This is a genomic window from Micromonospora sp. NPDC005220, from assembly GCF_040607895.1.
Lineage (GTDB): Bacteria > Actinomycetota > Actinomycetes > Mycobacteriales > Micromonosporaceae > Micromonospora.
The window spans coordinates 1-51,462 of sequence record NZ_JBEXHP010000038.1; the positions used below are offsets into that span (position 1 = coordinate 1).

The following is a 51,462-nucleotide window of genomic DNA, read 5'->3' on the forward strand; positions in this document are numbered from 1 at the left end:
GCCGGTGATTCACCGGCACCCCGCTCGGCGTCCACCCCCTGAGGACGGGGGTCAGGGGGTTGCGGTGATGGTTTCGTCGCCGGCCAGGCGGCCCGTTTCGCGGGAGCGGCTCAGGGTCCCGGCGTCGAGCAGGGTGGTGAGGGCGCGGTTGGCGTCGCCGGCACGGTAGACGGTCGCGGTGAGGGCGTGGCGGCGCAGCTCGGTGACCTGTCGTGGCCCACCTCGGCGCAGCTCGGCCAGCAGCTCGTGGGCCAGCGGTTCGAGGTCGGGTTCGCTTACCACGTCGACAGTCGTGCCGGTCGGGTCGAGCGGGTCGCGGAAGCTCACGTCGAGGTCCGCGCCGACCGCCCAGAGCGCGTCACGGACCGCCTCCAGGCTCCGGTCGGAGCGGCTGCCGAACGCGATCACTCCGGTGGCCCCGCCGCCGGGCAGCACCGGTGCCACCTCGGCGACCAGGGGGAAGCCGGCGGAGACGAGCGCGTCTCGGGCGCTGTCGGCGGTGTGCAGCAGCAGCTCTCCGGTCCGGCCGTTGGCCGCGGCGGCAAGCAGCTTCGGTGTCACCGCGCCGGGCAGGTCCACGAAGGTGAACAGCGGCGCGCCGGCCGCCCCGGCGGCCTTCACCGCGACCGGCAGCCGGTACGGATCGCCGGGCAGCAGGTGGACGGTGACCTCGGCGGGCAGCTCCGCCTCGATCGGGCCGAGTCGGGCCGGTAGGTCGGCGGCCGCGGCCAGCACCAGCACCGTCAGCTGCCGACCGCGCACCTGGTCGCCGTGTGCGGCGACCAGGCGCAGCGCCGCCTCCACACTGTCCGCGTCGGCGCCCGCGAGGGCGACGGTGGCCCGCCGGGAGCGGTGCAGGGCCGCGGGCAGCCAGGTCGTCAACTGGCGGACCAGCAGCTTGCGGAGGAAATCAGTGGTCCGGTCGGTCGGCATCGGTCCGTTCTACCGTACGGGCGGTCAGGCCGGGACGGAGATCCCCACCCCGCCGCGGGTCTGCCCGCCGTAGCGCCGCCGCTCGGCGTCGAGGTCGAGCCGACCGATCTGCTTGCGGGCGGCCAGCGCGGCGTCGTCGAGCAGGTCGGCCGGGATCAGCCAGACCACCTCGAACTCCAGACCGTCCGGGTCCCTGCCGTAGAGGCTCTTGGTCGTGCCGTGGTCGGAGGTGCCAACCAGTGCGCCGGCCGCGACCAGCCGCTCGGCGGTGGCGGCAAGCTCGTCGAGCGTGTCCACCTCCCAGGCGAGGTGGTAGAGGCCGACGGTGGACCGGCCGGCGGTGGACCGGCCGGCGCCCGCGCCGATCTCGAAGAGGCCGAGGTCGTGGTCGTTGGTGGAGTCGGGGGCCTGGAGGAAGGTGGCGCCCCGGAAGCCGTCCGGGGTCATCGCCACCGGGCGGAAGCCCAGCACGTCGCGGTAGAACGCGACGCTGCGGGCGAGGTCACTGACGTAGAGGACCGCGTGGTTGAGCCGATGAATACCCATGACCCGAGGCTAGCGTGGTTTAGTTGAACATTCAACCATCGGGGGTATGATGGCGGTCATGACCCGCTGGCTGGACCCCGACGAGCAACGCACCTGGCGCGCGTACCTGGCCGCTTCCCGGGTGCTGATGGACACTCTCGACCGCGAGCTGCAGCGCGACGCGGGCATGCCGCACGCGTACTACGAGATCCTGGTCCAGCTCTCCGAGGCTCCCGGTCGCCAACTGCGGATGAGCCAGCTGGCCCAGGCGGCCGGGTCGTCCCGCAGCCGGCTCTCGCACGCGGTGGCTCGACTGGAGGCCGCCGGCTGGGTGCGCCGCGAGGACTGCCCCACCGACCGGCGCGGGCAGATCGCGCTGCTCACCGACGAGGGTTTCGCCACCCTCGCGGCCGCCGCACCCGGCCACGTCGAGGGGGTACGCCGACACCTGTTCGACGCGTTGAGCCCCGCCCAGGTCGATCAGCTGCGCCGAATCAGCGAGACCCTGGCCGAGCACCTGACCGGATCCTGACCAATCGACACCGGCGCGGGTCTTGTACTTACCGTCGTCGGATGAGCACGATGGGGCGTGTCTTCCGGTTTCGGTGAACTGACTGATCAGGCGCACCACCTCGTGTCCTCCGGCGATCTTGCCGGCGCACAGCAGCTGCTGTCCGACGCGCTCACCGACGCCGACCCCCGCCCGGCCAACGCCACCCCCGAGCTGGCCGAGGCGGCCAGCCTCCAGGCGCGGGTGCTGATCGCCCTCGGTGAGCCGCACTCGGCCCGAGGATGGGCCGCCTTCGCGTACGCGGCCACCACCCGCCTGCACGGTCGCGCCGACCCACGTACGGTGGCCGCCGCGGCGACGCTGGCCGCTGTGCTGCACCGGGTCGGCAGCCACTCCCGGGCCGCACGGCTCTACCAGGAAGTCATCATCGAGCTGACCGCGCAGGACGGCCCGGAGTCGCTGCGGGTGCTCGCCGCGCACGCCGACCTGGCCACCGTCGAGTACGCGCGCGGCCAGTGCACAGTGGCCCGCGACCGCCTCCAGGACGCCTGGGAGCTGCACCGCGAGGTGTACGGCGACGGGCACCCCAGCGGCATCAAGATGCTGGCGCGGCTCGGGGCGATGCAGCGCGACTGCGGGCAGTTCGCCGAGGCACACGACAACCTGGCGCTCGCCCGCGAGCTGTGCCGGCAGCACCTGCCCGCCGACGACCCGCTGGCCACCCAGGTGGCGGCACTGGCCCGGGCGGCGGCGAATCCCGACCACGCCTGCGCCGACAACCCACCCACGGCCCGGGACACGCCGGTCGTGCCGGCCGCCCGCGTCCCACCGCGCGGCGACGGGCCGGCCGAATCCGGCTACCACCCGCCGGCAGCCGCGGTCCACCAGGCCGGGGCGGTTCCGAACCCCCGGTTGCCCTCCGACGAAGCGGCCGGGTCGACGGGCGGCAGATGGCCGACCGAACCGGTGGACGAACCCTCGCCCCACCCCACCGACCCTCCGGTGCCCCCGTCGGTGGTCGGGCTGGTCGGCGGCACGGAAGAGCAGCCCGGGGTGTACCGGCTGCACCGACCCACCGACCCGTACCCGCCGGCCGATCCGTACGCGCCGGTCGAGCCGTACACGCCGTCGCGGCTGCTGCCGGTGCCCGTGCACCGCGCGCCGCCGGAGCAGCGCAACCGGCTGGTGCCGGTGCTGGTGGCCGGCGTGGTCGTGGTGCTCCTCGGCGCGGCAGCGGTGATCGCCGGGGTGGCCCGGGTCGACGGCGACGACGAGCCGACCCCGCGGCCGGCCAGCTCCTCCCCCACCGCTGGCGCGCCGGCCAGCTGCGCGCCCGCCCCCGGTGGCTCGGCACCCACGTCCGCTGCCGCCGCGGCGCCGCCCGGCACCCCACCCACCGCGGTGACCCTGCGCGACACCCGGGACAGCATCGCGCTGAACTGGACCTACCCGGCCGGCGGCGAGGGGCCGGTGGTCATCGCGGGCGGTCGCACCGGCCAAGCCCACAACATCTTCGCGACGCTGCCCGCCGGCACCACCAGCTTCGTGATCTACGCGCTCAACCGCACGAACGACTTCTGCTTCACCGTCGCCGTCGCCTGGTCCACCGACACCGTGGCCCGTTCCAAGCAGGTCTGCACCCGCCGCCGCTGACCCGCCAGCCACGCCCACCGCCCCGCCCCGCCGACCTCACTCAGCGTGGGCTCACCCCGCTGCCCAACCCGCCGTGACAGTCCTTGACGCGCCGTCACCCGCGACGCACCCCACCACACGTCAGACCCAGCCTTTGCTCTGCTTACCTATATGCGCCACTCGGCTGAGCAGCTGAAACGCTGCGGCCGCCGCTCGGAGCCGCGCCGCTGAACATCACGTCACGTAGCTGTCGCGCCCGCGGGTGCAGAGCAAAGGGTCATTGGGGGGCGGGTGGGGGTAGGGCGGCGTCACGGACCGTCAACCCTTGGCGGTCCGTTTCGGCCGCAAACGCCGGCAGCAGCAGGCACACCCGTAGCCCTTGATGCTCCGGCGCGTCCGTCAGGGCGATGCTGCCGCCCGCGCGTCGGACCAACTCCCGGACGATGGCCAGCCCCAGGCCGGCGCCCCCGTCGTCGCGGGCCCGGCCGCCATCCAGCCGGGTGAACCGATCGAAGACCCGCTCCCGGTCCGCCACCGGGATCCCCGGGCCGTCGTCGGTCACCGTCACCAGGTGGTACGCCCCGACGCCGGGCTCGACCGTCGCCCCCGCCGGCGTCGTGACCGTCGTCGTCGGCTCGGCTGCCAGCACGACACTGCCGTGTGCGTGCCGTACCGCGTTGTCCACCAGGTTGGTCAGCACCCGACGCAGCTCCTCGACGGTGCCGATCGTCCAGAGCGGGCCCGCCGGCAGCGTCACCCGCACCGGCGGCGACGGGTAGCGGGCGGCGACCTCGGTCAGCAACGCGCCCAGCTCCACCGGGCCGGTCCCCCGGGCCGGCGGGGTCTCGTCCAGACGGGCCAGCAGCAGGAGATCGTCGACCAGGCGGCTCAACCGGTCGGTGTCGGCGAGCAGATTGGCGGTCACCGCCGTCCAGTCGGTTCGGTCGGCCAGGCGCTGGGCCACCTCCAGCTCCGTCCGGATGTTTGTCAACGGGCTGCGCAGCTCGTGTGCGGCGTCGGAGACGAAGGCCCGCTGCCGGACGCGGGCCGACTCCAGCCGGTCCAGCATGCCGTTGAGGGTGACCGCCAGGCGGTGGATCTCGTCGGCCGACGCCGGCACCGGCAGTCGGCCGCCGCCGGCCCTCCCGGTGATCTCCTCGGCGCCTCGACGTAACGCCTCGACCGGCCGCAGGGTCGCGCCCACCACCCGCCACGCCACCCCGGCCAGCACCGCCACCAGCAGCGGGAACGCCACCAGCAGGATGGTCCGGACCACATGGGTGCTGTGCCGCACATCGGCCATCGACCGGGCGACCAGCACGGTGAGCGGGTCGGCCGCGGTGCCGGCGGGTACGGCGACCACGCGGACCGGGCCGGCCAGCCCCACCCGCTCGGCCGGCACCTCCAACCGCTGCCGGCCGTCGTGATCCAGTCGCTCGGGGCGGACCATCGTCACCAGACGGTCGGCGTCGATCGAGGCCGCCCTGACCCGCCCCTGCCCGTCGATGACCTGCACCCGGACCTGCCCACCGGCCACCGGCAGCGGGTCGGGCAGCGCGTCCTCGGCGGCCAGCAGGGCGACGGCGTCGGCGGTGCGGAACGCCTCGGTGTCCACCGTGCGCTGAAGCACGAAGCCGAGCGCGCCGAGCAGCACCACCCCACCCAGGGCCAGCCCGATGGTGAGGCCGAACACACCGAGCGCCATGAGTCGCCCGCGCAGCCCGAGGACCGGCATCCGGGTGGGCCTGGCCCGACGGGTGGGCCTGGCCCGACGGGTGGGTCTGGCCCGACGGGTGGGTGCCGGGCCGGCGGTGGTCACGTCGCCAACCGGTATCCGGCGCCTCGGACCGTCTCCAGCCGGTCCCGGCCGAGCTTGCGGCGCAGGTAGCCGACGTACACCTCGACGGCGTTCGGCGCGGTCTCCAGGCTCGCGTCCCAGACGTGGTCCAACAACTCGGTCTTGGAGATCACCTGGCCCGGCCGGCGCATCAGGTAGTCCAGCAGCGCGAACTCTCGCGCGGTCAGCGTCACCTCGGCGTCCGCCCGGGTCACCCGTCGGCGGGCCGGGTCCAGCCGCAGGTCATCAACCGCGAGCACGGTGGGGCGCTCCGGCGCGCCCCGACGCAGCAACGCCCGCAGCCGGGCCAGCAGCACCACGTACGAGAAGGGTTTGGTCAGGTAGTCGTCGGCGCCGCAGTCGAGGCCGTCGGCCTGGTCGTACTCGCCGTCCTTGGCGGAGAGCATCAGCACCGGCAACCAGTGCTGCTCCGCGCGCAGCCGCCGGACCAGCTCGTACCCGGAGAGGCCGGGCAGCATCACGTCGAGGATCATGGCGTCGTACCCGCCGTGTCGAGCCGCGTCCAGGCCGGCCGGGCCGGTCCCCGCAACGTCCACCGCGAACCCCTCCGCCTGGAGGCCGCGTTGCAGGGCAGCCGCCAACCGGGCCTCGTCCTCCACCACCAGCACCCGCACAGTCCAAGGGTGCCACCCGGGTCAATCGGCGCGGTTCGGTGTCCTCAGCGCGTTCACAGCACCGAGGGGGCAGGATGGCCGCAGGAGGTGCCACCATGTCCGTCCTGAGAAGCCGTCCCGTCCTGCGCTGGCTGGTCCCGGCCACCGCGGCCGTCGCCGTCATCGGCGGCGGCGCGGCGATCGGCACGTTCGCCGCCGAGGCCGAGCCGAGCCTGCCACCCCGTACCGCCGCTCAGCTCCTCGTCGACCTGCAGACGTCCCGGCTGGAGGGGTTGTCCGGGACCGTCGTGCAGCGCGCCGACCTCGGCCTGCCACCACTGGTCGGGCTGCTCCCCGGCAACGATCTGACCACCATGCTGACCGGCACGCACACCCTGCGGGTCTGGTACTCCGGGCCGGATCAGCAGCGGGTCGCGCTGCTGGACACCCTCGGCGAGCAGGACGTGATCCGCAACGGCCGGGACCTGTGGACCTGGCAGAGCCGCGGCAACACCGCCACCCACCGCACGCTGGGCGACGACGCCGGGGCCCGGAAGCCCGCCCCGGAACCGGCAGCGAGCCTGCCGGCCACCCCGCAGCAGGCCGCCGACCTGGCGTTGGGCGCGATCGACCCGAGCACCGAGGTCAGCGTCGGCCGTTCGGCCACCGTCGCCGGCCGGGACTCGTACGAGTTGGTGCTCCAGCCGCGCGACCGCGACTCTCTGGTGCACCAGCTGCGGATCGCCATCGACGCCAAGCAGCACGTGCCGCTGCGCTTCGAGGTGCTCGCGAAGGGCAGTGATCAGCCGGCGTTCGAGGTGGCGTTCACCGAGGTCGACTACCGCCGGCCGGACGCCGACCAGTTCACTTTCAACCCGCCGCCCGGCGTGACGGTCACCGAGGAGAAGGCCGAGCGGCCGACCGGCAAGCCGGGCCGGCCCGGCCACACCGAGCCGGGGGCCGACCCGCAGGTCCGCGCGGTGGGCGACGGCTGGACCACGGTGCTGGTCGCCCGCCTGGACGGGGCTGTCGGCGGCAAGCCCGCCGCGAAGCCGGCCGGCGCCGCACCGGACATGGACCTGTCGAAGCTGCTCGGCGGGCTACCCGCCGTCAGCGGCGACTGGGGCAGCGGGCGGCTCTTCAGCGCGAAGCTGTTCAGTGTGCTGCTCACCGACGACGGCCGGGTGCTGGCCGGAGCGGTGACGCCGGAGCGGCTCTACCAGGCCGCGCGCGGCTGATCTCCACGGTGTTCGCGCCGGGTCGACCTGACGGTCGGCCCGGCGCTTCGCTGCGCGCGAGGCCCGGGTCAGGAGACACCGAGGGCGCTGAGGTACGCGTCGGCGAGGACCGCGTGGCCGGGCAGGTGCGGGTGCACCCGGTCGTCGGCCCAGCGGGTCGCCGGACTAACCGCCAGCACCCGGTCGAACGCCGCCTGGTTCGGCACGTGCACCGCGTCGAACTCGGTGGCCAGCCCGGCCACGACGGCCGCGTACCGGTCGGTGTCGGCGCGTTGCGGGTCGGCGCGGTCGGCCTCGATGAGGAACGGGTCGCCGAGGATCAGTCGGCAGCCGGTGGCGGCGACCGCCCGACGCAGCAGGTCGCGCAGGGTGCGCTCGTACTCGTCGATGCCGACGGCCTCATCCGGCCGGTCACCGTAGCGCCGCCAGATGTCGTTGATGCCGATCAGCACCGCCAGCCAGTCGGGGCGTTCGGCGATGGCGTCGTCATCCCAGCGGGCGGCGAGGTCCCGCACCGTGTCGCCGCCCACACCCCGGTTGACCCAGGTCAGCTCCAGCTCCGGGTGCCGTGCGTCGACCAGGGCGCGCACCAGGCTCACATATCCGCTGCCGTACGGCGCGGCGACGTCGCGTCGACCACAATCGGTGATGCTGTCGCCGATGAAGACCACCCGTTGACCGGTCCGCAGGATCATCCGCCGCCACCTCGCGATCACCGGCGCGCCGGATGGCCGGCTTGGTAAGAGCCGGCGGAACGCGCTATCTTCAACAGTTCCAAGGGCACAAAAAAGAACGGCTGAAAGCCGTTCCTGCAAAGGATTCTAATCTTTAGGGAGACGGCTTGTCAAGGCACTCCGGCGGTTCCGGCGAATTGCCGCTCGACGACGAGATCGGTCGCGAGCAGGAGTACGTCTCGATGCTCTACAACCGGCTGGACGAGCTGCGTGAGCAGGCCGCCCACCGGCTCACCGCCGAACTTCACAACACCGGCGGCACCCTCCAGGACCGCTCACAGCGTGACAGCTCGGTAGCGATGTACGCCGATCAGGTCGAACAGTTCTCCGCCGTGGAGAACGGGCTCTGCTTCGGCCGTCTCGACGGCGACGACGACTCCCGCCGCTACATCGGCCGGATCGGCATCTTCGACACCACCGGCGACTACGACCCGCTGCTGATGGACTGGCGGGCCCCCGCCGCCCGCCCCTTCTACCTCGCCACCGCCGCCAACCCGCAGGGCGTACGCCGTCGCCGGCACCTGCGTACCCGGCAGCGCAAGGTGACCGGGCTCAACGACGAGGTGCTCGACATCGACACCGCCTCCCCCGGTGCCCACGAGGAGCTGACCGGTGAGGCGTCACTGCTCGCCGCGTTGAACGCGGGCCGTACCGGCCGGATGCGCGACATCGTCGAGACGATCCAGGCCGAACAGGACGAGGTCATCCGCGCGGAACTCCCGGGCGTGATGGTGGTCCAGGGCGGCCCCGGCACCGGCAAGACCGCTGTCGCGCTGCACCGGGCGGCGTACCTGCTCTACACGCACCGCCGGGAACTCTCCAGCCGTGGCGTGCTGCTGGTCGGCCCGAACGCGACCTTCCTGCGCTACATCTCCCAGGTGCTGCCGACGCTGGCCGAGACCGGTGTGCTGCTGCGTACCCAGGGTGATCTCTTTCCCGGGGTGAGCGCCCAACGGGGCGAGCCGGCCGAAACCGCGGCGCTCAAGGGCCGGGCGGTGCTGGCCGAGGTGTTGGCGCTGGCCGTACGGGACCGGCAGTGGGTGCCGGACGAGCCGCTGGAGATCGAGGTCGAGCGGGAGACGCTGACCCTCGACCCGGAGATCGTGCGCGCCGCCCGGGACCGGGTTCGCCGCGCCGACCGACCGCACAACCTGGCCCGTGCTCTGTTCGACGTGGAGATCGTGCACGCGCTCGCCGAGCAGGTGGCCGAGCGGATCGGCGCCGACCCGCTCGGCGGGGACAACCTCCTCGACGAGGCGGACCGGGCCGAGATCCGACGGGAGTTGCGCGAGGAGCCGGAGATCCAGGCCGCCCTCGACCAGTTGTGGCCGGTGCTCACCCCGCAGCGACTGCTCGCCGACCTGTACGCCGACCCGGACCGGATCGCCGCCGCCGCGCCGATGCTCAGCGAGGACGAGCGGGCGCTGCTGCGACGCGAACGCGGTGGCTGGACGCCGGCGGACGTCCCGCTGCTCGACGAGGCCGCCGAACTGCTCGGTGAGGACGAACGTGCCGCCGCCGCCCGGCGGGACCGCATCCGAATGATGGAACGGGAGTACGCCGAGGGTGTGCTGGAGATCGCCCGGGGTTCCCGCTCGATCGACGTCGAGGACGAGGCCGAGGGCGGTGAGATCCTCGGCGTGACCGACCTGATCGACGCGGATCGGCTGCTGGAGCGGCAGGAGGAGGCCGACCGGTTGACCACCGCGCAGCGGGCCGCCGCCGACCGCACCTGGGCGTTCGGCCATGTGATCATCGACGAAGCTCAAGAACTCAGCCCGATGGCGTGGCGACTGCTGATGCGTCGTTGTCCGAGCCGGTCGATGACGATCGTCGGGGATGTGGCCCAGACCGGCGCGCTCAGCGGTACGCGGTCCTGGGCGGACGCCCTCGCCCCGTACGTCGAGCAGCGCTGGCGGCTCACCGAGCTGACGGTCAGCTACCGCACCCCCGCCGAGATCATGGCGGTCGCCGCCGACGTACTGGCCGAGATCGACCCGGCGCTGCGGCCGCCGCGCTCGGTGCGGGAGAGCGGCGTACCCCCGTGGGACCGGACGGTGCCCGACGGGCGGTTGGCGGCGGAGCTGGTCGCCGAGGCCAGCCGGGAGGCGGCCGGGCTGACCGAGGGCCGGCTCGGGGTGCTCGTGCCGGCCGGCCGGGTGGGCGAGTTGGGCGCGGCGGTCACCGCCGCTCTGCCGGAGGCCGCCGTCGGCGAGCACCCGGAACTGGAGAGCCGGGTGGTGGTGCTGACCGTCGCGCAGGCCAAGGGGTTGGAGTTCGACTCGGTGCTGGTCGTCGACCCGGACCGGATGGTGGCCGAGTCGCCGCGCGGACGCAGCGACCTGTACGTGGCCCTGACCCGCGCCACCCAACGCCTGGGCATCCTGCGCACCCAGGCCTGACTCACGGCCTGACCCACTCGTCGATCATGAGGTTGACGTGGACTGTGATCTCCAACAGCCACGTCAACCTCATGATCACGCTGCCAAGGGGGGCGGCGGGCGGGTCAGTCGGTCCTTGATCTGTCTCTGGTGGACTTGGCTGGGCCGGTCGCGGACGTGGACTGGTCGCTGGTGCTGCCGCCCCTCGGGGTGCTCAGACCGCCGGTGGTGGCATCGCCGGTCGTGGTCGGGGCCACAGTGCCCGGGTGCCGCTCCGGCTGCCGGGCCACCCGGCGTACGCTCGCCGGTCCGGCGTTGCCGCCGGTGGTGGTCACCGCGCCCTGCCCGCCGACGGGACCACCGTCGTGCAGCACCCGCGGGTCGATCCGTTCGTTCGCCGGGTCGAGCGGGTCCTCGCGCTGGATCTGGCTCTCCACGTCGGTGCGGGGCAGCGTCACCTCGTCGAGGGCGCCCTTGCCGTACACGCCGCCGGCGATCCGATCCTCGGCCTCGCGGGCGGCGTCCTGCCGCATGTCGTCCTCACGCACGTCCATCACCTCGCAGAAGCTGTGGAATTGACTGCGTGCCCGGCCACCGGCCGACCAAACCCGGCGTGACCGGGAGGTCGTCCACGGCGGTTCACCGTCACGCCGCCCGCTGGCCGCCTGCCCGCAGCCCGAGATGTCCATGCTGTCCGACGACCGGTGGGAGATGCCCGCCGGCAGGAGGGGATGACAGCGTGCGCACAGTACGCCGTACCGCCGTCGCGGCCCTGGTGGCCGCGACGGTGACGACCGGGCTCGCGGTGCCCGCCCAGGCGAAGCCGCGGCCGGACCGGACATTCGACGTGCAGGCCCACCGGGGCGGCCTCGGGCTGCGGGTGGAGAACACCCTCGCCTCCTTCGGCAACGCCCTCCAGCTCGGGGTGACCACTCTGGAACTGGACGTGCAGATCACCGAGGACGGCCAGGCCGTCGTCACCCACGACCGGAAGGTCACCGGCACCAAGTGCGTCGACACCACCCCGGTGACGCCCGGTGACCCGGAGTTCCCGTACGTCGGTAAGTACATCAACACGCTCAGCCTGGCCCAGGTGCGCACGCTCGACTGCGGCTCGAAGACGCTGGCGGACAAGCCCGGCCAGCTCGCCGTCCCGGGTGCCCGGATGCCGCTGCTGCGTGAGGTTTTCGCGCTGGTCAACCGCTACCGGGCGAAGGACGTGAAGCTCAACGTCGAGACCAAGGTCGAGGCGGGCGCGCCGACCGAGACCGCGCCCCGCGAGCAGTTCGTCCGGGTCACCGCGGCCGAGATCCGCGCCGCCGGGCTGCTCAAGCCCCGGTGCCCGGATCCCCACCCTGGACGAGGTATTCGCCCTGGTGAAGGCGAGTGGCCGCACCGACATCGGCATGAACATCGAGACGAAGATCAGCCCGGTGGTGAACGACACCGAGCCGTACCGCAGCTTCACCCGCAAGCTCGTCGACGCGATCCAGCGGGCCGGCTTCACCAGCCGGGCCACCATCCAGTCGTTCGACTGGCGCACCATCACGTACGCCCGGCAGCTCGACCGGCGGATCGGCACTGTCGGTCTGGTCTGGCAGTACGGTCCGACCGAGTGCGCGTCCCTCGCGGATGAGTGCTCGCTGGAGGCGGTGTACGGCAACCCGTCGGTGAAGAGCCCGTGGACCGGCGGACTGGACTGGTGGAAGTACCAGGACCTGGGCAAGCTGACCCGGGCCGCGGGCGCTGGCACGGTGTCCGCCAACTGGCAGGTACACGACCCGAAGCAGGGCACTGTCGCCTCGACCGACTGGTACCTGCGGGAGAACCCGGCATACTTCCACGGACCGGACGTCCGGACCCTGCAGACGCGGGACAGCCTGAAGGTGATCCCGTACACCGCCGATGACGCGGCGGTGATGCAGCGGGTCATCGACCTTGGCGTCGACGGCATCATCACCGACGACCCGGGCCTTCTGGTGAGCGTGGCGATCCGCAACGGCCTGCGCTGACCCGCTCGACCATCCGATCGCCGGCCGGATTTTTCCGGCCGGCGATCGGTGTTACCTGCTCCGGGGCCTCGGGTAGTCGGTGGGTGTCCCCGCCACGAAAGCGAACCGTGCCGTGGCCGAAACGCGGTAGCGGGGCGAGGGAATGCAGGTACGACTCATCGCATCCTGAGGAGGACCAGATGAGCACGCAGGCTGCTTCCACCCGGCCGATGAACCGGCCCATGAACGACCCGCAGAACCCCGCCATGATGCGGGACATGCAAACCCAGCAGATGCCGTCCATGCGGGACGGCCATCGAGAACCGATGCCGTCGCCGGGTACGGAGACCAAGCAGGCGTTCCTGACGACGGAATTCTGGGTCTACGCCGCGGCGGTCGCGCTCTTGGTGATCTCCGCTTTCTGGAAGGGCACCACCGCCAACGGCCTGAACATCAACGACCCGAACCGGGCGTGGCTGTTCCTGACCATCCTGACTGGTGGTTACCTGGTCAGCCGTGGTCTGTCGAAGGCCGGCACCGCGCGCCGGTCCGGCAGTGAGCGCAGCATGCACTGACGCGTCACGAGTACACAATGGCCTCCGGGATTACTCCCGGAGGCCACTGGCGTCGTGTGTGGACCGGCTACTCGTCGCCACCGAAGTCGCCGAAGTCCCCCTCGAACGCATCCTCGATCATCTCGCCGGCGATCATCCCGCCGGCGACACCGAGCGCCGCCCCGGCCACCATGCCACCCATGCCCATGCCGCCCCGGCCGTGACCGTGGCCATGGGTCGGGCCGTACTGCGAACGCAGGCTGCCGTAGCGGGACGTGGTCGCGCGGAGCCAACCATCGACGACCTGCGCCCAGTCCACCCGGTCAGCGTCGGTGTGCGCCACCTGGTAGCGGCCGAACGCGTCGTGCCCGGCGCTGAGGAACCCGCCACGCTTGTCGCACTCCAGGATGACCTCGACACCGCGCTGGTTGGTCACGAAGGTCACCTCGACCTCGTTGATCGTGCTCGCGTACTGCGGTGCGGCGAAGAACTCGATCTCCTGGTAGAACGGCAGCGTCTGCTGCACGCCCCGGATGTGACCACGCTCCAGGTCGGCGTGCTTGAACCGGAAGCCGAGCCGCTGGAACGCCTCCAGGATCCGCTCGTGCACCGGCAGCGGGTGCACCGCCACCTGGTCCAGGTCGCTCTTGTCCACCGCGCGGGCGATCGCCAACTCGGTACGCAGGCCCATCGTCATGCCGTGCAGACGCTGGCCGTACACGTCGGTGATCGGGGTCTCCCACGGCACCGGCAGCTGGAACGGGATCGAGAGCTGCTGCTTCGGGGCGAGGACGAGCGACCCGCTGACCGCCATCCGGTGAAACTCCATCATGCCCGCGTACTCGGTGTCGTGTCCTTCGACCTCGACCCGGGTGACCAGGCCGATCACCACCTGCTCGATGGCCGCCTCAGCGTCGCCACCGACGAGGTTGACCTGCCCGTCAAGGGTCAGGCCGGGCCGGGTGTTGGGGTTGGTCAGCACGGTGTCCACGCTGGGACCGCCCACACCGAACGCGCTCAACATCTTCTTGAAGACCATCGAAACTCCCGTGCGACAGCCGACCGATCCAGGATGGAGTCGGACGTTCACTCACCGCGCACCCTATCCAGCACCCCTGTGAGGTGGCTGTGAAGCGCCCGCGCCGACGCCGCTCGCCTCAGCGCTGACTCGGCGCCGCTCGATGCCCGCCGCCCGTTCAGCGTCAGCGGCGGGGCGGATGTTCGTCGACGAGCCTTTGGAGCTGATGTCGCAAACGAATCAAGCGTTCGGCCTTCCGCTGCACAGCCCACCAGCCTGGCGACTGGTCAGAGCGTCGACGGTGACGCGGACCGCCGAACGCAGCCCGGACCGAACTTCCGCACTGCCGCACTGCCGCACTGCCGCACTGCCGCACGCCGAGTGTGGCACCAGCGGAGGTGATCGACTCGGGTTCACGGAAGTCGGGGTGTCCTGGTCGCGGTGACACCCCGACTTCCTGCAACCCGAGTGGATCACGCATCAGGGCGCGAAATCGCCGTCCTTCACCCCGTTGACGAAGGCCATCCAGCCGCCAGCGGGGTAGACGAGGGTCGCTGCCGCGCGATCCTTGCTGTCGCGCACCGCCACTCGACCGGAACCGTCCAAGGCCGGCCCCGCCTCGACACAGCTACCGCCGTTGCTGTCACTTCTGCTGCTGATGTGCCAAGCAACGTCAAACATGCTCTCGCTCATGACAAATCCTCCGCGATGCTCGTGATCAACTTCGTTGACTCGCTCTCGCTGAGCGCAGATTCCAGCAGACGACCATAGGCGCGAACGAAGCGCTCAGCCTTGGGCGACTCCAGGTAGAGCCGCCCTCCCAAGGACTCCACGTAGGCAACCGCAGGATACGGCTCTGGCAGACGGAATATCCAGAACGTACCGTCGAGCCCTTGGTGCAGGGCCATGCCGAACGGCATGACTCTGATTGCCACGTTGCCCAGTCGCTGCGCCTGCGAGAGGTGCTGTAGCTGTCGGCGCCACACCTCCGGCCCGCCGACCATCCTCCGCAGCGCAGCTTCGTCGATCACCGTAGAAATCATGAGTGGGCGGCGTCGCGTCAGTACCTCTTGGCGGGTCATCCGAAGCGCGACCCAGCGATTGATCGTCGCTTCGGTAACCCCCGGTTCTGCCGCATTGCGAATCACGGCCTCGGCGTATTCACGGGTCTGAAGCAGCCCCGGCACCAGGGTGAGGTGAAAGCAGCAGACCTGCTCCGCGCGACCTTCCAGCCAGGGATATTCGATGAAGGACGCGTCCACGACGTCGCCGTAGTCTTCGTCCCACCGGTCGGTGCGCCAGACCTCCTCGGCAAGCGCCAGCAGGCGAGCCCGCTCGGCCGCGTGGTGAAATCCGTAGAGATCCAGCAGCGCGATCACATCACCCTTGCGGATCGGCCAGTCCGCGCGTTCGTACCGACCAAGCGCGGACATGTCGCGTTGCAGATGCTCGGCGACCAACTTCAGGGTCATCCCCCGTTCCTCCCGCAGGGTCCGCAATTGCTGACCCAGCCATTGCGCACGCAGGGTCCGGATGAACGGCTTGTACGGCATGGTCCACCTCTCAATTCGTTGGCGACGCCCGCGTAGGAACCATTGCTCCAGTTCCGAGCGACTGGAAACGTGGCCTGCGGGTGAGGGTGATCGCCGGCCCCCGGGAACTCCCGGTGCAAACACGGCAACCGCGGCTGTGCCAACAGCCGAGAAGGTGACGAGAGACGGCCTCGCGAGTGGCAGGCGCATACCGGCTCTCGTCGGGTCTCAACTAGAGCGTCGGGATGTGCGAATCCCGGCTCCGAACCGACGTGACGAATAACTACCACGGCAAAGGGCGCCTTCGCGACCCTGACCCGCCCATCTGTCGACGACACGCGAGGTGATGAATGACCCGAGGCACTCTCTACGACGGCACGCTCCACGGCGGCGCTCGGTTGGCCCGGCTGCACCCGAGCCAGGTCCGCGACCGGCAGTTCACCGTCGTCGGTTTCGGCCGACGAGGCCTGGATCCCAGGGAGGTACGGCGGTTCCTGCACCGCGTCGCGCTCGACCTGGCGACGCTGCACCACGATGTGGCTCGGCTCAGCGAGGAGAACGCTCGCGTCAAGCGCGCCCTGCGCGATTGGCAGAGCGCCTGGTCCGAGCGGCGTCAGCCGTGAGCCCGGGATGGGAGCACCAGTACAGCGGGCTTTTCACGCCGTTGCCGCGCTTCGCCGTCGAGGCGTGCACGGAGATGCCTCGCTATGTGATCCACCTGCCGGTGGCGATCACCGACTTGGCCGAGGCACTGGACCTGGCGCGGACACTCGCCCTTTCCCTGGCCTCCACGCCGCAGGTCGACCTCGGCGGCACCACCGTGTCGGCCGAGGACGCGCAGCACGTACGACATTGGGTTTTCTGCGACCGGGTCATGCCCGATCGCCGGCGATGCGCGCGGGAGGCCGACCATGCCGGCGCCTGCCTGCCTGCCGGATAGACTGATCTACGATCTGGGCGATGACGACGGGAAGACGGGCACGTCCGGCCGTGCTGGCTGCGGCGGCAGGGCTGGTGCTGGTGCTGGTGCTGGCGGGATGCAACACGGCTGCCGTGGACGAGACGCGTGGATGCCAGGAGCAACGACAGGCCGACGAGGCGAAGGTACGGGTCAGCCGCTGGGAGTCGCCGGAGGACCTTCCGCATGTCGGTGAGTATTCGGAGATTCACTGGCAGGCGCGCGCGTTGGGCAATCCGTGCTCACGGGCGCCGGGCCCGACAGACTGGGAGTACCAGGGCGTCATCGTCCTGCGTCCGGAGGACGCGCACAGGTTGGCCGAGCAGTTCGCGTTCGTTCCGTTCGCATCCATCGACCCGGCTGAGCTGCTCCACTCGCACACGCCGACGGACGTGCGGCCGGACCTCGTGCCGTTCCTTCCGGCCAAGCCTCGCTGGCTGCACAGTCAGACCTACAACGAGACACTGCCGTCGGCAGTTTGGCGGGTGGTGTTCCTGGACCTGGAGCATCAAACGCTCCTGTTCATGCTGAACGACCACTAGCGCCGGTAGAGGGGAGCGCGACAAGGCCGGTGCTCGGCCGCTGTCAGGCGGACGTGGCGCTCGACTCGGCCGGCGCGCTCGGCGCCGACCTCGGCGCCCTGACCGTCGCGGTGATCAAGCAGGCGAGCGCGGCCAGCAGCGCCACGAGGCCGGCGGGGACCAGACCCCAGGGCAGGGCACGCGGCGACAACGTCCATGCCTGCCGGGTGTCGGCGAGTACGCGTGGCTGTCGAGCCGAGGCCGGGACGGCCACCTCCCACTCGTACGCACTGTTGGGCTCGTCGTCGATGACCTTCCAGGACTCCTGGACGTCCACGCCGTGGATCGGCCCCTGCCGCCCGCGTCCGCCGCGGGTCCAGTTGCCGACGCAGCGGCTGTGCATGGCCTCCAGCCGATCGTGGGTCACATAGCAGTGATCGACTGTCGCCCGGGTCTGGTCGGCGGGCCACGAGCCGGCCACCCAACTCAGCATCCCGACGAGGGCCAGGCCCACGACGACGATCGCCGCCCACCGCACCTTGACCGCGTGCATGCCGTGCTCCTCTCACTCGAGACGCATGGTCCACGCCACTAATCGGGTTCCACGATCACCAGTTCGCCGACCTGCTCGCCGATCGTGGTGCGCGCCTCGGTCGGCAGCCCACGGTCGGTGATCAGCACGTCGGCGGCTTCCAGTGGGGCGATGGTGGCGATGCCGATCGTCTCCCACTTGGTGTGGTCGGCGAGCACCACGAGTCGACGGGCCGCGCCGATGAGGCACCTGTTGACTCCGGCCTCCAGCAGGTTGGGCGTGGTGAAACCGGTCCGTGGGCTGAGGCCGTGCACACCGAGGAACAGCAGGTCGACGTTGAGCGCGCTGATCGCCGCCTCGGCCACCGGCCCGGTCAACGCGTCCGACGGGGTGCGGATGCCACCGGTCAACACGACGGTCTGGTCGGCGCGCGGGTTCTGGTAGAGCGCGTCGGCCACCGGGATCGAGTTGGTCACCACGGTCAGCCCGCGTACGTCGGAGAGGAGCGTGGCCAGCGCGGCGGTGGTGGTGCCGGCGGAGAGCGCGATGGCCATCCCCGGCTCCACCATCCGCGCCGCCCGCTCGGCGATGGCCCGCTTCTCCGCCTGCTGGCGGATCGACTTCGCCGCGAAACCGGGCTCCTCGGCGGAGCCCGGCCCGGCGAGGGTCGCCCCACCGTGCACCTTGTCGACCAGGCCGCGCTCGGCCAACACCTCCAGGTCACGCCGGATCGTCATGTCGGACACGCCGAACCGGCTGACCAGGTGGCTCACCCGCACCCCGCCACGTTGACGGATCAGATCGAGGATGGCGGTCTGCCGCTGCTGGGCGAGCAACTCAGGGACCCTCCTTCACAGTGGAGGCATCGGCCCGGTCCTCCCGGACGACGGCCACCTCACCGGCCGACACCGTCAGCTCACCGGCACATGGTGCGCCGGTCAGCAGGTCGACGCCGTGCGCCGGCAGGCGTACCTCGGTGTCGGTGTGATTGATCGCGAACAGCCAGGTCCGGTCGCCGTCGCGGCGGCGGACCACCTCCACCCCGGACGGCGCCGGCGCCGCCGGGCGGACGCCGGCCTCGGCGAGCAGCCGGGCGACGAGCCGATCGGTGGCCGGCTCGTCCAGCCGGGTGCCGACGTACCAGGCGGCGCCGTCGCCCACCCGGTGCCGGGTCAGCGCCGGCACGCCCGGCAAGGGCCCATCGGTGTACGACGCGAGCACCTCGGCGCCGTCCGGGTGCAGCCACTCGGTCCACACATCGGCGGTGCTGCCGTCGTCCAGTCCGACCCGCTCACCCTCGCGCAGTGGGAAAAACTCCTCGGTCCGGACGCCGAGCAGGTCCCGGAACGCGCCCGGGTAGCCGCCCAGCCGAATGTGGTCGTTGGCGTCGACGATGCCGCTGAAGTAGGTGACCGCCGCCGTGCCGCCGGCCTCGACGTACCGGTGCAGCGCGTCGACGTCGGCGTCCCGGACCAGGTAGAGGGTCGGCACCAGGACCAGCCGGTAGCCGCTGAGGTCGGCCGACGGGTGAACGATGTCGGCGGTCACGCCGGCCCGCCAGAGCGAGCCGTACAGGGCGTTCAGCCGATCGGCGTAGGTGACGTCGACGCTCGGGTGGGAATCCAACTCGACGCCCCACCACGCCTCCCAGTCGAACAGGATCGCCACGTCGGCGTCCACCCGACTACCGCGTACCTCGGCGAGGGCCTTGAGGTCCGCGCCGAGCTGGCAGACCTCGCGGAACACAGTGGTGTCCGGCCCGGCGTGCGGTACCAGCGCGGAGTGGAACTTCTCCGCGCCGGCCCGGGAGGCACGCCACTGGAAGAAGAGCACCCCGTCGGCGCCGCGGGCGACGTGCGCGAGGCTGTTGCGGCGCAGCTGCCCGGGCAGCTTGGCCACGTTGCGCGGCTGCCAGTTGACCGCGCTGGTGGAGTGCTCCATCAGCAACCACGGGTCGCCGCCGGCGACGCCCCGGGTGTGATCGGCGGCGAGCGCCAGGCCGAGGTGCGCCTGCGGGTCGGCCGCAGTCAGGTAGTGGTCGTTGGAGACCAGGTCGACGTCGGACACCCAGGAGTGGTAGTCCATGTGCTTGACGCCCAGGCCGATCATGAAGTTGGTGGTGATCGGCTGCCGGACCAGCGTCCGCAGCACCTCGCGCTCGGCGCGCAGTTGGGCGCGCTGCTCGTCGGAGGAGAACCGCAGAAAGTCCAACTGCTGCGTGGGGTTGGCGAAGGTCGGCGCGGTACGCGGTGGGTTGATCTCGGCCCAGTCGCCGTAGCGCTGGCTCCAGAACGCGGTGCCCCAGGCGTCGTTGAGCCGGTCCAGGTCGCCGTAGCGCTCGCGCAGCCAAACGCGGAACGCCTCGGCGCTGACGTCGCAGTAGCAGTGCACGTTGTGGCAGCCCAGCTCATTGGAGACATGCCACATGACCACGGCGGGGTGCTCGGCGTACCGGCCGGCGACCGCGCGCACCAGCTCCAGCGACCGTTCGCGGAACACCGGTGAGCTGGGGCAGTACGCCTGCCGTCCGCCCGGCCAGAGAATCGCGCCGTCGGCCCGGCGGGGCAGCGTCTCCGGGTACGCGCGGGCCAGCCACGGCGGCGGACTCGCGGTGGCGGTGGCCAGGTCGACCTGGATGCCGCCGTCGTGCAGCAGGTCCAGCACCCGGTCCAGCCAGCCGAACTCGAACCGCCCCGGGGTGGGCTCCAGCAGCGCCCAGGAGAAGATGCCGACGGAGACCAGGTTGACCCCGGCCTGCCGCATCAGGTCGACGTCCTGCGACCAGGTTTCCTCGGGCCACTGCTCGGGGTTGTAGTCGCCGCCGAAATAGATGCTGTCACCCTGCCATCGCCGCATGACAGCTGAGGGTGCACCCGCTGGCCCACGGAAGTCAACAGGTTCCAACATCGAGCTTCTTTTCCTATGTTTACCAGGTAACGGCCGTATCACGACTGGGTTATCAGAGGCGAACAGCCCCCTTGACAGCGCTCGACTGAAGGGTAGCTTGAGGCCCCAATGGCCGTTCGTGTTCGCCAATGTGGATTCTCGGTGGATCTCAATGTGTGATCACGACGCCGGACCGGCCTTCACCACCCTGACGGCCCTTGGGCGTAGCACCTCTTCATCCGCAGGAGGCACAGATGTCCCGTCCCCAATCCCAAGCCGAGTACCTGGCTCGGCTCGTACCGCCCTCAGTCGCCGGCATCAATCGGCGATCGGTGCTGGCCGGCGCGGCCGGCACGGGCGCGCTGCTCGGCACCGGCCTGCTCGCCGGCTGCGGCGACGACTCCGGCTCCGGGGGGTCCAGCAAGGACGTGTCGCTCGGCTCGAACCAGTCCGACCCGAAGCCGAAGGACGTCCTCGTCAAGGTCACCGACGGCTTCAAGACCGCGTCCGGGGTGCAGGTCGCGGTGAATACGGTCGACCACAACACGTTCCAGGAAAACATCAACAACTACCTACAGGGCAAGCCGGACGACGTGTTCACCTGGTTCGCCGGCTACCGGATGCGCTTCTTCGCGCAGAAGGGGCCTGGCCAGCGACATCAGCGACGTGTGGGGCAAACTCTCCGGCTACTCCGACGCCTTCAAGAAGGCATCCACCGGCGACGACGGCAAACAGTACTTCGTACCGGCGACGTACTACCCGTGGGCGGTCTTCTACCGCAAGTCGGTGTGGCAGCAACGCGGCTACCAGGTCCCCACCACGCTGGACCAGTTCACCGCGCTCGGCGCGCAGATGAAGAAGGACGGCCTGACCCCGATCGCCTTCGCCGACAAGGACGGTTGGCCGGCGATGGGCACCTTCGACATCCTCAACCTGCGCATCAACGGCTATCAGTTCCACGTCGACCTGATGGCCGGCAAGGAAGCCTGGACCTCCGACAAGGTCAAGAAGGTCTTCGACACCTGGGTCGGCCTGCTCCCCCTGCACCAGCCGGACAGCCTCGGCCGCACCTGGCAGGAGGCCGCGCAGTCGTTGCAGCAGAAGAAGAGCGGCATGTACCTGCTCGGCCTCTTCGTCGGTCAGCAGTTCAGCAACGACGAGCAGGACGACCTCGACTTCTTCACCTTTCCCGAGATCGACCCGGCCATCGGCGCCAAGGCGCTGGACGCCCCGATCGACGGCTACATGATGGCCCGCAAGCCCAAGAACGAGGACAACGCGCGCAAGCTGCTGGAGTACTTCGGCGGCAAGGCCGCGGCGGACATCAACCTCAAGAACGACCCGGCCGTCCTCGTCGCCAACAGTGGCGCGGACGTCGGCGGCTACACCGCGCTGCAGAAGAAGGCCGCCGAACTGGTTGGGTCGGCCACCGAGATCGCCCAGTTCCTCGACCGGGACACCCGGCCGGACTTCGCCTCCACGGTGATCATCCCGGCGCTCCAGCAGTTCATCAAGGACCCCAAGGACATCGGCGGGCTCACCTCGTCCATCGAAAACCAGAAAAAGTCGATCTTCACTGACTGACGGCGGAAGGGGGAGGACATCGTGTCCGACCTGCCCCTGATCCAAGCGGATCGCGCCGTGCCGCCGCCGGCCTCGACCACCTCCACGGGTGGTCGTCGCCGGCGGCTACGGCTCCTGTCCCGCACCGACCGCGTGGTCATCACGCTGATGGTGCTCGTCCCGCTGCTGCTCGTCACCGGGTTCGTCTGGTTGCCGGCGGCGGCCACCGTGCTGCTCTCCGGCACCAACTGGGACGGCATCGGCCCACTCAACGAGATCGAGTTCGTCGGCGCGCGCAACTACAGCGACGTGGTGACCATCTACCCGCCGTTCGTGCCGGCGATCCAGCACAACCTGCTCTGGTTGGCCTCGCTCTTCGTGGTCGCCACCCCGTTCGGCATGTTCCTGGCCGTGCTGTTGGACAAGGAGCTGCGCGGCAGCCGCTTCTACCAGACCGCGCTCTACCTGCCGGTGGTGCTCTCGCTGGCACTAATCGGCTTCGTCTGGCAGCTGCTCTACTCCCGGGACCAGGGCCTGATCAACGCAGTCTTCGGCAGCAACGTCGACTGGTACGGCGACTCGAACGTCAACATCTGGGCGGTCATGGTCGCCTCCGGGTGGCGGCACGTCGGGTACATCATGCTGCTCTACCTGGCCGGCCTGAAGGGCGTCGATCCATCGCTGCGCGAGGCCGCGGCGGTCGACGGCGCCTCGGAGAGCCGGACGTTCTTCCGGGTCGTCTTCCCGGTGCTGCGGCCGATCAACATCATCGTGCTGGTGGTGACCGTGATCGAGTCGCTGCGCGCGTTCGACCTGGTCTGGGTGGTCAACAAGGGCCGCAACGGGCTGGAGCTGATCTCCGCGCTGGTCACCCAGAACGTGGTGGGTGAGGCGAGCCGGATCGGTTTCGGCTCGGCACTGGCAACGATCATGCTGGTCGTCTCGCTGGTCTTCATCACCATCTACCTGGCGACCGTGATGAGGGAGAACCGGGAATGAGCGTGGACACTCCGGTTCGTCGGCGCAGGCTGACCCCGTTGCGGATGCTGCTGCACGGCTTCCTCATCGTCGTATCGCTGGCCTGGCTCTTCCCGATCGCCTGGGCGGTGCTGACCTCGCTGCGCTCGTACGACTACACCGCCGCGAACGGCTACGTCTCCTTCGGCGGCTGGACCTTCGACAACTACGTCACCGCCTGGCGGACCGCGGAGTTCGGCCAGCACTTCCTCAACTCGGTGTACATCACCGTGCCGGCGGTGCTGCTCACCCTCTTCCTCGCCTCCTGCGTGGCGTTCGTCATCGCCCGGTTCAGTTGGAAGCTCAACCTCGTCCTGCTGGGGGTCTTCACCGCCGCCAACCTGCTGCCCCAGCAGGCGCTGCTCATCCCGCTGTTCCGGCTGTTCACCGAGGTGCCGCTGCCGGAGTTCATGAGCGACTCGGAGCTGCTCTACGACAGCTACTGGGGCCTGATCCTGATCAACGTGGCCTTCCAGTGTGGCTTCTGCGTCTTCGTGCTCAGCAACTACATGAAGGCGCTGCCCCGTGACCTGTACGAGGCGGCGATGGTCGACGGGGCGAGCATCTGGCGGCAGTACTGGCAGGTCACCATGCCGCTGTGCCGGCCAGCCCTGGCCGCGCTGGCGACGCTGGAGGTGACCTGGATCTACAACGAGTTCTTCTGGGCCACCGTCCTCATGCGTACCGGCGACAAGTTCCCGGTGACCAGCTCGCTCAACAACCTGCGCGGTGAGTTCTTCACCGACAACAACCTGGTCTCGGCGGGCAGCGTGCTCGTCGCGATCCCCACCCTGGTGATCTTCTTTATGCTCCAGCGGCACTTCGTTCGGGGCCTGACCTTGGGAGCCTCCAAAGGATGACGATCCTGCACCTGCGCCGCGCGCGGACCAGCCTGGTGCTCGACGCGCGCGGCCCGGGGCTGCCCCGGGTCGTGCACTGGGGCGGCGACGTCGGCGACCTCGACGACGACGGCCTGCGCCAGCTCACCGACGCGACCGTACCGCCGGTGGTGCCGAGCAGCTTCGACGAGCCGACCGTGCTGTCCCTGCTGCCGGAGGCGAGCGCCGGCTGGAGCGGCCGACCGGGGCTGGCCGGGCACCGCGACGGACGCGACTGGTCCACCGCATTCCGCCTCGACGGGTTGGACGTGCACGACACCGGGCCGGACACGGTGCTGCTGACCGTGCGCGCGTCGGACCCAGCCGCCGGGCTGACCCTGACCATCGAGATCACCCTCGACCCGTACGGCCTGCTGACCGTTCGGCACCGGCTGCGCAACGACGGCGACAGCGCGTACGAGCTGCGGGAGCTGACGCCGGTGCTGCCGGTGCCGGCGGTCGCCACCGAGCTGCTCGACCTGACCGGCCGGTGGTGTCGGGAGCGGTCCCCGCAGCGGCACCCGTGGCAGCACGGCGCCTGGGTCCGCGAGGGCCGACACGGCCGTACCGGGCATGACGCCACCCTGCTGCTGGTGGCCGGGACCGCCGGCTTCGGCTTCGGCCACGGCGAGGTCTGGGCGGTGCACACCGCGTGGAGCGGCGACCACGTCACGTTCGCCGAGCGTCGGCCCACCGGCGAGTCGACACTCGGTGGCGGCGAACTGCTGGCCCCCGGGGAGATCCGGCTCGGCCCCGGCGAGTCGTACGAGACTCCTCTGCTCTACGCGGTCTGGTCCGACGCCGGGTTGGACGGGCTCAGCGACGTGCTGCACACCCATCTGCGGGCCCGCCCCGAGCATCCGCGCTCCCCCCGTCCGGTGACCCTCAACGTCTGGGAGGCGGTCTACTTCGACCACGACCTGGACCGCCTGCGGGCGCTCGCCGACCGGGCCGCGCAGCTCGGTGTGGAGCGGTTCGTGCTCGACGACGGCTGGTTCCGCGGCCGGCGCGACGACACCGCCGGCCTGGGCGACTGGTACGTCGACGAGGGCGTCTGGCCGGACGGCCTGCAACCGCTCATCGACCACGTCACCGGCCAGGGCCTCCAGTTCGGCCTGTGGGTCGAGCCGGAGATGGTCAACCCCGACTCGGACCTGTTCCGCGCCCACCCCGACTGGCTGCTCGCCGTGCCGGGACGGCTGCCGCCGGCCTGGCGTCACCAGCAGGTGCTCGACCTGGGCCGCCCCGAGGCGTACGACCATGTGCTGGAACGCCTCGACACGCTGCTCACCGACCACCCCGGCATCCGGTACCTGAAGTGGGACCAGAACCGGGACCTCACCGAGGCCGGGCATCACGGCCGTCCCGGGGTGCACGGGCAGACCCTGGCGGTCTACCGGCTGTTCGACGAGTTGCGCGGTCGGCACCCCGGCGTGGAGATCGAGAGCTGCTCGTCCGGCGGGGCCCGGGTGGACCTGGCCATCCTGGCACGTACCGACCGGGTCTGGGCCAGCGACTGCAACGACGCCCTGGAGCGGCTCAGCATCCAGCGCTGGACGGGGCTGCTGCTGCCGCCGGAGCTGATCGGCACCCACGTCGGCCCGGAACGCTCGCACACCACCCACCGCGTACACGACCTGGGTTTCCGGGCGGCGACCGCGCTCTTCGGCCACCACGGCATCGAGTGGGACATCGCGTCGATCAGCGCGGCCGAGCAGACGGAGCTGGCCGCCTGGGTGGCGCTGCACAAGCGGCTGCGCCCGCTGCTGCACGCTGGCCGGGTGGTCCGGGTCGATCACCCGGACCCGGCCGTCTGGGCACACGGCGTGGTCGCCCACGACAACACCCGAGCGGTGTACGCGGTGGCCCGGCTGACCACCTCGGTGACGCAGGTTCCCAACGCGGTGCGGCTGCCCGGCCTCGATCCGGGCCGGCGGTACCGGGTGCGACAGGTGTCGGGCGTACCGGCCCCGGCGACCATCGACCTGTCCGCGCCCACCTGGCTGGCTGGTGGTCTCACCCTCAGTGGGGCGGCGCTGGCCCGGGTGGGCGTGCAACTGCCCGCCCTGCACCCGGAGCAGAGCCTGGTGCTGGAGGTCGACTCGGTCGGCTAGAAATTTCTTTGCTCGGGGTGTCGAGAACGGCGGCGCCTGCTTCTACCTCAGGGTGAGAGCACCGACGAGGGTGCGCAGGTGTGAGGAGCGGACCATGAAGTACATGCTGCTGATGCAGTTCAGCGCCGCCGGGACGGACTTCCCGAGCATCGACACCTGGACCCAGGACGAGGTGCGGGCGCACATCGCGTTCATGGGCGAGGTCAACGACAAGCTCACCGCCGCCGGCGAGTGGGTCGACGGTCAGGGCCTCGGCGGCCCACAGCAGGCTCGGATCGTCCGCGCCGGTGAGGGCGGGACGCCGGTGGTCACCGAGGGGCCGTTCGCCGAGACGAAGGAGTTCCTGGCCGGCTTCTGGATCGTCGACTGCGAAAGCCCGCAGCGGGCGGTGGAGCTGGCCGCGTACATCTCCACCGCGCCCGGCCCCGGCGGCCGGCCGCTGAACATGCCGATCGAGGTGCACCCGATGATGTCCGCCCCACCGCAGGAGTTGTGAGGGCTGAACACCGATCCCCGCACCGAGGACCTGCTGCGCGAGCTGGCGCCGCAGGTCCTCGGCGTGCTCACCCGCCGTTTCGGTGACTTCGCCACCGCCGAGGACGCGGTGCAGGAGGCGCTGCTGGCCGCCGCCACCCAGTGGCCGGCCGACGGGCTGCCGGCGAACCCGCGCGGCTGGCTGATCCAGGTCGGTTACCGCCGGATGATCGAGCAGGTCCGCGGTGAGCAGGCCCGACGCCGCCGGGAGGACCTGGTCGCCCGCCGGGATCCGGACGACCGGCAGTACGCGCCGGCCCCGGACGAGGAGTTGACCGCCGAGCGGGACGACACGCTGGTTCTGCTCTTCCTCTGCTGCCACCCGGCGCTCGCCCCGACGTCGGCGGTGGCGCTGACCCTGCGCGCTGTGGGTGGGTTGAGCACCGCCGAGATCGCCCGCGCGTTCCTGGTGCCCGAGGCGACGATGGCGCAGCGGATCAGCCGGGCCAAGCAGCGCATCCGGGCGTCCGGGCTGCCGTTCCGGATGCCCGAGCCGGCGGAACGGGCGGACCGGTTGGTCGCCGTCCGGCAGGTGCTCTACCTGGTCTTCACCGAGGGGCACACCAGCACCACCGGCCCGGACCTGCGCCGGATCGACCTCGCGGCGGAGGCGATCCGGCTGACCCGCGCGCTGCACACGCTGCTGCCCGACGACAGCGAATCGGCCGGGCTGCTGGCGTTGATGCTGCTCACCGAGGCACGCGGGCCGGCGCGGACCGGGCCTTCCGGCGAGCTGATCTCCCTGGCCGATCAGGACCGCAGCCGCTGGGACGCGGCGGCGATCGCCGAGGGCATCGCCCTGGTCACCCGGGCGCTGCCGCAGGGGCCGGTCGGCCCGTACCAGGTGCAGGCCGCCATCGCCGCCGTGCACGACGAGGCGCCGAGCACCGAGCAGACCGACTGGCCGCAGGTCCTGGCGCTCTACCAGGTGCTGGAACGGATGGCCGGCAGCCCCGTGGTGGCCCTCAACCGGGCCGTGGCGACGGCCATGGTGCACGGACCGGCCGCCGGCCTGGCCGCCCTCGACGCGCTGACCCACGACCCGCAGCTGGCCGGACACCACCGGCTGGCCGCCGCCCGCGCCCACCTGCACGAGATGGCCGGTGACCAGGCCCAGGCGATCGCCGACTACCGGACCGCCGCCGCCCGCACGAGCAGCCGCCCCGAACAGCTCTACCTGACCATGCGGGCAGCCCGACTGGCCGCCGAATCCGTTGATCTCCCGTGACGACAGGGATCAACTGGGGCGACGGCGCAGCCCTGCGGCGGACGACGCAGCCCTGGGGCGGACGACGCAGCCCTGGGGCGGACGACGCAGACCTGCGGCGGTGGGCGGGCGGGTGTGCCGGGCTGCCTTTGGAGCTGATGCCGTAAACGATTCATGCGCCGGGACGAGTGCCGGGCGCACGGCCAACCCGCTGACGAAGTCTGATTCGTCGCCGCATCCGATTCGTTTGTGACATCAGCTCCAAAGGGGTTCTGTGACAGCTGTGGGGCCGCACGGACGTCACGCTGACGGGTCGGACGGACGTCGGCTTCGCCGGCACTAGCCTGGGCATCGTCGGGTTCATCGACCACGAAGGACCGAGGGAACGCATGGCGTACGTGCTGCTGGGGATCGCCATTCTCGCCGAGGTGCTGGCGACCAGCCTGATCAAGAGCACCGCCGGGTTCAGTCGCCTCTGGCCGACGGTGGCGTGCCTCGGCGGCTACGCGTTGGCCTTCCTCCTGCTCGCCCAGGCCGTCAAGGACATCCCGGTGGGCGTGGCGTACGCCCTCTGGTCGGGTCTGGGCACCGCGGCCATCGTGGCGATCGGGGCGGTGTTCCTGGGTGAGTCGGTGGGGTTCGCCAAGCTCACCGGCATCGCGCTGATCATCGCCGGGGTGGTCGTCGTGAACCTGGCCGGGGAGCACTGACCAGGGGTTCCGGTGGCCGGGTCCGACGCGGACCCGGCCACCGGTCCGACGGTCAGCTCGCCGTGCAGCTCAGCACCGGCAGGCTGTTGGTGCCGGTCCAACTGCCGAGGAAGCCGAAGCTGGCGCTGGCCCCGGCGGCCAGTCGCCCGTTGTAGTCGACGTTGCGTGCGGTCACCGTGGTTCCGCTGCTGGTGAGGGCCACGTTCCAGGACTGGGTGACGCGCTGGCCGTTGGCGAAGGTCCACCCGGCGGTCCAGCCGGTGATCGCCCTCGCGCCGGCGGTCACCCGCACGTCAGCCTGGAAGCCGCCCTGCCACTGGTTCGTCACCGTGTACGTCGCCGTGCAACCACCCGCGGGCGGCGGCGTCGTGGGCGGAGGCGTGGTCGGAGGTGGGGTGGTCGGCGGGGGCATGGTCGGCGGGGGCGTGGTCGGCGGCGGGGTGCCGCCGAACACGCTGGCCTCGCGGGCGGTCTGCCGGATCCCGTTGACGCCGTTGAAGAGGCGCTGACCCCATTCGGTCAGGCTCGCCGGGTTGAAGTTGGTGGCCAGGTCGAGATATTCGACTCCGCCGCCGTTGCCGCTCCACGACCAGCCCAGCCATCCGATCCCGTTGGCCTGGCTGTACGCGAGGATGGTGTCCTCGTCCGGGTTCCCGTCGGAGTGGTTGAAGCCGAACTCGCCGACCACGATCGGCAGCCCGGCGGTGCGGAACCGGCCCAGGTAGTCGCTGATCTCCGCGGCGGTGTCGAACACGCCGTACATGTGGACCGAGAAGACCGTGTTGCGCGCCGGGTCGGCGGCGAAGACCGACGCGGCGTTGTCGCGCATGGTGAATGACCAGTCCTGCCCCCAGTTCGGCGCATCCACCATGATCGTGTGGGTCAAGCCGCCGGCCCGCAGGCGCTTGATCGCATTGGCGTTGTCGGTGGCCCACGACGCGTAGTTCTGGTTGCCGTACGGCTCGTTGCCGATGTTGACGATGACGTACCTCTCCTGGCCGGAGAGGACGTCGGCGAGGCTGAGCCAGTAGTCGACGGCGCGGGCGAGCGTGATCGCGCCGCTCTGCTCGCCGTACCCGGTGGTGTCGTGCACCTCCAGCACGCAGATCAGCCGGTTGGCCTTGCAGAGCGAGATGACGTTGGCGACGTCGGCGTTGGTGTTGCGGGTCCACCGGTCGCCGCTGGAGAGCACCACCCGCACGGTGTTCGCGCCGAGCGCCTTGACGTTGGCGAACGAGCTGGTCTGCTGCGGGTACCAGGTGTGCGCATGGTTGACCCCGCGCATGATGAATTCGGCGCCGTTCGCGTCGTACAACTTGCCGCCAGCGACGGAGAAACCGGCCGCGGCGTGCGCTGGCTGGCCGAACGCCAGCACGGTGACGAGCAACGCGAGCACTGTCGCGCCGGCGGCGGAGAGTCGAGTCTTCATGGCCTTCCTCAGGGAGGACCCCCGGTGCCCGACAGGGGTGGGACGTGACAGGGGAAGGCGGCTGCAGCCCGGCAGCCGCGCCCGGCTCCCGGCGCAGGCATCAGCGTAGGCCGATGGAATGGCCTTCGCAACCGGTTCAGTTGGTGGGCCCGAGACCCGGACAGCCGCAACGGCCCACGCGGACGCAGGCCGTCGCGGGGCGGTCATCCCCACCACAGGATGTGCGCCACACCCGGCTCTTAACCGGTTAAGAGCGACGGTAGGCAGGTGACTGCGATCCGTCAAGCACCGAGGCGGTCGAACCGGACGGAAGGGTTGGCCGTCGCGCACCGGGGTATTCCCGGAACGATCCGTCAGTGAGAGGGGATACCAGGATGGTCAGCGTCGGCTACACCCTGATGAGCGAGCAGGCCGGGCCCAAGCAGCTGGTGGACCATGCGGTACGGGCCGAGGCGGCTGGTTTCGACCAACTGGTGATGTCCGACCACTACTACCCCTGGCTGGACTCGCAGGGCCACTCACCGTACGCCTGGTCGGTGCTCGGCGCGGTCGCCCACGCCACCTCCCGCGCGCAGCTGATGTCCTTCGTGACCTGCCCGATCCGCCGCTACCACCCGGCCGTGGTCGCGCAGAAGGCCAGCACGATCGGGGCGCTCTCGGACGGCCGCTTCACCCTCGGTCTGGGCGCCGGGGAGAACCTGAACGAGCACGTGGTCGGCGGGTGGCCGCACGTCCAGCAGCGGCACGAGATGTTCGAGGAGGCGTTGCAGATCATCCGGCCGCTGCTCAACGGGGAGACGCTGACCTTCTCCGGCAACCACTTCGACGTGCCCGACGCCTACGTCTGGGACCGCCCGGAACGGCCGGTGCCGATGGCCGTCGCCGCGTCCGGTCGACAGTCCGCGACGCTGGCCGCCGAGTACGGCAACGGCCTCATCTCCACCGAACCCGACCGGCACATCATCGAGATGTACGACGACGCCGGCGGCGCCGGCCAGCCCCGGTACGGCCAGGTGGCCATCTGCTACGGCCCCGACGAGGCGGAGTGCCGCAAGATCGTGCACGACCAGTTCCGCTGGTTCGGGATGGGTTGGAAGGTCAACGCCGACCTGCCCGGCCCGGAGTCGTTCGCCGCCGCCACCCAGTTCGTCCGCGAGGAGGACGTCGCCCAGGGCATCCCCTGCGGTCCGGAGGTGGACGTGCACGTCGAGGCGTTCCGCAAGTTCGTCGACGCCGGCTTCACCCACGTGGCGATCATTCAGGTCGGTGGGGAGACCCAGCCGATGTTCCTGGACTGGGCGCAGGAGCAACTGCTGCCCCGACTGCGCCAACTGTGAACGGGAAGAGGTAGCCCTCATGCGCTTCGGCAACACGGAGATCCGCCCGCTCGGCGGTGGCCTCGGCTGCCTCCTGATGATCCTCTTCTCGATCGTGGCCTCGGTGCTGCTGACCGTCCTGCTCAACCTGGTGCTCTGAGGTCCGGCGGCCTCAGCCGGCGGACAACTTCAGGGTGGCGAGCAGCGGATAGTGGTCGGAGGCCGTCGCCGCCGCGCCGTCACGGATCACCCGGCAGTCGCGGACCCGTCGCGCCAGCGCGGGGCTGGCGAGCAGATAGTCCAGCCGCATCCCGGCGAACTCGGCCCCGCCGAGTCGGGTGGGCACGGTGAGGCCGGCGGCCTCCGGTGCGCCGACGTTGGCCGACGGCCAGAGGTCGACGAGGCCGGCGGCGAGCAGCCGGGCGATCGCCCGGGTGTCCACGGCGTCGCCGGAGCGACGCAGGTGCCGCCGCCGGTAGAGGGTGGGCATGCCGGCCAGGCGAGCGGTGTGGTCGACGGTCGGGTCCAGCGAGTTGAGGTCGCCGGTGACCAGCGTCAGCGGCGCCTGGTTGCGGCGCATCGCGGCAACCAACCAGTCGACCTCCATCCGCCGACGGCCCCCGGAGTACGGGTAGAGGTGGGTGCCCAGCACGGTGAACGGGCCATCGGACGTGGCCACCACGACGCGGGCGGCGGCGTGGTGGAACGGGCGGCGCACCGACCCCGCGTCGATCATCCGGTACGGCGGCCGGACCAGCACCGCCACCGGCTGCCCGAAGCAGGACCGGGCCAGGTGGGGCGTCATCCCCACCCGGCCCGCCACCGTCGCCATCAGCCCGTCCCGGTCGAAGCCGCGCAGCTCCTGAAGGGCCAGCACGTCCGGTGCCTGCTCGTTGACGACCTGGACGATCTGATCCAGCCGATCGGAGCCGCCGCGGTCCCGGCCGCCGGTGCGAACGTTCCAGGTCATCACCCGCAGCACGACGGCCGCGCCTAGTCGGCTCGGCCGGCCCGCGCCAGCTCGTCGTCGAGAGTGTGCACGTGCTCCGACTCGATGGCCGGTTGGTTGCCTTCCTTCAGGTCCTCGTTCGGGCGGATCACCAGGTAAAGCAGCCCGATCCAGAGCGCGGAGAGCAGGATCGCGCCCATGAAGTCGGTCGGGTGGTGCATCCCCCGGTACATCCGGGAGGTGGCCACCCCGACCGGCATGAGCACGGCGAGCGCCACGAAGATCCAACGCCACCACCGGTCGGTACGCGGGAACACGATGAGGGTGATCGCCAGCCAGACGCAGATGGTGGCCGCGATGTGCCCGGACGGGAACGACGAGGTGGGCATCTGCCCGTCCAGGTTCTCCACCGGCGGACGCGGCCGGTCGACCGCGCGGGCCGACGCGAGGAAGAGGGTCAGCTCACCTACCATCGCCAGCGCCACGAAGAGCACCGGACGCCAGCGCCGCCACACCGCCAGCACCAGCGGGCAGAACACCAGCGAGATCAGCAGGATGGCATGGGTGTCACCGAACTTGCTCCACCACCAGCTGACCTCGGTCAGCACCTCGGTGTGCCGCTCGGCGAACCAGCGCGGCACCTGGGTGTCGAGGGTGTCGAAGAAGGTGCCCTTGGCGTGGTAGCTGACGTACGTGCCGAAGCCGTACAGCGCCCCGAACACGATCACCCAGCCGACCAGCAGCTCGGCCACCGCCGAACGGGGGTGGGCCAACACGTGTTCCTCGGCCGGGGCGGGCGCGATGTCGTGCCCCGCCTCCGGCTCCAGGCCCTCGGTCAGCGGCGGCACCGGCCTCCCCCGCTCCCGGCGCCACAGCCGGAAGGCGTACGCGGTGACGCCCAGCCAGGCGGCCCCGAGCAGCCAGGCGCCCAGCACGTCGGAGACGAAGTGCACGCCCAGCGCGATCCGGGTCAGCCCGACCAGTGCCACCAGCACACCGACGCCGACGATGGCCGGCTTGCGCCAGCGGGGCGCCATCGCCGGCAGGAACACCAGCAGCAGCGCCCCGTACGCGACGAACGAGCCGAGCGCGTGCCCGCTCGGGAAGCTGTTGCCGGGCGCGCTGGCGATCGGCACGTCCACCACCGGGCGGAGCCGGCCGACCAGCGTCTTCAGTGACGGGTCGAGGATCAGGCCACCGACCCCGGTGATGATCAGGTAGACGGCGAGTCGGGGTTGCCGCCGGATCAGCAGCCCGACCACGGCGATGGTGACCAGCCAGATGAGGATCGGCCGGCCGCCCAGGCCGGTCACCGCCTGGAGCACGGTGACCAGCGCGTGGTGCGGGGCGACGAGCCCGTTGAACCACTCGGCGACCGCGTGGTCGGCATCCTGGAGGGGGCTCCACCGCACCCGGACAAGCAACAACAGCAGCCCGAAGGCCACCCCGGCACCGGTGACGGCCACCAGCCCGGCAATGCTCCGTTCGGCAAAATGACCGACCGGACGGCGCGCCACCTCTTTGACCGCGGTCACCCCGCACCTCCCTTTCCTGTCTGGCGAGGCGCTTTACCCGATCCGCGTCCGTCGTACACGCCGGTGCCGTCAGAGCGCCGACATGTCCCCGGTGTCGTACAGCTCGGCGCGGTCCGGGTCGGGCTCCCACAGGTCGGGTTGGGCGGGTTCCTGCACGCCGATGCGCAAAGCCTCCAGTTGGGCGGCGAAGGCCAGCCCACCGAAGAGCGCCATCCCGGTCAGGTTGGCCCAGAGCAGCAGCGCCATCATGCCGGTCAGGGCACCGTAGGTCTGCCCGAAACCGTCACTGAACCGCACGTACGCGGCGAGCAGCAGGCTGGCCAGCCACCACAGCGCCGTGGCGATGCCGGCGCCGAACAACAGCCAGGACACGCCGGGCTGGTTGCGGCGCGGCGCGTGTCGGAACAGCACGGCGACGGCGACGACGGTCAGCCCGAGGCTCAGCGGGAAGCGGATCACGTCCCAGATGCCGTTGGCTAACGCGCCCCACTCGTAGTGTTCGCGGACCGAGTCGCCCATCGCGCCGCCGCCGACCAGGATCAGGAAGCCGGCGAGCGCGGGCAGGCCCGCGGTGACGGCCAGCACGGCGGCGCGCAGGTACTTCCGCAGCGCCGGGCGGTCCCGCTCGACGCCGTAGATGCGGTTGGCGCCCCGCTCGATCTGGGCCATCGTGGTGGTGAGCGCGAACAGGCCGGTGAGCAGACCGAGGGTGAGCGCCAACTCTCCCGCGTCCTCGACGCGTTCGCCCTCGCCGAGCAGCTCGGCGACCATCTGCGCGCTCTGCCCGGGGGTGAGCGCCAGCACGGTGTCGGCGACCACCTGGCCGCCCTCCTCGACGCCCAGCTTGCTGATCAGGCCGGTGAGGGCGATCAGGAACGGCACCACGGCGAGGCAGAGTTGCAACGCGAAGGCTCGGGAGTGGCTGAACCCGTCGCCGTAGCGGAACCGGATGAACGCGTCCCGCAGCAGGTGCCAACCGCCCTGCCCACGCAGGGTGTGCCAGGCGTCGTCGGCGGACAGCTCCTCGTCGGCCATCAGCCGGGTCTCCGGCACGATCCGGGTACTACTCACGGCGTGCTTCCTCGATCAGCTGCTCGCCCCGCTCCCCGGCGCCTTGCGCGTCAACGGCCAGGTCCGGGGCGTCCTCGGGCTGGGGGACGCAGAGCCAGAGCGCCTGGGGCCGGATCTCCGCCCGCAGTTGCCGACCCGGGGAGATCAGGTCGCCGTCCAACTCCCGAGGTTGCGCCCGGTTGCTGGTGACCACCACCCGCCGGCCCCGGAACACCTCCAGCTGCGGCACCTGGCCGCTGCGGCGGATCACCGCCCAGCCGAGCGCGAGCCAGTGTCGCAGGTTGCGCGGGGTGAGCACGGCGACGTCGAGCCAGCCGTCGTCCGGCTCGGCCTCGGTCAGCAGGGTCACGCCGCCCTGCAACCGGCCCACGTTGGCGATCAACACCGAACGGGCCCGGCGGCGCACCGGCGGCCGGTCGTCGATGCGGATCTGCACCCGCATCGGCCGGTCCCGTAGGTGGCGGGCGGCGCCCATCACGTACGCCGGCCAGCCGATGCGGGCCTTGGTCGTCTCGCTGGTGGCTTCGAGCATCTGGGCGTCGAAGCCCATGCCGGCCATCACGGTGAAGTACTGATCCTCGACGGCGCCGACGTCGAGCAGTCGCCGGCCGCGTTCCACGGCGACCTGGAGCCCGGCGGCCAGGTCGGTGGAGAGCCCCAGGTTGGCGGCGAGCAGGTTGCCGGTGCCCTGCGGCAGCACGGCGAGGGCCACGTCGGTGCCGACCAGCCCGCTCACGCAGGCCATCACGGTGCCGTCGCCGCCGCAGGCGAAGACCAGGTCGACGCCATCCTTGACGGCCTGTTCGGTCTGACCGCGCCCCGGGTCTTCGACTGTCGTCTCGTACCACTGCGGCGCGGGCCAACCGGCCGCGGCCAGGGCGTCGTCGACGGTGCGACGCAGCTCGTCGAGATCGTCGACCTTGACCGGGTTGACCACCACGGCGGAGCGCAACCCGCCGTCGCCGCCCGAGGGCCGCCTGTCCTGTCCAGCATCCACGGCGCCAGTGTGCAGCACCCGGACGGCTTCAGCGACCCGGCGGGCGGCCCGCGTCGGAAGTGCCACAGACAGGTTTCAGGACGGTCGCACCCGTCAGGCCGCCGCCCGCAGCGCGAGCTCCACCCGTCGGCGCAGATCGTCGAGGTCGACCCCGGACTCGGTGAGCACCAACGCCCCCAGCCCCTGGCCTTCCCGGAGCACCCCGAGCAGGATGTGCTCGGTGCCGATGTGGCGGTGGTGCAGGCGCAGCGCCTCCCGCAGCGACAACTCCAGCGCCTTCTTCGAGCGGGGCGAGAACGGGCCGCCGAGGTACCGCCGCCGCCGGCGACCCCAGCGGCTGCGCGGTGCCGGCACGGCCTCGCGCAGCGCGTCCGGGCCGAAGGACTCCTCGATGCGGGCCACGATCGCGGCCAGGTCGATGCCGATCTCCCGCAGGGCCGCGGCGTCCGCGTCGCCGAGGCCGGCGCCGCCGCTGGCGGTGTGCCGGTGGATGCGTTCGCGAAGGTCGTCGGCGCGTACGCCGGCGTCGGCGAGCACCCGGCTGGCCAGGCCGGCGTCGTCGGCGAGCAGGGCGAGCAGCAGGTGCTCGGTGCCGACCGGGCGTTGACCCTCGGCCCGAGCCTCCTCCAGCGCCCGGCGCACCACGTCGCGCGCCCGGTCGGTGAACCGTTCGAACATCACGCCTCCCAGGATGAGTTGACCGCCGGTCGCCCGGCGTGCTTCTTGTGCACCGCCTGCCGGCTGACTTCGAGCGTGTCGGCGATCTCCTGCCAGGACCAGCCCTGTCGTCGGGCGTTGTCCACCTGGACCACCTCTAGCCGCTCGAGCAGCCGGCGGAGCGCGCGGACGGCGCGCAGCCCGACCCGGGGGTCGGTGCTGCCGGCTGCCGCCGCGAGTTCTGTCGCCTGACTCATGCCGTCAACATACGTTGACAGCGCAACTCGTGTCAACCCTGGTTGACATGATCGGCCGGGCGATAACGCAACGACGCCGCGCCACCGTACTCATCCGACTACCCTCGGTCAGGGACAGCTTGGTCGTGCCGGGCGCGACGCCCGGGAGGTGATATCGGATGGCCGCACCCGCCGACGCAGCGGTGCTGGTCGGCCTCGGGTCGGAACTCGACCTTCCGGTCGTCGAACAGGCCGCGCAGGAGGCCGCCGGACACGGCCGGCCACTGCACCTGCTGCACACCTTCGACTGGCGTGCGGCCTTCGCGGCGGACACCGTCGCCGCGCCCCGCGACCAGGCCGAGAAACTGATCACCCGCGCCGCCCACCTCGCCCACCAGACCGAACCGGGGCTGACCGTACGCGGCGAGATCGCCGAGAGCGCCCTGCTGCCCACCCTCATCCGTCGCTCGGAGGCCGCCTTCCTGCTGGCCGTCGGCGACAGCGGGATGGTGGGCAGCGGCCAGTGCATACCGGCCGAGACGACAGCAGTGCAGTTGGCCGCCCGGGCCGGCTGCCCCCTGTTGGTGGTTCGGCGCGAGCCGCCGCCGCAGGGCCCGGTGCTGGTGGGCGTGGACGGCTCGCCCAGCTCACACATTGCCCTGCAGTGGGCCGTGCAGTGCGCGGCCCGCCGGGCCGCCCGACTGCTGGCGCTGCGGGTGGCGAAGTACGACGAGAACACCGACGCGGTCACCGAGCAGCTCAGCGAGGCGCTGGCCCGGCACATCGACAGTCACGGCGCGGTGCCGACCGAGTGTCGCGTGATGCGTGGCGACCCCGCCGAGGTGCTGATCGACACGTCCCGCAACACGCAGGTGGCGCTCGTCGCGGCCCGCGGCGACGAACCGGGCCGGGCCATGCTGGGCGCGGTCGCCCAGTCCCTGCTCTATCACTCCCCGGCCCCGGTCGTCATCGTCCGCGGTCTGGCCGAGGCGCCGCTGGCCGGGCCGGGAGCCCGCCCGGCGCGGGACCAACGGCCCTGACCCGGGGCGTCGGCGGCGGCGAGGCTGGACGCCGGACGCCCCACCCCTACCCGCGAGAGGCAGCATGATGGACACCGCTCTCGACGTGCACCGCGCCCTCACCGACGACGAGCTGCGCCGGCTGGACGCCTACTGGCGTGCCGCGAACTACCTCACCGTCGGGCAGATCTACCTGCTGGACAATCCGCTGCTGCGGGAGCCGCTGGCCCCCGACGACATCAAACCTCGGCTGCTCGGGCACTGGGGCACCAGCCCCGGTCTCAACCTGATCTACGCCCACCTCAACCGGGTGATCGTGGCGCGCGACCTCAACGCCATGCTGGTCACCGGGCCCGGTCACGGCGGTCCGGCCATCGTGGCCAACACCTGGCTGGAGGGCACCTGGTCGGAGCGCTACCACGACGTGGCGCGCGACGAGGTCGGGATGTGCCGGCTGTTCCGCCAGTTCTCCTTTCCGGGCGGCATCCCCAGCCATGTGGCGGCGGACGTGCCGGGTTCGATCCACGAGGGCGGCGAGCTGGGGTACGCGCTGAGCCACGCCTACGGCGCCGCGTTCGACCACCCGGACCTGCTGGTGGCCTGCGTGATCGGCGACGGCGAGGCGGAGACCGGGCCGCTGGCCGGCAGTTGGCTCTCCAATGTGTTCCTCAACCCGGCGCGCGACGGCGCGGTGCTGCCCATCCTGCACCTCAACGGCTACAAGATCGCCAACCCGGCCGTGCTGTCCCGGATCCCCGAGAGCGACCTGCTCGACCTCCTGCGCGGGTCGGGCTACCAGCCGTACGTGGTGGCCGGCGACGAGCCCGCCCAGGTGCATCGGATTCTCGCGGCGACGATGGACCGCGTGCTGGACGAGATCGCCGAGATCCAGCGGCGGGCCCGCACCGGTGGCGTCGTCGAACGCCCTCGCTGGCCGATGATCGTTCTGCGGACGCCGAAGGGCTGGACCGGCCCGCGCGAGGTCGACGGCACCCAGGTGGAGGGCACCTACCGTGCCCACCAGGTGCCACTGTCGGAAGTCCGCGACAACCCGGCGCACCTGGCCGAGCTGGAGCACTGGTTGCGCAGCTACCGGCCGGAGGAGCTGTTCGACGCGACCGGCGCCCCGGTGGACGAGCTTCTGACGCTGCCGCCGCGCGGTGACCGGCGGATGAGCGCCAACCCGGTCACCAACGGCGGCCAGGTGTTGCGCGACCTGACCCTGCCGGACTTCCGCGACTACGCCGTGGAGGTTCCCGAACCGGGTACCCCGATCGCCGGCGCGGCCGGGGTGCTCGGCCCGTGGATCCGCGACGTCATCGCCGCGAACCCGGAGACGTTCCGGCTGTTCGGCCCGGACGAGGTCGCGTCCAACCGGTTGGGCGCCGCCTTCGAGGTGACCGACCGGGCCTGGGTGGCCGCCACCGTGCCCGGCGACGAGCACCTCTCCCCCGACGGGCGGGTCATGGAGGTGCTCTCCGAGCACCTGTGCCAGGGCTGGCTGGAGGGCTACCTGCTGACCGGTCGGCACGGGGTGTTCACCAGCTACGAGGCGTTCATCCACATCGTCGACTCGATGCTCAACCAGCACGCCAAGTGGCTGAAGGTGACCCGGGCCATCCCCTGGCGGCAGCCGCTCGCCTCACTGAACTACCTGCTGTCCAGCCACGTCTGGCGGCAGGACCACAACGGTTTCTCCCACCAGGACCCGGGCTTCATCGACCACGTGGTCAACAAGAAGGCCGAGGTGGTGCGGGTCTACCTGCCGCCGGACGCGAACACGCTGCTCGCCACCATGGACCACTGCCTGCGCAGCCGGCACTACATCAACGTGGTGGTGGCCGGTAAGCAGGCTGCGCCGAACTGGCTGACGATGACCGAGGCGATCCAGCACACCCGCCGTGGCCTGGGCATCTGGGAGTGGGCCAGCAACGACGGCGGCACCGAACCGGACGTGGTGCTCGCCTGCTGCGGAGACGTGCCCACCCTGGAGACGTTGGCCGCCGTCGAGCTGCTGCGCCGCAACCTTCCGGAGCTGAAGGTGCGGCTGGTGAACGTGGTCGACCTGATGCGGCTTCAGCCGGACACCGAGCATCCACACGGTCTGACCGACAACGAGTTCGACACCATCTTCACCCGGGACCGGCCGATCATCTTTGCCTACCACGGCTACCCGTGGCTGATCCACCGACTCACCTACCGGCGCAGGAACCACGAGAACCTGCACGTACGCGGGTACAAGGAGGAGGGCACCACCACGACGCCGTTCGACATGGTGATGCTCAACGACCTGGACCGCTTCCACCTGGTCATCGACGTCATCGATCGGGTGCCCGGGTTGGCCGCCCGCGCCGCGCACCTGCGCCAACGGATGGCCGACGCCCGGCAGGCGGCCCGCGACTACACCCGCCAGTTCGGCGAGGACGACCCTCAGGTCGCCGAGTGGCGCTGGGTCCGCGAAACCGATCCGACCACCCCCTGAAGGAGGACGACGTGCGTAACGCCGAGATCCTGGTCGGCTACGACGGCTCCACCGACGCCTCGATGGCAGTGGACTGGGCCGTGGACGAGGCGCGGCACAGCGGCCAACCGGTGCGGCTGGCGTACGTCTTCGAATGGCTGACCGTGGCCAGTTGGGTCGGCCCGGGCGTGGCCCCCGGCGTGTGGCCCGACGACACCGCCCGCCGGCAGGTCGACGACCTGGTCCGCAAGGCGGCGGCGGACGCCGCCGCAGCCAACCCCGGGCTGCAGATCACCGGCGAGGTGTACGACGGGCCACCCGCGCTGGTGTTGCAGGAACGCTCGGCCGAGGCCGGGATGCTGGTGCTCGGCAGCCGAGGCCACGGCGGATTCGGCGGCCTACTTGTCGGGTCGACGGCGGTCTCGGTCGCCGCGCACGCCCACTGCCCGGTCGTGGTGGTCCGCGACGGGCCCTCGGCCGCCGGCCCGGTGGCGGTCGGCGTGGACGGCTCGGAACCCTCGCTGGTGGCGCTCGGCTTCGCGGTCGAACGGGCGGCGCAACGGCGGACGCCGCTGCGTGTCCTGCACGCCTGGACCCCGGGCCCCGACGCGGCGGCCGGGGTGCCCGACGAGCGGGCCGCCGTGGAGCAGACGCTGGAGACGTGGCGGCGGACATTCCCCGACCTGGCGGTGAGCGTCGACCTGGTGCCGACCAGCCCGGCGGCGATGCTGATCGAGGCGAGTCGAGACGCGCAGCTGATCGTTGTCGGCAGTCGGGGCCGGGGCGGGCTGGCCGGCATGCTGCTCGGCTCGGTCAGCCAACAGCTCATCCAACACGCCGCCTGCCCGGTTGCCGTGGTCCGGGAACGCTGAGACCGATATCCGGCCACCCGTGGTCCAGGTGGTCACCGCTAAGACGGAAAGGTCGTGACGATGAGTCAGGTAAGCCAGCTGACCACCGCGCTGGCGGAGGCCGCCGCCACCGCCGGCCACGCCCCCTCGGTGCACAACACGCAGCCCTGGCGTTGGCGGGTGCTTCCCGACGCGCTGGAGCTGCACTGGGTCGCCGACCGACAACTCGCGGCGGGTGACCCGGAGGGACGACTGCTGGTGATCAGCTGCGGCGCCGCCCTGCACCACGCCCGGCTGGCACTCGCCGCCGAGGGCTGGCGCGCGGTGGTGCGGCGCCTACCCGACCCGGGCGACACCAGCCTGCTGGCCCGCCTGACCGACCTGACCCGGACCGAGGCCGACCCCGACGCCATGCGCCTCGTGCAGTGCATGTCGGTGCGGCACACCGACCGGCGGCCGGTCAGCGACGAGCCGGTGCCGACCGACGCGATCGGGGAGATCGCGCGGGCGGTCACCGCCGAGGGCAGCCACCTGCAGATCCTCGACCGCGACCAGGTCCTGGAGTTGGCCGCCGCGGCCGGGCACGCCGGCACCGTCGAGGCCGAGGACCCGGAGCTGCGCGCCGAGCTGGCGTACTGGACGAGCCGCGCCGACGCCGGCACCGGTCTGCCCGCCGACGTGCTCCCCGAGCAGCCGCCACAGACCACCGTGCCCGGTCGTGACTTCGGCCGCCCCGGCAGCCTGCCGGTCGGCCCGGGCCACGACCGCGCGGCGGTGTACGCGCTGCTGCACGGCGACGAGGACGAGCGGGACAGCTGGCTGCGCGCCGGTGAAGCGCTGTCCGCCGGCTGGCTGACCGCCACCCGGCTCGGCGTGTCGGTGGTGCCGCTCAGCGGGGTCGTCGAGGTCCCGGGTACCCGGGAGTCGCTGCGTCAGGTGCTCGCCGGCATCGGCTTCCCGTACCTCGCGCTGCGCCTGGGGATCGCGGACCCGGCGCACGCGGGGCCGCCGCACACCCCGCGACTGGCCAGCGAACAGGTGGTCGACACCTCCGCCGTGCGCGGCGACCGGTCCTGACCGGTCGGTCACCGGCGCCCGGCGACGCTACGATCGCGCGGTGACCAGCAGCGTCCCGCAGCCGCGCCCGGAATCCCCGGTGACGCCGTCGCTCGGCCTGAGTCCGCTGTCCCGGGTCCGCCTCGACGAGCTGCTCCAGGAAATGCTGGACCGGGTCGGTGAGGTGATGACCAGCCGGGAGCGTCTGCGGGCCCTGCTCGACGCGGTGGTCGGCATCGGCACCAACCTGGATCTGCGCACCACCCTGCAACGCATCGTGCAGGCGGCCTGCGAGCTGGTCGGCGCCCGGTACGGCGCGCTCGGCGTGGTCGGCCCGGACCGGCTGCTGCACGACTTCATCGTGCACGGGATCACGCCCGAGCAACATGAGCGGATCGGCGACCTGCCGCACGGTCGGGGCGTGCTCGGCCTGCTCATCGACGACCCCCGGCCGCTGCGGATGCCCGACATCACCCAGCACCCCCGCTCCTACGGTTTCCCCGCCAACCACCCGCCGATGCGCAGCTTCCTGGGCGTGCCGGTGCGCATCCGCGACCAGGTCTTCGGCAACCTCTACCTGGCGGAGAAGCAGGGCGGCGCGCAGTTCACCGAGGACGACGAGGAGATCGTCGTCGCGCTCGCCGCCGCCGCCGGCGTGGCCCTCGAGAACGCCCGCCTGTACGCCCTGGCGCACCGGCGGGAACGCTGGCTCGCCGCCACCGCCGAGATCACCACGGTGCTGCTCGGCGAGGTGCGTCGTACCGACGCGTTGGCGTTGGTCGCCCGCCGGGCCCGTGAGGTCGCCGAGGCCGAGCTGGCGCTGGTGCTGCTCTACGACACCGACACCGGGCAGTTCTCCGTGGAGGTGGTCGACGGCGCCGACGAGCAGGCCGGCGCCCTCGTCGGCGCGGTCCTGCCGGCCGTCGAGACCAGTTTCGGCGCGGCGGTCGCCGAGGGCCGGCACGACCAGGTGGACGACCTGGCGCACGCCGCGCCGTGGCCGGCGCTGCTGCGCACCGGTCCGGCGATGATCTCGCCCCTCGCCACTGCCGAGACCCTGCACGGCGTGCTGATCGTGGCGCACCGGCCGGAGCGCGGCGGTGGCGCCAGCGAGGAGGATCTGACCCTGCTGGGCAGCTTCGCCGGGCAGGCCGCGCTGGCCATGGAGCGGGCGCGCGGCCAGGAGGAACGGGAACTGCTGGTGGTTCTTGAGGACCGCGAGCGGATCGCCCGGGACCTGCACGACGTGGTGATCCAACGGCTCTTCGCCACCGGACTGCAACTGCAGAGCGCCGCCCCGATGGCCCGCCCGGAGCTGGCCAAGCGGATCAACGCGGCCGTCGACGATCTGGACGCCACCATCCGGGACATCCGCCGGACCATCTTCGAACTGCGTACGCCGATGACCTCGGAGTTGCGCACCGAGATCCGTACCGCGATCGAGGCCGCCGCCGAATCGCTGGGCTTCAAGCCGCACCTGGAGCTGACCGGGCCGGTGGACAGCGCCGTGCCGGACGCCATCCGCCCGGACCTCACCGCCGTGCTGCGCGAAGCCCTATCGAACGTGGTCCGCCACGCCCAGTGCACCCGCGTCGACGTCGTCGTACGCGTCGACGCCGGCCAGGTCACCGTGACGGTCACCGACAACGGGGTGGGCTGCGACCCGGCCGCCGCCCGGGGTGGTCTGGTCAACCTGCGCGAACGCGCCAGCCGTCTGGCCGGCACCTTCACCATCCTTCCGGCCGAGCCGCACGGCACCGAGGTGCGCTGGGCGGTGCCGCTGCGCGACTGACCGCCGCTGGGCCGTGCCGCCGCGCCCCGGGTCAGGAAGTCTTGCCGAGCAGACGGGTGGCCAGCACGGCGGCCTGCGTACGACGTTCCAGACCCAGCTTGGCCAGCACGCTGGAGACGTAATTCTTCACCGTCTTCTCCGCCAGGAACATCCGCCCGGCGATCTCCCGGTTGGTCAGCCCCTCGGCCACGTACTCCAGGATCCGCCGCTCCTGCTCGGTGAGCGACCTCAGCTCGCGTGGCTGCTCGACGCCGTTGCGGATGCGCTCCAGCACCCGGGTGGTGATGGCCGGGTCGAGCAGCGACTGCCCGGCCGCGACGCGGCGCACCGCGTCGACCAGGTCGGTGCCACGGATCTGCTTGAGCACGTACCCGGCCGCGCCCGCCATGATCGCCGCGAACAGTGCCTCGTCGTCCTCGTACGAGGTGAGGATCAGGCCCTTGATGGACGAGTCGACGGCGCGGACGTCACGGCACACGTCGATGCCGTTGCCGTCGGGCAGCCGCGCGTCGAGGATCGCCACGTCGGGCCGCAACGCCGGGATGCGGCGGGCCGCCTCCTGCGCCGAGCCGGACTCGCCGACCACCTCGATGTCGCCGCTGCTCTGCAACAGGTCGGCCAGGCCACGGCGGACGACCTCATGGTCGTCGAGGAGGAAAACCCGGATCATCAGTCGTTTCTACCCGCTGCCGATGGCTTTCCGCACGGGCCGAAGGTCCCGACCATCCCAGCGCGAGCGGGCGCTCGGACCCGACTGGTCGGGACGTCCGGCCCTGCTCGGCGCGCACCGATCGGTGGAGCGTGAAGGTACGCCGGCCAGCATGGCACCAGCTGCGGCCGGCCCAGCGGGAGGAGCACCGCCATGGAGATCGGCTACACGGCAGCTCAGCTACGGACCGCCGCCGTGGACGCGGTCCGGGCACCGTCGTTGCACAACACCCAACCGTGGCGGCTACGGCTGCGCGACGGCGGCATCGAGGTGCTGGCCGACCCGACCCGCCGGCTGCCGGCCACCGACCCGAGCGGGTGGGGTGTCCGGATCGCCTGCGGCGCGGCGTTGTTCAACCTGCGGATCGCCCTGGCCGTGGCCGGCATCCCGGCCCGGGTGCGGCTGCGCCCCGACCCGGCCGAGCCGGACCTGCTGGCCCGGCTGGTACCGGACCTCCCACGCCGACCCACCCCCGCCGAGCAGAGCCTGTACGCGGCCATCCCCCGCCGGTTCAGCAACCGCCTGCCGTTCTGGCCGGACCCGGTGCCGGCCGACGCCCGGTGGCGCCTCGGCGAGGCGGCCCATGCCGAGCAGTGCTGGTTGGAGCTGCTGATCGGGGTGAGCGCGGTCTCCGCGTTCGGCGAGATCGCGCGCGGCGCGCACCGGGTGCTGGAGCGCGACCCCGCGTACCGGGCCGAACGGGAACGGTGGCTGCGCCGGGAGTTCGCCCCGGACGGCGTGCCCAGCTCGGCCGGAGGTCCGCAGGGCGAGCCGCAGGATGTCCTCCCGACCCGCGGCTACGGTGGGCGCGACCGCGCCCCCGGGCGGGACTTCGAACCGGAACCCCTGGTGGGGGTGCTGGGTTCGGTCGGCAACACCGCCGTGGACCAGGTGATCGCCGGGCAGGCCCTGCAACGGCTGCTGCTCACCGCCACGGACGCCGGGCTCAGCGTGTCGCTGCTCTCCCAGCCGATCGAGGTGCCCTCGGCGCGGGAGCAGCTGCGGCTGTCCCTGGGCCGGTTCGGCACGCCGCAGATGGTGCTGCGGATCGGGTACGGCCAGCCAGGTCGTCCGACCCCCCGACGCGACGTCGACGAGGTGCTGGAGCTGCCGGTGGTGCCCGCCTGACCCCGGCGGCACGGTCAGCCGGCGAGCACGGCGGCCTCCAGGGCCGGGTCCAGCCCGATCGAGCTGCGCTGCGGTCGCCCGGCGCGCGGCGGAACCGCGCCGACCTCGCGCAGCCAGCGCCAGGTGTCATCGACGGTCTCGGCCACCGGCCGGCAGGTCAACCCGGCCGCGAGGGCGCGGGTCACGTCCTGCTCCAGCAACCCCCGGTACGGGTGGCCGCGCGGCAGCCAGATCGGCAGGTCGCTCCACGGCTGCACACCGGCGGCGAGGATCGCCGCCGGATCGGTCCAGCGCAGCCGGGCGTCGGCGCCGGTGGCGACCACACACGCGTCGAGCAGTTCGCCCATCGTGGTCTGCGTCGGACGACCGACCGCGTTGACCGTGCCGGCCAACCGCCGGGCGCCGGCGTCCAGCATCCACGCCGCCAGGTCGCGGACGTCGACGTACTGCACCGGCAGGTCGGCCGGCCCGGGGGCGAGCACGTCCCCGCCCCGCTCGATGCGCCGTAGCCACCAGGGCAGCCGGCCGATGTCCTCCCCCGGGCCCAGGATCAGGCCGGCCCGGGCGACCAGCGCACGCCGGCCGAACACCTCCCGCAGGGCACTCTCGGCACCGGCCTTGAGCTGCGGGTAGTCGCCGTCGACGGAGCCCGGGTCGGCGTCCACCACCGGGGAGTCCTCGTGCAACCCGATGGTGGCATGGTCGGTGTAGACCGACCCGCTGGACACGTACACGTAGTGGCCGACCGTGTCGATCAGGGCGCGCGCGGCGTCGCCGACGGCCCGCGGCGCACCGTCCCAGGTGTCCACCGCGACGTCCCACTCGCCGCCGGCCAACGCCGCCAGGCCGTCCGGCGCGGTGCGGTCACCCCGCAACCGGTGTACGCCGGGCGGCACCGTGCCGTGCACACCCCGGTTGAACACCGTCACCGACCAGCCGCGGCGCACCGCCTCGTTGACCGTCGCCCCGCCCACGAAACCCGTACCGCCCAGCACCAACAGTCGCATGTGCCCCACCCTGCCGGCGGTCGCCGAAGGACGACACCCCCGTTCGCCGGTAGCGAATCTGCCCGGAGCAGAACCCCGAGGTGGCGCCGTCCAGCATGCAGTAAAGCCGCCCAGGGCATGGTCAACGGAGCCGCCGATTGCGAGACTGCTTCGGTCTGCGTCAGCACGGGCAGTAGAGGCGCGCAACCCGGACGGAGAAGGGCATGTCCCGCACACCGCTGTCCCTGCCGCGGCCACCCGCGCGGGCGCCCGAGTTCGGCCGGGACGCGCTCATCGTCTGCGAAAACCTGGTGCGCATCTACCAGACCGGTTCGATCGAGGTGCAGGCGCTTCAGGGACTGGACCTGGCCGTGCGGAGCGGTGAGCTGGTCGCCGTGGTCGGCGCCTCCGGGTCGGGCAAGTCGACGCTGCTGTCCATCCTGGCCGGCATCGACGCCCCCACCGCCGGGCGGGTCCGCGTCGACCGGTGGAACCTGCTGGCGATGTCCCGCGCGGACCGGGTGGACTACCGGCGGCACACCGTCGGGTTCGTCCGGCAGCAGACGGCCAGCAACCTGATCCCCTACCTGACCGCACGGGAGATGGTAGACCTGCCGATGACGGCGGCCCGCACCGCGAAAAAGGAGCGCCGGGAGCGCGCGGCCGAGCTGCTGGACAGCCTCGGCGTCGCCGACTGCGCCGATCGGCGCCCCGGGCAACTCTCCGGAGGGCAGCAGATGCGGGTCGCGATCGCGGTGGCGCTGGCCAACCAGCCGCGGATCCTGCTCGCCGACGAGCCGACCGGCGAGCTGGACGCCGCCACCTCCGCGGAGGTCTTCGGCGTGCTGCGGGACGTCAACCGGCGTTACGGCGTCACCGTTGTCGTGGTGACCCACGACCCGGAGGTCAGCGGACAGGTCGAACGGACCGTCGCAATCCGGGACGGGCGCACCAGCAGCGAGGTGCTGCGCCGCAGCACCACCGACGCGGCGGGCGACACGCACCTCATCGCCGAGGAGTACGCCGTGATGGACCGGGCCGGACGGGTCCAGGTGCCCCGCGAGTTCCGCCAGGCGCTGGCGCTGACCCGGCGGGTCCGGCTGGCCCTGGAACCCGACCACATCACGATCCGCCCCGACCCGGGAAGCGGCGAATGAATAGCGAGCCGCTGCTGCGCGTGCGCGGCGTACACCGGCGTTTCGGCACCGGGCCGAGCGTCGTACACGCCCTGCGTGGCGTGTCGTTCGACGTGCCCGCCGGCTCCATGGTGGCGCTCGTCGGCCGGTCCGGCTCAGGCAAGACCACCCTGCTCAACGTCATCGGTGGCCTGGACCGCCCGGACGCCGGCACCGTGCACGTCGACGGCACCGACGTCACCGCGCTCGACGAGGACGGCCTGTCCCGGCTGCGGCGCGAGACGGTGTCGTACGTCTTCCAGAGCTTCGGGTTGATCCCGGTGCTGTCGGCCGCGGAGAACGTCGCCGCCCCGCTGCGGCTGGCCCGCGTCGCCCCGGCCCAGCGCGAGCGGCGGGTCGAGTTGCTGCTGGAGCTGGTCGGCCTGGCCGACCACGCCCGGCAGCGGCCGACCGAGCTCTCCGGCGGCCAGCAGCAACGGGTGGCGATCGCCCGCGCGTTGGCTGCCTCGCCCCGACTACTGCTCGCCGACGAGCCCACCGGGCAACTGGACGCCGAGACTGGCCTGTCGGTGATGGCCCTGCTGCGCGGGATAGTGGAATCCGAAGGCGTCACAGTGGTGGTGTCGACGCACGACGCGGTGATGATGGCCCTGGCCGACCGGGTGATCCGCATCCACGACGGGCACCTCGACGAACAGGCGTCCGGGCAGCCGTACGAGCCCGCGCCGGACGTCAGGTGACCCGACGATGCTGAGGCTGGTCAGCCGGCGCGCCCGCGCGCAGTGGCCGTTGCTGGCAGCCCTCCTCGGGGTCGTCACCATCGGCGCGACAGTGCTGGGCACCTGCACCCTGCTGGTCACCCGCACCGCCGAGCGGGCGCTGGAGGTCGCCATGGCCCGCGCCGCCCCCGCCGCCGTCGACGTGACCGTCTACACCGGCACGGTCGAGGGCCGGGACGCCGCGTCCGTCGCCGCCGACACCCGCACCGTGGTGACCTCCACGCTCGCACCGTTCCCGGTGACGACGACCGCGCGGGCGTCGACAGTGCTGCGGGCGTTGCCGCCCACGCTCGCCCCGGGCACCACCGTCCCGCCCCAGGCGTACCTGTCCGGACTGGACGACCTGCCGGCCCGAGCCGAGCTGGTCACCGGGCGCTGGCCACAAAACCCTGGCGACGCGGTGCTGCTCGAGTCCACCGCCCACCTGCTCGGCCTCACCCCCGGTAGCCGGGTACGCCTCGGCGCCGAGCTGGCCCACCCGCCCGTCCCGGCCCTCGACGTGACAGTCGTCGGCGTCGTACGCCCGCTGGCGGCGCGGGGCTGGGACCGCGACCCGCTGGCCGCCGCCGGCTCCGCCACCGGCTACCGGGACGGCCGCTTCCTCCAGCCGGTCAACGCCTACGGCCCGTTCCTCGTCGACCTCGCCGACCTGGTCACCACCGGTGCCACCGTCAACCGGCTGGAGGTCACCGCCCATCCGGACCTGTCCCACCCCAACCGCCGCGACCTGGAGACCGCGGCCGGGGCCGTCCGCGGTGCCGACCGCCCGCTGGCCGGCACCCTCGGCGACCGCGTCCAGCTCGCACGTGTCGCCTCCGACCTGCCGCTGACCCTGCGGGCCGCCGACGACCAACGGGACGTCACCGCCGCCGTCGTGCTCGCCATCGCCGTCCTCGGCGGTGTCCTGGCCGCGACGGCACTCGTCCTCGCCGGCCGGCTGACCGCGGGCATCCGTGCCGAGGAGACCGCCCTGCGGTCCGCCCTGGGCACCAGCCGTCGCCAACTCGCCGCCACCGCGACGCTCGAGGCCGGGCTCGTCGCCGCCGTCGCCGCCGCGCTCGCGACACCTGTCTCGTCGGCCCTGCACGCCGGCCTGACCCACCTGCCGCCACTGGACGACGCCGGCCTGACCGTCCGGCCGGCCATCACCGGTGCCCAGGTCCTCGCGGTCGCCGGCGGCGCGCTGGTGCTCGCCGCCGTACTCACCGTCCTGGCGATCCGGCCCGTTCCGGCAGCCGGCGACCAGCGCACCCGCCGGGAACTGCTGGCCAGATCCGGCGCCGACCTGATGCTCGCGGTATTCGCCGCCGCCGGATGGTGGCAGCTCCACGCTCAGCCCACCGCCGCCAGCCCACGCCCCGACGCGGTCCGGGTGCTCGCGCCGGCGCTGCTGCTCACCGCCGGCGCCGCCCTGGCACTCCGGTTGGTGCTGCCCGCCCTACGCGGCGCCGACCGGCTGGCGTACCGCGCCCGCGGGCTGGCGCTTCCGCTGGCGGTCGCCGAGGCCGCCCGCCGGCCCCAGGCGGTCGCCGCCGGGCTGCTCGTCGGGCTGGCCTGCGCGGCCGGAACCTTCGGCCTCGCCTTCGACACCACCTGGCACCAGTCGCAGCGCGACCAGGCCGCGCTCTCCGTCGGCACCGACCTGGCGCTCACCCTCGGCACGACGCCGGTGGCCGGCGACGGCGCGGTCGTCAGCGCGGCCACCGCGGGGGCGGTGAGTCCGGCCCTCGACCGTGGTACCGCCGTCGGTCAGTGGCTCGGCACCGCCGGCGATGCGCCGCGCCTGGTCGCCGTCGACACCACCCGCGCCGACGCGCTGCTGCGCGGGCCGCTGGACAGCGACCGCGAATGGGCGGACGTGGGTGCCACGCTGGCACCACGCACCCCTGTCACCGGCCTCGCCATTCCGCCTGGCGCCCCGCTCATCCTCAGCGGAACAGCGGCCGGCGACACCTCGCTCGCCGTGACGCCCCGGCTGCTGCTGCAGGACGCCACCGGCCTCCGCACGTCCTGCGCCGGTCCCGCCGTACCGCTCGACGGCCGGGAGTTTCGGTTGCCCGCCTGCGCGACGGTTGACGGGCTACGCCTCGTCGCGGTCGCCCTGCCGGTCACCGCCGAACCGGTCGGCGGACCCGTCGCGGTAGCCGTCACACTCACCGTGCCGCCCACCGGGTCGGCGGAGACCTCCACCGACGGATCGGACTGGACGGCCACGTCCGCGCCGCCGGTCCCGAGCAAGGTGAACGACCCGACAGTCATGCTGTCCGCCACGCCGACGGGAACCGCGCTGCGGATGGCCGCGACCGTCGACCTCGGCGGCGACGCCGACGCCGCCCGGACCCTCGTCGCCACCGCCTTCCCGGACCCCGGCCCGGTGCCCGTCGCCGTGTCCGCCCGCTTTGCCAGCGAGGTCGGTGTCGACAACGGCAGCCAGCTCAGCGTCACGGTCGGCACCACGCCCGTCCCGATCGTCGTCACCGAGGTCGTGCCGACCGTACCGTCCGCCCCGGGCGCCGTCGCCGTGCTGGCCGACCTGGACACGCTGTCCCGCGCCCGCGCCGTCATCGGTGACCTCACGTTCCCGGTCGACGCCTGGTGGATCGGCCACCCAGCCGGTCCGGGTGCCGCCGAGCGGGCCACCGCACTGCACCTGGGCACCGTCGCGAACCGCGAGGCGGAGACCGCCCGCCTCACCGGCGGCCCGCTGAGCGCCGGGCTGCCGGCCGCGCTCCGGCTCATCGTCCCGGCCGCGGCCCTGCTGCTGCTCGCCGGCGTCGTCCTGCACGTCACCTGCGATCTACAGGTCCGCGCCGTCGAGGTGGCGCGGCTGCGCGGCCTGGGGATGTCCCGGCGCGGCATCCGGGCCGTGCTGCTCGGCCAGCACGCCGGCGTTCTGCTGCCCCTGCTCGCGGCGGGCGCCGCCGTCGGCGCGCTC

At 71.9% G+C, this 51,462-nt stretch carries 46 protein-coding genes and 3 pseudogenes; 28 read left to right on the forward strand and 21 right to left on the reverse strand.

Annotation, left to right across the window (positions count from 1 at the left end; translation table 11 throughout):
- Positions 1-51: 51 nt before the first annotated feature.
- Both ABZU52_RS16485 and ABZU52_RS16490 read right to left on the reverse strand, forming a co-directional pair.
- Positions 52-933 (reverse strand): hypothetical protein, encoded by an 882-nt coding sequence (locus ABZU52_RS16485; RefSeq protein WP_354971865.1) that lies wholly within the window; start codon positions 931-933, stop codon positions 52-54.
- Between the two features lie 24 nt (positions 934-957).
- Entirely contained in the window at positions 958-1,479 is a 522-nt protein-coding gene (locus tag ABZU52_RS16490) for a VOC family protein (RefSeq protein WP_354971866.1), read from the reverse strand.
- A gap of 49 nt (positions 1,480-1,528) precedes the next feature.
- On the opposite strand from ABZU52_RS16490, the gene ABZU52_RS16495 reads away from it, so the two are divergent.
- Positions 1,529-1,990, forward strand: a complete 462-nt coding sequence (locus ABZU52_RS16495; protein WP_354971901.1) for a MarR family transcriptional regulator — start codon at positions 1,529-1,531, stop codon at positions 1,988-1,990.
- Positions 1,991-2,047: 57 nt separating this feature from the next.
- Complete coding sequence (locus ABZU52_RS16500; RefSeq protein WP_354971867.1) at positions 2,048-3,622, forward strand: tetratricopeptide repeat protein; 1,575 nt, start codon at positions 2,048-2,050, stop codon at positions 3,620-3,622.
- Positions 3,623-3,938: 316 nt separating this feature from the next.
- Here ABZU52_RS16500 and ABZU52_RS16505 read toward each other — a convergent pair.
- Together ABZU52_RS16505 and ABZU52_RS16510 are read right to left on the reverse strand one after the other, a co-directional pair.
- Positions 3,939-5,306, reverse strand: a pseudogene (locus tag ABZU52_RS16505) (ATP-binding protein); the annotation flags it as partial.
- Positions 5,307-5,416: 110 nt separating this feature from the next.
- Positions 5,417-6,073, reverse strand: coding sequence for a response regulator transcription factor (locus ABZU52_RS16510; protein WP_354971868.1), 657 nt, complete (start codon positions 6,071-6,073; stop codon positions 5,417-5,419).
- Between the two features lie 95 nt (positions 6,074-6,168).
- On the opposite strand from ABZU52_RS16510, the gene ABZU52_RS16515 reads away from it, so the two are divergent.
- Positions 6,169-7,290, forward strand: a complete 1,122-nt coding sequence (locus ABZU52_RS16515) for a hypothetical protein (RefSeq protein ID WP_354971869.1) — start codon at positions 6,169-6,171, stop codon at positions 7,288-7,290.
- A gap of 68 nt (positions 7,291-7,358) precedes the next feature.
- Here ABZU52_RS16515 and ABZU52_RS16520 read toward each other — a convergent pair whose 3' ends face one another.
- Positions 7,359-7,985 carry an SGNH/GDSL hydrolase family protein gene (locus ABZU52_RS16520; RefSeq protein ID WP_354971870.1) on the reverse strand — a complete coding sequence of 209 codons (627 nt, stop codon included), beginning with the start codon at positions 7,983-7,985 and terminating at the stop codon, positions 7,359-7,361.
- Positions 7,986-8,131: 146 nt separating this feature from the next.
- Here ABZU52_RS16520 and ABZU52_RS16525 point away from each other — a divergent pair, with 146 nt between their 5' ends.
- Entirely contained in the window at positions 8,132-10,426 is a 2,295-nt protein-coding gene (locus ABZU52_RS16525) for an ATP-binding domain-containing protein (protein WP_354971871.1), read from the forward strand.
- 104 nt (positions 10,427-10,530) lie between these two features.
- Here ABZU52_RS16525 and ABZU52_RS16530 read toward each other — a convergent pair whose 3' ends face one another.
- Positions 10,531-10,953: a hypothetical protein gene (locus tag ABZU52_RS16530; protein WP_354971872.1), complete on the reverse strand. Its 423-nt coding sequence runs from the start codon at positions 10,951-10,953 to the stop codon at positions 10,531-10,533.
- 299 nt (positions 10,954-11,252) lie between these two features.
- Between ABZU52_RS16530 and ABZU52_RS16535 the strand changes: the two are divergent.
- From ABZU52_RS16535 to ABZU52_RS16550, 4 genes and pseudogenes are all read left to right on the forward strand, one after another.
- Positions 11,253-11,558 (forward strand): annotated as a pseudogene (locus ABZU52_RS16535) (glycerophosphodiester phosphodiesterase family protein); the annotation flags it as partial.
- Positions 11,559-11,745: 187 nt separating this feature from the next.
- A pseudogene (locus ABZU52_RS16540) lies at positions 11,746-11,994 on the forward strand (glycerophosphodiester phosphodiesterase family protein); the annotation flags it as partial.
- Between the two features lie 165 nt (positions 11,995-12,159).
- A complete protein-coding gene (locus tag ABZU52_RS16545) occupies positions 12,160-12,417 on the forward strand; it encodes a glycerophosphodiester phosphodiesterase family protein (RefSeq protein WP_354971902.1) in 258 nt (85 codons plus the stop codon).
- Between the two features lie 272 nt (positions 12,418-12,689).
- Entirely contained in the window at positions 12,690-12,971 is a 282-nt protein-coding gene (locus tag ABZU52_RS16550) for a hypothetical protein (RefSeq protein ID WP_354971903.1), read from the forward strand.
- 67 nt (positions 12,972-13,038) lie between these two features.
- Here the strand turns inward: ABZU52_RS16550 and ABZU52_RS16555 are convergent, their stop codons facing one another.
- The 3 genes from ABZU52_RS16555 to ABZU52_RS16565 form a co-directional block, all read right to left on the reverse strand.
- Positions 13,039-13,989 (reverse strand): sporulation protein, encoded by a 951-nt coding sequence (locus ABZU52_RS16555; RefSeq protein ID WP_354971873.1) that lies wholly within the window; start codon positions 13,987-13,989, stop codon positions 13,039-13,041.
- Between the two features lie 459 nt (positions 13,990-14,448).
- Positions 14,449-14,661 carry a DUF397 domain-containing protein gene (locus ABZU52_RS16560; protein WP_354971874.1) on the reverse strand — a complete coding sequence of 71 codons (213 nt, stop codon included), beginning with the start codon at positions 14,659-14,661 and terminating at the stop codon, positions 14,449-14,451.
- A complete protein-coding gene (locus ABZU52_RS16565) occupies positions 14,658-15,521 on the reverse strand; it encodes a helix-turn-helix transcriptional regulator (RefSeq protein WP_354971875.1) in 864 nt (287 codons plus the stop codon). Before ABZU52_RS16565 ends, ABZU52_RS16560 begins: the two co-directional genes overlap by 4 nt.
- Before the next feature lie 329 nt (positions 15,522-15,850).
- Here ABZU52_RS16565 and ABZU52_RS16570 point away from each other — a divergent pair, with 329 nt between their 5' ends.
- From ABZU52_RS16570 to ABZU52_RS16580, 3 genes are all read left to right on the forward strand, one after another.
- Positions 15,851-16,123, forward strand: a complete 273-nt coding sequence (locus ABZU52_RS16570) for a DivIVA domain-containing protein (protein ID WP_354971876.1) — start codon at positions 15,851-15,853, stop codon at positions 16,121-16,123.
- Between the two features lie 74 nt (positions 16,124-16,197).
- Positions 16,198-16,440, forward strand: coding sequence for a hypothetical protein (locus tag ABZU52_RS16575; protein WP_354971904.1), 243 nt, complete (start codon positions 16,198-16,200; stop codon positions 16,438-16,440).
- A gap of 20 nt (positions 16,441-16,460) precedes the next feature.
- Positions 16,461-17,000, forward strand: a complete 540-nt coding sequence (locus ABZU52_RS16580; protein WP_354971877.1) for a hypothetical protein — start codon at positions 16,461-16,463, stop codon at positions 16,998-17,000.
- Positions 17,001-17,043: 43 nt separating this feature from the next.
- Here the strand turns inward: ABZU52_RS16580 and ABZU52_RS16585 are convergent, their stop codons facing one another.
- From ABZU52_RS16585 to ABZU52_RS16595, 3 genes are read right to left on the reverse strand one after another with little or no spacing between them, the layout of a single operon-like run.
- Positions 17,044-17,532 (reverse strand): hypothetical protein, encoded by a 489-nt coding sequence (locus tag ABZU52_RS16585; RefSeq protein ID WP_354971878.1) that lies wholly within the window; start codon positions 17,530-17,532, stop codon positions 17,044-17,046.
- A gap of 38 nt (positions 17,533-17,570) precedes the next feature.
- Entirely contained in the window at positions 17,571-18,347 is a 777-nt protein-coding gene (locus ABZU52_RS16590) for a DeoR/GlpR family DNA-binding transcription regulator (protein ID WP_354971879.1), read from the reverse strand.
- Position 18,348: 1 nt separating this feature from the next.
- Entirely contained in the window at positions 18,349-20,367 is a 2,019-nt protein-coding gene (locus tag ABZU52_RS16595; protein ID WP_354971880.1) for a beta-galactosidase, read from the reverse strand.
- A gap of 696 nt (positions 20,368-21,063) precedes the next feature.
- On the opposite strand from ABZU52_RS16595, the gene ABZU52_RS16600 reads away from it, so the two are divergent.
- From ABZU52_RS16600 to ABZU52_RS16630, 7 genes are all read left to right on the forward strand, one after another.
- A complete protein-coding gene (locus ABZU52_RS16600; RefSeq protein WP_354971881.1) occupies positions 21,064-21,981 on the forward strand; it encodes an ABC transporter substrate-binding protein in 918 nt (305 codons plus the stop codon).
- 21 nt (positions 21,982-22,002) lie between these two features.
- On the forward strand, positions 22,003-22,959 hold the full coding sequence (locus ABZU52_RS16605; protein ID WP_354971882.1) for a sugar ABC transporter permease: 957 nt from the start codon (positions 22,003-22,005) through the stop codon (positions 22,957-22,959).
- Positions 22,956-23,837 carry a carbohydrate ABC transporter permease gene (locus ABZU52_RS16610; RefSeq protein WP_196921816.1) on the forward strand — a complete coding sequence of 294 codons (882 nt, stop codon included), beginning with the start codon at positions 22,956-22,958 and terminating at the stop codon, positions 23,835-23,837. The genes ABZU52_RS16605 and ABZU52_RS16610 overlap by 4 nt, the downstream gene beginning before the upstream one ends.
- Positions 23,834-25,969 carry an alpha-galactosidase gene (locus ABZU52_RS16615; RefSeq protein ID WP_354971883.1) on the forward strand — a complete coding sequence of 712 codons (2,136 nt, stop codon included), beginning with the start codon at positions 23,834-23,836 and terminating at the stop codon, positions 25,967-25,969. The genes ABZU52_RS16610 and ABZU52_RS16615 overlap by 4 nt, the downstream gene beginning before the upstream one ends.
- 94 nt (positions 25,970-26,063) lie before the next feature.
- A complete protein-coding gene (locus ABZU52_RS16620; RefSeq protein WP_354971884.1) occupies positions 26,064-26,465 on the forward strand; it encodes a YciI family protein in 402 nt (133 codons plus the stop codon).
- A gap of 3 nt (positions 26,466-26,468) precedes the next feature.
- A complete protein-coding gene (locus tag ABZU52_RS16625; protein ID WP_354971905.1) occupies positions 26,469-27,731 on the forward strand; it encodes a sigma-70 family RNA polymerase sigma factor in 1,263 nt (420 codons plus the stop codon).
- A 368-nt stretch (positions 27,732-28,099) separates the two neighbouring features.
- Entirely contained in the window at positions 28,100-28,420 is a 321-nt protein-coding gene (locus ABZU52_RS16630) for a multidrug efflux SMR transporter (RefSeq protein ID WP_354971885.1), read from the forward strand.
- A gap of 52 nt (positions 28,421-28,472) precedes the next feature.
- On the opposite strand, the gene ABZU52_RS16635 is transcribed toward ABZU52_RS16630, so the two are convergent.
- A complete protein-coding gene (locus tag ABZU52_RS16635; protein ID WP_354971886.1) occupies positions 28,473-29,849 on the reverse strand; it encodes a cellulase family glycosylhydrolase in 1,377 nt (458 codons plus the stop codon).
- Between the two features lie 374 nt (positions 29,850-30,223).
- Here ABZU52_RS16635 and ABZU52_RS16640 point away from each other — a divergent pair, with 374 nt between their 5' ends.
- Positions 30,224-31,186 carry a TIGR03557 family F420-dependent LLM class oxidoreductase gene (locus ABZU52_RS16640; protein ID WP_354971887.1) on the forward strand — a complete coding sequence of 321 codons (963 nt, stop codon included), beginning with the start codon at positions 30,224-30,226 and terminating at the stop codon, positions 31,184-31,186.
- 151 nt (positions 31,187-31,337) lie between these two features.
- Here ABZU52_RS16640 and ABZU52_RS16645 read toward each other — a convergent pair whose 3' ends face one another.
- From ABZU52_RS16645 to ABZU52_RS16670, 6 genes are all read right to left on the reverse strand, one after another.
- A complete protein-coding gene (locus ABZU52_RS16645; protein ID WP_354971888.1) occupies positions 31,338-32,147 on the reverse strand; it encodes an endonuclease/exonuclease/phosphatase family protein in 810 nt (269 codons plus the stop codon).
- Between the two features lie 11 nt (positions 32,148-32,158).
- On the reverse strand, positions 32,159-33,649 hold the full coding sequence (locus ABZU52_RS16650; RefSeq protein ID WP_354971889.1) for a phosphatase PAP2 family protein: 1,491 nt from the start codon (positions 33,647-33,649) through the stop codon (positions 32,159-32,161).
- Between the two features lie 69 nt (positions 33,650-33,718).
- Positions 33,719-34,720, reverse strand: coding sequence for a YihY/virulence factor BrkB family protein (locus ABZU52_RS16655; protein ID WP_354971890.1), 1,002 nt, complete (start codon positions 34,718-34,720; stop codon positions 33,719-33,721).
- On the reverse strand, positions 34,713-35,717 hold the full coding sequence (locus tag ABZU52_RS16660) for a diacylglycerol kinase family protein (RefSeq protein WP_354971891.1): 1,005 nt from the start codon (positions 35,715-35,717) through the stop codon (positions 34,713-34,715). Before ABZU52_RS16660 ends, ABZU52_RS16655 begins: the two co-directional genes overlap by 8 nt.
- A 93-nt stretch (positions 35,718-35,810) precedes the next feature.
- Positions 35,811-36,395: a Clp protease N-terminal domain-containing protein gene (locus tag ABZU52_RS16665; protein ID WP_354971906.1), complete on the reverse strand. Its 585-nt coding sequence runs from the start codon at positions 36,393-36,395 to the stop codon at positions 35,811-35,813.
- The gene (locus ABZU52_RS16670; RefSeq protein ID WP_030336062.1) at positions 36,395-36,631 is read right to left on the reverse strand and encodes an HTH domain-containing protein; all 237 of its coding nucleotides are present in this window, start codon (positions 36,629-36,631) and stop codon (positions 36,395-36,397) included. Before ABZU52_RS16670 ends, ABZU52_RS16665 begins: the two co-directional genes overlap by 1 nt.
- A 158-nt stretch (positions 36,632-36,789) precedes the next feature.
- Here ABZU52_RS16670 and ABZU52_RS16675 point away from each other — a divergent pair, with 158 nt between their 5' ends.
- The 5 genes from ABZU52_RS16675 (at position 36,790) to ABZU52_RS16695 (ending at position 43,789) form a co-directional block, all read left to right on the forward strand.
- Positions 36,790-37,650: a universal stress protein gene (locus tag ABZU52_RS16675; protein WP_354971892.1), complete on the forward strand. Its 861-nt coding sequence runs from the start codon at positions 36,790-36,792 to the stop codon at positions 37,648-37,650.
- 67 nt (positions 37,651-37,717) lie between these two features.
- Positions 37,718-40,111, forward strand: a complete 2,394-nt coding sequence (locus tag ABZU52_RS16680) for a phosphoketolase family protein (protein WP_354971907.1) — start codon at positions 37,718-37,720, stop codon at positions 40,109-40,111.
- Between the two features lie 11 nt (positions 40,112-40,122).
- Entirely contained in the window at positions 40,123-40,962 is an 840-nt protein-coding gene (locus tag ABZU52_RS16685; protein ID WP_354971893.1) for a universal stress protein, read from the forward strand.
- Between the two features lie 60 nt (positions 40,963-41,022).
- On the forward strand, positions 41,023-42,018 hold the full coding sequence (locus ABZU52_RS16690) for a nitroreductase (protein ID WP_354971894.1): 996 nt from the start codon (positions 41,023-41,025) through the stop codon (positions 42,016-42,018).
- A gap of 142 nt (positions 42,019-42,160) precedes the next feature.
- The gene (locus tag ABZU52_RS16695; RefSeq protein WP_354971908.1) at positions 42,161-43,789 is read left to right on the forward strand and encodes a GAF domain-containing protein; all 1,629 of its coding nucleotides are present in this window, start codon (positions 42,161-42,163) and stop codon (positions 43,787-43,789) included.
- Positions 43,790-43,820: 31 nt separating this feature from the next.
- Here ABZU52_RS16695 and ABZU52_RS16700 read toward each other — a convergent pair whose 3' ends face one another.
- The gene (locus tag ABZU52_RS16700; RefSeq protein ID WP_354971895.1) at positions 43,821-44,459 is read right to left on the reverse strand and encodes a response regulator transcription factor; all 639 of its coding nucleotides are present in this window, start codon (positions 44,457-44,459) and stop codon (positions 43,821-43,823) included.
- A gap of 192 nt (positions 44,460-44,651) precedes the next feature.
- On the opposite strand from ABZU52_RS16700, the gene ABZU52_RS16705 reads away from it, so the two are divergent.
- The gene (locus tag ABZU52_RS16705; protein ID WP_354971896.1) at positions 44,652-45,626 is read left to right on the forward strand and encodes a nitroreductase; all 975 of its coding nucleotides are present in this window, start codon (positions 44,652-44,654) and stop codon (positions 45,624-45,626) included.
- A 14-nt stretch (positions 45,627-45,640) separates the two neighbouring features.
- On the opposite strand, the gene ABZU52_RS16710 is transcribed toward ABZU52_RS16705, so the two are convergent.
- Positions 45,641-46,633, reverse strand: a complete 993-nt coding sequence (locus ABZU52_RS16710) for an NAD-dependent epimerase/dehydratase family protein (protein WP_354971897.1) — start codon at positions 46,631-46,633, stop codon at positions 45,641-45,643.
- 203 nt (positions 46,634-46,836) lie between these two features.
- Here ABZU52_RS16710 and ABZU52_RS16715 point away from each other — a divergent pair, with 203 nt between their 5' ends.
- From ABZU52_RS16715 to ABZU52_RS16725, 3 genes are all read left to right on the forward strand, one after another.
- Positions 46,837-47,769: an ABC transporter ATP-binding protein gene (locus ABZU52_RS16715; protein ID WP_354971898.1), complete on the forward strand. Its 933-nt coding sequence runs from the start codon at positions 46,837-46,839 to the stop codon at positions 47,767-47,769.
- Complete coding sequence (locus tag ABZU52_RS16720) at positions 47,766-48,488, forward strand: ABC transporter ATP-binding protein (protein WP_354971899.1); 723 nt, start codon at positions 47,766-47,768, stop codon at positions 48,486-48,488. The genes ABZU52_RS16715 and ABZU52_RS16720 overlap by 4 nt, the downstream gene beginning before the upstream one ends.
- A gap of 7 nt (positions 48,489-48,495) precedes the next feature.
- On the forward strand, positions 48,496-51,462 hold a 2,967-nt coding region (locus ABZU52_RS16725), incomplete at its 3' end, for a permease (protein ID WP_354971900.1).

Coding starts and splice junctions, on each gene's coding strand:
- ABZU52_RS16705 (WP_354971896.1), top strand. CDS start 44,652: ATGGAGATCGGCTACACGGCAGCTCAGCTACGGACCGCCGCCGTGGAC.
- ABZU52_RS16700 (WP_354971895.1), bottom strand. CDS start 44,459: ATGATCCGGGTTTTCCTCCTCGACGACCATGAGGTCGTCCGCCGTGGC.
- ABZU52_RS16680 (WP_354971907.1), top strand. CDS start 37,718: ATGGACACCGCTCTCGACGTGCACCGCGCCCTCACCGACGACGAGCTG.
- ABZU52_RS16665 (WP_354971906.1), bottom strand. CDS start 36,395: ATGTTCGAACGGTTCACCGACCGGGCGCGCGACGTGGTGCGCCGGGCG.
- ABZU52_RS16620 (WP_354971884.1), top strand. CDS start 26,064: ATGAAGTACATGCTGCTGATGCAGTTCAGCGCCGCCGGGACGGACTTC.
- ABZU52_RS16575 (WP_354971904.1), top strand. CDS start 16,198: ATGCCTCGCTATGTGATCCACCTGCCGGTGGCGATCACCGACTTGGCC.
- ABZU52_RS16615 (WP_354971883.1), top strand. CDS start 23,834: ATGACGATCCTGCACCTGCGCCGCGCGCGGACCAGCCTGGTGCTCGAC.
- ABZU52_RS16520 (WP_354971870.1), bottom strand. CDS start 7,985: ATGATCCTGCGGACCGGTCAACGGGTGGTCTTCATCGGCGACAGCATC.
- ABZU52_RS16630 (WP_354971885.1), top strand. CDS start 28,100: ATGGCGTACGTGCTGCTGGGGATCGCCATTCTCGCCGAGGTGCTGGCG.
- ABZU52_RS16515 (WP_354971869.1), top strand. CDS start 6,169: ATGTCCGTCCTGAGAAGCCGTCCCGTCCTGCGCTGGCTGGTCCCGGCC.
- ABZU52_RS16580 (WP_354971877.1), top strand. CDS start 16,461: ATGACGACGGGAAGACGGGCACGTCCGGCCGTGCTGGCTGCGGCGGCA.
- ABZU52_RS16710 (WP_354971897.1), bottom strand. CDS start 46,633: ATGCGACTGTTGGTGCTGGGCGGTACGGGTTTCGTGGGCGGGGCGACG.
- ABZU52_RS16695 (WP_354971908.1), top strand. CDS start 42,161: ATGCTGGACCGGGTCGGTGAGGTGATGACCAGCCGGGAGCGTCTGCGG.
- ABZU52_RS16640 (WP_354971887.1), top strand. CDS start 30,224: ATGGTCAGCGTCGGCTACACCCTGATGAGCGAGCAGGCCGGGCCCAAG.
- ABZU52_RS16495 (WP_354971901.1), top strand. CDS start 1,529: ATGGCGGTCATGACCCGCTGGCTGGACCCCGACGAGCAACGCACCTGG.
- ABZU52_RS16555 (WP_354971873.1), bottom strand. CDS start 13,989: ATGGTCTTCAAGAAGATGTTGAGCGCGTTCGGTGTGGGCGGTCCCAGC.
- ABZU52_RS16690 (WP_354971894.1), top strand. CDS start 41,023: ATGAGTCAGGTAAGCCAGCTGACCACCGCGCTGGCGGAGGCCGCCGCC.
- ABZU52_RS16595 (WP_354971880.1), bottom strand. CDS start 20,367: ATGCGGCGATGGCAGGGTGACAGCATCTATTTCGGCGGCGACTACAAC.
- ABZU52_RS16675 (WP_354971892.1), top strand. CDS start 36,790: ATGGCCGCACCCGCCGACGCAGCGGTGCTGGTCGGCCTCGGGTCGGAA.
- ABZU52_RS16490 (WP_354971866.1), bottom strand. CDS start 1,479: ATGGGTATTCATCGGCTCAACCACGCGGTCCTCTACGTCAGTGACCTC.
- ABZU52_RS16715 (WP_354971898.1), top strand. CDS start 46,837: ATGTCCCGCACACCGCTGTCCCTGCCGCGGCCACCCGCGCGGGCGCCC.
- ABZU52_RS16560 (WP_354971874.1), bottom strand. CDS start 14,661: ATGAGCGAGAGCATGTTTGACGTTGCTTGGCACATCAGCAGCAGAAGT.
- ABZU52_RS16670 (WP_030336062.1), bottom strand. CDS start 36,631: ATGAGTCAGGCGACAGAACTCGCGGCGGCAGCCGGCAGCACCGACCCC.
- ABZU52_RS16565 (WP_354971875.1), bottom strand. CDS start 15,521: ATGCCGTACAAGCCGTTCATCCGGACCCTGCGTGCGCAATGGCTGGGT.
- ABZU52_RS16635 (WP_354971886.1), bottom strand. CDS start 29,849: ATGAAGACTCGACTCTCCGCCGCCGGCGCGACAGTGCTCGCGTTGCTC.
- ABZU52_RS16720 (WP_354971899.1), top strand. CDS start 47,766: ATGAATAGCGAGCCGCTGCTGCGCGTGCGCGGCGTACACCGGCGTTTC.
- ABZU52_RS16585 (WP_354971878.1), bottom strand. CDS start 17,532: ATGCACGCGGTCAAGGTGCGGTGGGCGGCGATCGTCGTCGTGGGCCTG.
- ABZU52_RS16610 (WP_196921816.1), top strand. CDS start 22,956: ATGAGCGTGGACACTCCGGTTCGTCGGCGCAGGCTGACCCCGTTGCGG.
- ABZU52_RS16570 (WP_354971876.1), top strand. CDS start 15,851: ATGACCCGAGGCACTCTCTACGACGGCACGCTCCACGGCGGCGCTCGG.
- ABZU52_RS16485 (WP_354971865.1), bottom strand. CDS start 933: ATGCCGACCGACCGGACCACTGATTTCCTCCGCAAGCTGCTGGTCCGC.
- ABZU52_RS16550 (WP_354971903.1), top strand. CDS start 12,690: ATGCCGTCCATGCGGGACGGCCATCGAGAACCGATGCCGTCGCCGGGT.